At 59.3% G+C, this 49,530-nt stretch carries 58 protein-coding genes (1 of these 58 cut by a window edge); 39 read left to right on the forward strand and 19 right to left on the reverse strand.

The annotated features are described in order from the left end of the window. The 8 genes from ACRY08_RS05095 to ACRY08_RS05130 all read left to right on the forward strand — a co-directional run. Positions 1-365 carry the end of a sirohydrochlorin chelatase gene (locus ACRY08_RS05095; RefSeq protein WP_432448764.1) on the forward strand. Its footprint begins 880 nt before the window's first position, so the window shows 365 of its 1,245 coding nt (coding positions 881-1,245); the start codon falls outside the window, past its left edge; the stop codon is at positions 363-365. Beyond that, positions 362-1,018 (forward strand): precorrin-8X methylmutase, encoded by a 657-nt coding sequence (locus tag ACRY08_RS05100; RefSeq protein ID WP_432448765.1) that lies wholly within the window; start codon positions 362-364, stop codon positions 1,016-1,018. The genes ACRY08_RS05095 and ACRY08_RS05100 overlap by 4 nt, the downstream gene beginning before the upstream one ends. After that, positions 1,015-2,214 (forward strand): precorrin-6y C5,15-methyltransferase (decarboxylating) subunit CbiE, encoded by a 1,200-nt coding sequence (gene cbiE, locus ACRY08_RS05105; protein ID WP_432448766.1) that lies wholly within the window; start codon positions 1,015-1,017, stop codon positions 2,212-2,214. Before ACRY08_RS05100 ends, cbiE begins: the two co-directional genes overlap by 4 nt. After that, positions 2,211-2,912 (forward strand): precorrin-2 C(20)-methyltransferase, encoded by a 702-nt coding sequence (cobI, locus tag ACRY08_RS05110; RefSeq protein WP_432448767.1) that lies wholly within the window; start codon positions 2,211-2,213, stop codon positions 2,910-2,912. Before cbiE ends, cobI begins: the two co-directional genes overlap by 4 nt. After that, entirely contained in the window at positions 2,903-4,702 is a 1,800-nt protein-coding gene (cobJ, locus tag ACRY08_RS05115) for a precorrin-3B C(17)-methyltransferase (RefSeq protein ID WP_432448768.1), read from the forward strand. The genes cobI and cobJ overlap by 10 nt, the downstream gene beginning before the upstream one ends. Further along, positions 4,699-5,490, forward strand: coding sequence for a precorrin-4 C(11)-methyltransferase (gene cobM, locus ACRY08_RS05120; RefSeq protein WP_432448769.1), 792 nt, complete (start codon positions 4,699-4,701; stop codon positions 5,488-5,490). The genes cobJ and cobM overlap by 4 nt, the downstream gene beginning before the upstream one ends. 65 nt (positions 5,491-5,555) lie before the next feature. Beyond that, positions 5,556-6,989, forward strand: coding sequence for a cryptochrome/photolyase family protein (locus ACRY08_RS05125; protein WP_432448770.1), 1,434 nt, complete (start codon positions 5,556-5,558; stop codon positions 6,987-6,989). Between the two features lie 214 nt (positions 6,990-7,203). Continuing rightward, positions 7,204-7,557 carry a hypothetical protein gene (locus ACRY08_RS05130; protein WP_432448771.1) on the forward strand — a complete coding sequence of 118 codons (354 nt, stop codon included), beginning with the start codon at positions 7,204-7,206 and terminating at the stop codon, positions 7,555-7,557. Between the two features lie 199 nt (positions 7,558-7,756). On the opposite strand, the gene ACRY08_RS05135 is transcribed toward ACRY08_RS05130, so the two are convergent. Together ACRY08_RS05135 and ACRY08_RS05140 are read right to left on the reverse strand one after the other, a co-directional pair. Beyond that, the gene (locus ACRY08_RS05135) at positions 7,757-8,299 is read right to left on the reverse strand and encodes a L,D-transpeptidase family protein (RefSeq protein ID WP_432448772.1); all 543 of its coding nucleotides are present in this window, start codon (positions 8,297-8,299) and stop codon (positions 7,757-7,759) included. A 79-nt stretch (positions 8,300-8,378) separates the two neighbouring features. Continuing rightward, complete coding sequence (locus ACRY08_RS05140) at positions 8,379-9,551, reverse strand: MalY/PatB family protein (RefSeq protein WP_432448773.1); 1,173 nt, start codon at positions 9,549-9,551, stop codon at positions 8,379-8,381. 248 nt (positions 9,552-9,799) lie between these two features. Here ACRY08_RS05140 and def (ACRY08_RS05145) point away from each other — a divergent pair, with 248 nt between their 5' ends. From def (ACRY08_RS05145) to ACRY08_RS05165, 5 genes are read left to right on the forward strand one after another with little or no spacing between them, the layout of a single operon-like run. After that, positions 9,800-10,321 (forward strand): peptide deformylase, encoded by a 522-nt coding sequence (gene def, locus ACRY08_RS05145; RefSeq protein WP_432448774.1) that lies wholly within the window; start codon positions 9,800-9,802, stop codon positions 10,319-10,321. Further along, positions 10,318-10,815: a peptide deformylase gene (gene def / locus ACRY08_RS05150; RefSeq protein WP_432448775.1), complete on the forward strand. Its 498-nt coding sequence runs from the start codon at positions 10,318-10,320 to the stop codon at positions 10,813-10,815. Before def (ACRY08_RS05145) ends, def (ACRY08_RS05150) begins: the two co-directional genes overlap by 4 nt. Beyond that, the gene (fmt, locus tag ACRY08_RS05155) at positions 10,812-11,711 is read left to right on the forward strand and encodes a methionyl-tRNA formyltransferase (protein WP_432448776.1); all 900 of its coding nucleotides are present in this window, start codon (positions 10,812-10,814) and stop codon (positions 11,709-11,711) included. The genes def (ACRY08_RS05150) and fmt overlap by 4 nt, the downstream gene beginning before the upstream one ends. Positions 11,712-11,748: 37 nt before the next feature. After that, the gene (locus ACRY08_RS05160; protein ID WP_432448777.1) at positions 11,749-11,988 is read left to right on the forward strand and encodes a GlsB/YeaQ/YmgE family stress response membrane protein; all 240 of its coding nucleotides are present in this window, start codon (positions 11,749-11,751) and stop codon (positions 11,986-11,988) included. Positions 11,989-12,022: 34 nt separating this feature from the next. Beyond that, entirely contained in the window at positions 12,023-12,685 is a 663-nt protein-coding gene (locus ACRY08_RS05165; protein WP_432448778.1) for a hypothetical protein, read from the forward strand. 45 nt (positions 12,686-12,730) lie between these two features. Here ACRY08_RS05165 and rnhA read toward each other — a convergent pair whose 3' ends face one another. The 5 genes from rnhA to ACRY08_RS05190 form a co-directional block, all read right to left on the reverse strand. After that, complete coding sequence (rnhA, locus tag ACRY08_RS05170; protein ID WP_432448779.1) at positions 12,731-13,183, reverse strand: ribonuclease HI; 453 nt, start codon at positions 13,181-13,183, stop codon at positions 12,731-12,733. Next, on the reverse strand, positions 13,176-13,763 hold the full coding sequence (locus ACRY08_RS05175) for a class I SAM-dependent DNA methyltransferase (RefSeq protein WP_432448780.1): 588 nt from the start codon (positions 13,761-13,763) through the stop codon (positions 13,176-13,178). The genes rnhA and ACRY08_RS05175 overlap by 8 nt, the downstream gene beginning before the upstream one ends. After that, the gene (locus ACRY08_RS05180; protein WP_432448781.1) at positions 13,760-14,371 is read right to left on the reverse strand and encodes a LysE family translocator; all 612 of its coding nucleotides are present in this window, start codon (positions 14,369-14,371) and stop codon (positions 13,760-13,762) included. The genes ACRY08_RS05175 and ACRY08_RS05180 overlap by 4 nt, the downstream gene beginning before the upstream one ends. Beyond that, entirely contained in the window at positions 14,368-15,330 is a 963-nt protein-coding gene (ispH, locus tag ACRY08_RS05185) for a 4-hydroxy-3-methylbut-2-enyl diphosphate reductase (protein WP_432448782.1), read from the reverse strand. Before ispH ends, ACRY08_RS05180 begins: the two co-directional genes overlap by 4 nt. Before the next feature lie 126 nt (positions 15,331-15,456). Continuing rightward, entirely contained in the window at positions 15,457-16,014 is a 558-nt protein-coding gene (locus tag ACRY08_RS05190; protein WP_432448783.1) for an NYN domain-containing protein, read from the reverse strand. A 105-nt stretch (positions 16,015-16,119) separates the two neighbouring features. On the opposite strand from ACRY08_RS05190, the gene folK reads away from it, so the two are divergent. From folK to recO, 12 genes are all read left to right on the forward strand, one after another. Beyond that, on the forward strand, positions 16,120-16,719 hold the full coding sequence (gene folK / locus ACRY08_RS05195; protein WP_432448784.1) for a 2-amino-4-hydroxy-6-hydroxymethyldihydropteridine diphosphokinase: 600 nt from the start codon (positions 16,120-16,122) through the stop codon (positions 16,717-16,719). 81 nt (positions 16,720-16,800) lie between these two features. Next, positions 16,801-17,157 (forward strand): DNA-directed RNA polymerase subunit omega, encoded by a 357-nt coding sequence (gene rpoZ, locus ACRY08_RS05200; protein WP_432448785.1) that lies wholly within the window; start codon positions 16,801-16,803, stop codon positions 17,155-17,157. Positions 17,158-17,184: 27 nt separating this feature from the next. Beyond that, positions 17,185-19,329, forward strand: a complete 2,145-nt coding sequence (locus tag ACRY08_RS05205) for a RelA/SpoT family protein (protein ID WP_432448786.1) — start codon at positions 17,185-17,187, stop codon at positions 19,327-19,329. Between the two features lie 33 nt (positions 19,330-19,362). Beyond that, positions 19,363-20,010 carry a DUF2062 domain-containing protein gene (locus tag ACRY08_RS05210; protein WP_432448787.1) on the forward strand — a complete coding sequence of 216 codons (648 nt, stop codon included), beginning with the start codon at positions 19,363-19,365 and terminating at the stop codon, positions 20,008-20,010. Between the two features lie 42 nt (positions 20,011-20,052). Then, positions 20,053-20,805 carry a pyridoxine 5'-phosphate synthase gene (locus tag ACRY08_RS05215; protein ID WP_432448788.1) on the forward strand — a complete coding sequence of 251 codons (753 nt, stop codon included), beginning with the start codon at positions 20,053-20,055 and terminating at the stop codon, positions 20,803-20,805. After that, positions 20,802-21,257 carry a hypothetical protein gene (locus ACRY08_RS05220; protein ID WP_432448789.1) on the forward strand — a complete coding sequence of 152 codons (456 nt, stop codon included), beginning with the start codon at positions 20,802-20,804 and terminating at the stop codon, positions 21,255-21,257. The genes ACRY08_RS05215 and ACRY08_RS05220 overlap by 4 nt, the downstream gene beginning before the upstream one ends. Further along, the gene (gene acpS, locus ACRY08_RS05225; protein ID WP_432448790.1) at positions 21,254-21,652 is read left to right on the forward strand and encodes a holo-ACP synthase; all 399 of its coding nucleotides are present in this window, start codon (positions 21,254-21,256) and stop codon (positions 21,650-21,652) included. Before ACRY08_RS05220 ends, acpS begins: the two co-directional genes overlap by 4 nt. A 137-nt stretch (positions 21,653-21,789) precedes the next feature. Further along, positions 21,790-22,569, forward strand: coding sequence for a signal peptidase I (gene lepB, locus ACRY08_RS05230; RefSeq protein ID WP_432448791.1), 780 nt, complete (start codon positions 21,790-21,792; stop codon positions 22,567-22,569). Further along, on the forward strand, positions 22,566-23,246 hold the full coding sequence (gene rnc, locus ACRY08_RS05235) for a ribonuclease III (RefSeq protein ID WP_432448792.1): 681 nt from the start codon (positions 22,566-22,568) through the stop codon (positions 23,244-23,246). The genes lepB and rnc overlap by 4 nt, the downstream gene beginning before the upstream one ends. 4 nt (positions 23,247-23,250) lie before the next feature. After that, on the forward strand, positions 23,251-24,168 hold the full coding sequence (era, locus tag ACRY08_RS05240) for a GTPase Era (protein ID WP_432448793.1): 918 nt from the start codon (positions 23,251-23,253) through the stop codon (positions 24,166-24,168). Next, the gene (locus tag ACRY08_RS05245) at positions 24,168-24,497 is read left to right on the forward strand and encodes a DUF1491 family protein (RefSeq protein ID WP_432448794.1); all 330 of its coding nucleotides are present in this window, start codon (positions 24,168-24,170) and stop codon (positions 24,495-24,497) included. Before era ends, ACRY08_RS05245 begins: the two co-directional genes overlap by 1 nt. 37 nt (positions 24,498-24,534) lie before the next feature. After that, positions 24,535-25,275 carry a DNA repair protein RecO gene (gene recO / locus ACRY08_RS05250; protein ID WP_432448795.1) on the forward strand — a complete coding sequence of 247 codons (741 nt, stop codon included), beginning with the start codon at positions 24,535-24,537 and terminating at the stop codon, positions 25,273-25,275. Here the strand turns inward: recO and ACRY08_RS05255 are convergent. Beyond that, entirely contained in the window at positions 25,256-25,651 is a 396-nt protein-coding gene (locus tag ACRY08_RS05255; protein ID WP_432448796.1) for an META domain-containing protein, read from the reverse strand. The genes recO and ACRY08_RS05255 overlap by 20 nt on opposite strands. Positions 25,652-25,690: 39 nt before the next feature. Beyond that, a complete protein-coding gene (locus ACRY08_RS05260; RefSeq protein WP_432448797.1) occupies positions 25,691-26,251 on the reverse strand; it encodes a TetR/AcrR family transcriptional regulator in 561 nt (186 codons plus the stop codon). A gap of 85 nt (positions 26,252-26,336) precedes the next feature. Between ACRY08_RS05260 and ACRY08_RS05265 the strand changes: the two genes are divergently transcribed. Then, a complete protein-coding gene (locus tag ACRY08_RS05265) occupies positions 26,337-26,759 on the forward strand; it encodes a DUF3995 domain-containing protein (RefSeq protein WP_432448798.1) in 423 nt (140 codons plus the stop codon). On the opposite strand, the gene ACRY08_RS05270 is transcribed toward ACRY08_RS05265, so the two are convergent. After that, positions 26,756-28,405: an acyl-CoA dehydrogenase family protein gene (locus tag ACRY08_RS05270; protein ID WP_432448799.1), complete on the reverse strand. Its 1,650-nt coding sequence runs from the start codon at positions 28,403-28,405 to the stop codon at positions 26,756-26,758. The two genes, ACRY08_RS05265 and ACRY08_RS05270, sit on opposite strands and share 4 nt — an antisense overlap. A gap of 191 nt (positions 28,406-28,596) precedes the next feature. Between ACRY08_RS05270 and ACRY08_RS05275 the strand changes: the two genes are divergently transcribed. After that, positions 28,597-29,364 (forward strand): TSUP family transporter, encoded by a 768-nt coding sequence (locus ACRY08_RS05275; RefSeq protein ID WP_432448800.1) that lies wholly within the window; start codon positions 28,597-28,599, stop codon positions 29,362-29,364. A gap of 3 nt (positions 29,365-29,367) precedes the next feature. Here the strand turns inward: ACRY08_RS05275 and ACRY08_RS05280 are convergent, their stop codons facing one another. Together ACRY08_RS05280 and ACRY08_RS05285 are read right to left on the reverse strand one after the other, a co-directional pair. Continuing rightward, the gene (locus tag ACRY08_RS05280; protein ID WP_432448801.1) at positions 29,368-30,192 is read right to left on the reverse strand and encodes an alpha/beta hydrolase family protein; all 825 of its coding nucleotides are present in this window, start codon (positions 30,190-30,192) and stop codon (positions 29,368-29,370) included. 145 nt (positions 30,193-30,337) lie between these two features. Then, entirely contained in the window at positions 30,338-31,936 is a 1,599-nt protein-coding gene (locus tag ACRY08_RS05285; protein ID WP_432448802.1) for a phosphoenolpyruvate carboxykinase, read from the reverse strand. A 360-nt stretch (positions 31,937-32,296) separates the two neighbouring features. On the opposite strand from ACRY08_RS05285, the gene ACRY08_RS05290 reads away from it, so the two are divergent. The 7 genes from ACRY08_RS05290 to ACRY08_RS05320 all read left to right on the forward strand — a co-directional run bounded on the left by ACRY08_RS05290 (position 32,297) and on the right by ACRY08_RS05320 (position 37,914). After that, positions 32,297-33,001, forward strand: a complete 705-nt coding sequence (locus tag ACRY08_RS05290) for a response regulator transcription factor (RefSeq protein ID WP_432448803.1) — start codon at positions 32,297-32,299, stop codon at positions 32,999-33,001. Between the two features lie 103 nt (positions 33,002-33,104). Next, a complete protein-coding gene (locus tag ACRY08_RS05295; RefSeq protein ID WP_432448858.1) occupies positions 33,105-34,844 on the forward strand; it encodes a sensor N-terminal transmembrane domain-containing protein in 1,740 nt (579 codons plus the stop codon). Continuing rightward, positions 34,844-35,299, forward strand: a complete 456-nt coding sequence (locus ACRY08_RS05300) for an HPr kinase/phosphorylase (RefSeq protein WP_432448804.1) — start codon at positions 34,844-34,846, stop codon at positions 35,297-35,299. Before ACRY08_RS05295 ends, ACRY08_RS05300 begins: the two co-directional genes overlap by 1 nt. 108 nt (positions 35,300-35,407) lie before the next feature. Beyond that, positions 35,408-36,316: an RNase adapter RapZ gene (gene rapZ, locus ACRY08_RS05305; RefSeq protein WP_432448805.1), complete on the forward strand. Its 909-nt coding sequence runs from the start codon at positions 35,408-35,410 to the stop codon at positions 36,314-36,316. Position 36,317: 1 nt separating this feature from the next. Further along, complete coding sequence (locus tag ACRY08_RS05310; protein WP_432448806.1) at positions 36,318-36,710, forward strand: PTS sugar transporter subunit IIA; 393 nt, start codon at positions 36,318-36,320, stop codon at positions 36,708-36,710. Positions 36,711-36,714: 4 nt separating this feature from the next. Next, entirely contained in the window at positions 36,715-36,987 is a 273-nt protein-coding gene (locus ACRY08_RS05315) for an HPr family phosphocarrier protein (protein ID WP_432448807.1), read from the forward strand. A gap of 21 nt (positions 36,988-37,008) precedes the next feature. Then, positions 37,009-37,914 carry a lysophospholipid acyltransferase family protein gene (locus ACRY08_RS05320; RefSeq protein ID WP_432448808.1) on the forward strand — a complete coding sequence of 302 codons (906 nt, stop codon included), beginning with the start codon at positions 37,009-37,011 and terminating at the stop codon, positions 37,912-37,914. 64 nt (positions 37,915-37,978) lie between these two features. Here ACRY08_RS05320 and ACRY08_RS05325 read toward each other — a convergent pair whose 3' ends face one another. Continuing rightward, positions 37,979-38,854, reverse strand: coding sequence for a 3-hydroxybutyryl-CoA dehydrogenase (locus tag ACRY08_RS05325; protein WP_432448809.1), 876 nt, complete (start codon positions 38,852-38,854; stop codon positions 37,979-37,981). 160 nt (positions 38,855-39,014) lie between these two features. On the opposite strand from ACRY08_RS05325, the gene ACRY08_RS05330 reads away from it, so the two are divergent. Then, the gene (locus ACRY08_RS05330; protein ID WP_432448810.1) at positions 39,015-39,845 is read left to right on the forward strand and encodes a DUF6473 family protein; all 831 of its coding nucleotides are present in this window, start codon (positions 39,015-39,017) and stop codon (positions 39,843-39,845) included. A 117-nt stretch (positions 39,846-39,962) separates the two neighbouring features. Here ACRY08_RS05330 and ACRY08_RS05335 read toward each other — a convergent pair whose 3' ends face one another. From ACRY08_RS05335 to ACRY08_RS05360, 6 genes are all read right to left on the reverse strand, one after another. Beyond that, positions 39,963-40,889, reverse strand: coding sequence for an electron transfer flavoprotein subunit alpha/FixB family protein (locus tag ACRY08_RS05335; RefSeq protein WP_432448811.1), 927 nt, complete (start codon positions 40,887-40,889; stop codon positions 39,963-39,965). After that, entirely contained in the window at positions 40,889-41,647 is a 759-nt protein-coding gene (locus tag ACRY08_RS05340) for an electron transfer flavoprotein subunit beta/FixA family protein (protein ID WP_432448812.1), read from the reverse strand. Before ACRY08_RS05340 ends, ACRY08_RS05335 begins: the two co-directional genes overlap by 1 nt. Before the next feature lie 389 nt (positions 41,648-42,036). Beyond that, positions 42,037-42,609, reverse strand: coding sequence for a cob(I)yrinic acid a,c-diamide adenosyltransferase (locus ACRY08_RS05345; RefSeq protein WP_432448813.1), 573 nt, complete (start codon positions 42,607-42,609; stop codon positions 42,037-42,039). Then, positions 42,609-42,815 (reverse strand): twin transmembrane helix small protein, encoded by a 207-nt coding sequence (locus tag ACRY08_RS05350; RefSeq protein WP_432448814.1) that lies wholly within the window; start codon positions 42,813-42,815, stop codon positions 42,609-42,611. Before ACRY08_RS05350 ends, ACRY08_RS05345 begins: the two co-directional genes overlap by 1 nt. Before the next feature lie 121 nt (positions 42,816-42,936). Then, positions 42,937-43,767, reverse strand: a complete 831-nt coding sequence (locus ACRY08_RS05355) for an SDR family NAD(P)-dependent oxidoreductase (protein ID WP_432448815.1) — start codon at positions 43,765-43,767, stop codon at positions 42,937-42,939. Between the two features lie 105 nt (positions 43,768-43,872). Further along, positions 43,873-44,457, reverse strand: a complete 585-nt coding sequence (locus tag ACRY08_RS05360) for an SH3 domain-containing protein (RefSeq protein WP_432448816.1) — start codon at positions 44,455-44,457, stop codon at positions 43,873-43,875. 124 nt (positions 44,458-44,581) lie between these two features. Here ACRY08_RS05360 and ACRY08_RS05365 point away from each other — a divergent pair, with 124 nt between their 5' ends. The 4 genes from ACRY08_RS05365 to ACRY08_RS05380 form a co-directional block, all read left to right on the forward strand. After that, complete coding sequence (locus tag ACRY08_RS05365) at positions 44,582-46,915, forward strand: DNA topoisomerase IV subunit A (RefSeq protein WP_432448817.1); 2,334 nt, start codon at positions 44,582-44,584, stop codon at positions 46,913-46,915. Between the two features lie 3 nt (positions 46,916-46,918). Further along, on the forward strand, positions 46,919-48,094 hold the full coding sequence (locus tag ACRY08_RS05370; RefSeq protein ID WP_432448818.1) for a DUF898 family protein: 1,176 nt from the start codon (positions 46,919-46,921) through the stop codon (positions 48,092-48,094). Continuing rightward, on the forward strand, positions 48,091-49,254 hold the full coding sequence (locus ACRY08_RS05375; protein WP_432448819.1) for a M48 family metallopeptidase: 1,164 nt from the start codon (positions 48,091-48,093) through the stop codon (positions 49,252-49,254). Before ACRY08_RS05370 ends, ACRY08_RS05375 begins: the two co-directional genes overlap by 4 nt. A gap of 151 nt (positions 49,255-49,405) precedes the next feature. Then, on the forward strand, positions 49,406-49,530 hold a 125-nt coding region (locus ACRY08_RS05380), incomplete at its 3' end, for a GTP-binding protein (RefSeq protein WP_432448859.1).

A 49,530-nucleotide genomic window follows, 5' to 3' on the forward strand; every position in this document is an offset into this window, starting at 1 on the left:
CAGACGTCCCGCCACCCACCTGCGTGATGTGCAAGTACCGCGTGGAAGTGCTGGGTTTCGAGGCCGAGGTTGGCGCCATTCAGGAAAGCCACCACCATCACGTCGAAGGGCAGGGAGCCTCGGCGCCCGGCTCGAACGTCGCGGATTGTAAGCTGTGTGACACGTTCTGCACCGGCGAATGCCGCCTGCATATGGGGCACCACCACCATCACCACGATCATGATCACCACCACGACCATGCGCATGACCACGATCACTCCCACGATCACGGGCACGATCATCATCATCACGATCATGACCACGTGCACGCGGAATACCCCCATGCGAAACACCCGCATGGCCCGGAATCGGCCCGATCGAAATGAGCACGGGCCGTCCTCCCTTGCGCTATGAACGCGACCCGATGGCGATCTATGCCGAAAGCTTCGCGACCCTGCGCCGCGAAGCGCGGCTGGAGCGTTTCCCGGGCGGGATGGCCGCGCTGGCGACCCGCGTGATCCACGCCTGCGGCATGGTCGAAGTCGCGGATCGGCTGGCGTTTTCATCCAACGCCTATGAGGTAGGCCACGCCGCATTGAAATCCGGCGCACCGGTGTTTTGCGATTGCGAGATGGTGGGCGCGGGGATCATCCGCCGCTATCTACCCGCTGAGAACGAAGTGATCGTCACCCTGAACGACCCGCGCACCCCGCCTCTGGCGAAAGAGATCGGCAACACGCGCTCCGCTGCCGCGGTCGAGCTGTGGGCAGACAAGCTGGACGGCGCTGTGGTCGCCGTTGGCAACGCCCCCACGGCGCTGTTCCATCTGTTGGAGCTGATCGACGCAGGCGGGCCGAAACCTGCTGTGATCCTCGGCTTCCCCGTTGGCTTTGTTGGCGCTGCCGAAAGCAAAGCGGAACTGGCAAACAACCCACGCGGATGTGAGTTTGTGGCTCTGCGCGGACGTCGCGGTGGCTCGGCGATTGCCTCTGCCGCTGTGAACGCACTGGCAGCGGGGCTACCGGAGGAAAACGCATGACCCAGCCTTGGCTGCATATCATCGGCATCGGCGAAGATGGCGTTGACGGGTTGGCCCCGGCCACTCGCGCGGTGCTGGATGCGGCCGAAGTTATCATCGGCGGCAGTCGCCATCATGATATGGTTGCGGGCGATGCGGAACGCCTGTCATGGCCCTCGCCCTTCGACAGCTTGATTTCTGAACTGGACGCACGGCGCGGCAAGCGCGTGGCCGTGCTGGCGACGGGTGATCCTTTGTGGTTCTCGGTCGGGGCCAAGATCGGGCGTCATATCGACCCGTCCCAGATCGTCTATCACCCGCAGGTCGGTGCCTTCCAACTGGCCGCCGCTCGTATGGGCTGGTCGATGGCGGATCTGGAAACTCTGACGGTACATGGTCGCCCTGTCGAGCAGATGATTGCCTTCATCCAACCTGATGCGCGGCTGTTGGTGCTGACCACCGGCTCTGAAACCCCCAGCCAGATCGCCGCTTTCCTGACGGAGCGCGGCTTCGGCAAATCCCGCATGACGGTTCTGGCTCATATGGGCGGCGAGAAAGAAGCGCGGTTTGATGGGTTGGCGGACAGCTGGGACCACGAGGTGCCCGAGTTCAATACGCTGGCGGTAGACTGTATTGCCGCCCCCGACGCAGCACTTCTGCCGCGCGTGCCGGGACTGGCCGATGAGCTTTTCCAATCAGACGGTACCATGACCAAGCAAGAGGTCCGCGCGGTTACGCTGGCGAAGCTGATGCCGATGCGCGGCGCGCTTTTGTGGGATATCGGCACGGGCTGTGGCTCGGTCGCGGTCGAATGGATGCGCGGCGCACGCTATGCCCGCGCCATCGGCATTGAGCCGAAGCCCGAACGCCGCGCCATGGCTGCCGCGAACGCGCTGGCGCTGGGCGTGCCGCGATTGGCGCTTGTCGACGGCATGGTCCCCGCCGCGCTGGACGGGCTTGATGCGCCCGATGCCGTGTTCATCGGCGGTGGCCTGACCGAGGAAACCTTCGACGCCGCGTGGGCCGCCTTGCGCCCGCTGGGCCGGCTGGTCGCCAACGCCGTCACCATCGAAAGCGAGATGTGCCTGACCGCGCTGCACAAGAAACACGGTGGGCAGCTGGTGAAACTGTCCGTCGAACGCGCCGAAGAGCTTGGATCGCTCTCTGGCTGGAAGCCGCTGCGCCCTGTCACCCAATGGAGCCTGATCAAAAGATGAACGGAACCCTTTACGGGATTGGCCTTGGCCCGGGTGACCCCGAGCTGATGACGCTGAAGGCTGCGCGCCTGATCGCTGCTGCAAAGGTTGTGGCCTATCCAGCGCTCGAGCGTGGTGACAGCTTCGCCCGGTCCATCGCGGCGGACCTGATCGCGGACCACGCAGAGGAAATCTGCATCCCCGTCCCAATGACGGTCGAACGCGGGCCCGCGCAGGCGGCTTATGACGCTGGTGCCGCAGCGATTGCCGAACGTCTGGCGGCCGGCGACGATGTGGTCGTGCTGTGCGAGGGCGACCCGTTTTTCTATGGTTCGTTCATGTATCTGTTTGCCCGCCTGTCGGACCGGTTCGAGTGCGAGATCATCCCCGGCGTGACCTCGATCACCACCGTTGCCGCCCGCGCGCAAAAGCCCTTGGTGGCCCGCAACGAACGCCTGACCGTGCTGCCCGGCCCGCTGGACGAGGCCGAACTTCGGTCGCGGATCGAAGGCGCAGAGTCGGTGGCGATCATGAAAGTAGGCCGTCACCTGCCGAAAATCCGCGCAGTCATTGATGACCTCGGCCTGACCGACAAAGCCACCTATGTGGAACGCGCCAGCTTGCCTGAAGAGGTCGTTCTGCCCCTGTCCGAGGCCCCTGAAAAGGCCCCCTATTTCTCGATGATCCTGCTTGCGAAAGGAACCGACCCATGGCTGTAACGCCTGTTGTAATTTGCCTGAATGCCTCGGGCGAGCCGCTGGCGCACAAGGTCGCCAAACTTCTGGGCGCGCAGGTGCATGGCCGTGAAACTCGCGTAGAGAAAGCCGATGCTTTCTTTCCCAACGCGCTGGATCACGTGCGCATGTTGTTTGCCGCGGGCACGCCGATTGTGGGTGTTTGCGCGGCGGGCATCCTGATCCGTGCGGTGGCGCCGATCCTTGCCAACAAGCTGGCCGAACCGCCGGTGGTGGCTGTGGCGGATGATGGCTCTGCCGTGCTGCCTTTGCTGGGCGGACACCGTGGGGCGAACCGTTTGGCCTCGCAAATCGCTGCGGACATTGGCGCGACTGCTGCTGTGACCACCGCAGGCGATGTGTCGATGGGCGTGGCGCTGGATGAGCCGCCCGTTGGCTATCGCTTGGCCAATCAGAAGGATGCTAAGGAAGCCATGGCAGAACTTCTGTCGGGCGCCGGTGTGTCCATTGTGGGCGAGAACATCTTTGACATTGAAGACGCAGGCGGCGCGGTTGAGCTGGTCGTATCCGAAGCGCCGGTCGAGACCGGCCCGACCCGTCTGGCCTATCACCCGCAGCGCTTCGCGCTGGGCGTGGGTTGTGCGCGCAACGCAGACCCGGATGAGCTGTGGCAGAATGTGTCAGAACAGCTGGCCGCCGCCAACATCGCACCCGAGGCCATAGCCTGCGTCACCTCGCTGGACCTGAAAGCCGACGAGCGTGCGATGAACGATCTGGCGCGCCGTCTGGGCGTGCCTTTCCGTGTGTTCACTGCCGCCGAGCTGGAAGCCGAGACCGCGCGTCTGGCGAACCCCTCGGACGTGGTGTTCGAAGAGGTTGGCTGTCACGGTGTGTCGGAAGGTGCGGCGCTGGCTGCGGCTGGGCCCGACGCCGAACTGGTCGTGCCCAAGGTTAAAACCGCCAACACCACCTGCGCCATCGCACGCGCACCCGCGCCGATCACCGAGATGCGCGGCCGGACCCGTGGCAAGCTCTCTATCGTCTCGATCGGGCCGGGCCAGCACACTTGGCGCACGCCGGAAGCCAGCCACCTTTTGCAGGAGGCTGAAGAGCTGGTGGGCTATGGCTTGTATATCGACCTGATCGGCCCACTGGCCGCTGGCAAAACCCGGTCGGACTTCCCGCTGGGCGGCGAAGAAGACCGCTGCCGTTATGCGCTGGAACAGGCAGGCAAGGGCAAGAACGTGGCTTTGGTCTGCTCGGGTGACGCGGGCATCTATGCGATGGGTGCGCTGGTGTATGAACTGTTGGACCGTACTGCCGAAGAAAAAGGCGTGACGGATGCAGCGCGTCGGGTCGAAGTGGTGTCCACACCCGGCGTGTCCGCGCTGCAGGGTGCCGCCGCCCGTGCGGGCGCACCGTTGGGTCACGACTTCTGCGCGATTTCGCTGTCGGATCTGCTGACCCACCGCGAGGACATCGTGAAGCGTCTGCACGCGGCCGCTGAGGGTGACTTCGTGATCGCATTCTACAACCCCGTGTCGATGAAGCGTCGCACCCTGCTGGCCGAAGCCCGCGACATCCTGCTGAAGCATCGCCCGGCGGATACGCCCGTCATGCTGGCATCCAATCTGGGCCGCCCGACCGAAAACATCCGCTATCGCCGTTTGGACGAATTGCAGGTGGATGAGGTCGATATGCTGACCGTGGTGCTGGTGGGCTCGTCGAACTCGCGGCTGGCGCAGCTGGGCGAAGGCCCGCGTATGTTTACCCCGCGCGGCTATGCCCGCCGCATTGATGGAGATCTGTCATGACCGTCTATTTCATTGGGGCAGGCCCCGGCGATCCCGAGCTTCTGACCCTGAAAGCGCAGCGCGTCATTGGTGAGTGTCCGGTGTGCCTCTACGCGGGGTCTTTGGTCCCGCCGCAGGTGGTGGCCTGTGCGCCCGAAGGTGCGAAAGTCATGGACACCGCCGCGATGACGTTGGATGACACCCATGCCGAGATCAAAGCGGCGCATGCGCGTGGCGAAGACGTGGCCCGTGTGCATTCGGGCGATCCGTCGCTTTACGGCGCGATTGCCGAGCAAATCCGCCGTCTGAACGCCGATGGGATCGACTATCAGGTCATCCCCGGCGTGCCTGCCTATGCCGCCGCTGCCGCTGCTTTGGGGCAGGAATTGACCATTCCGGAAATCGCGCAATCCATCGTGTTGACCCGTATGTCGATGCAGTCGACCTCGATGCCCGAAGGGGAAACGCTCGAGAACTTCGCAAAGACAGGCGCAACACTGGCCATCCATCTGGCCGTGCGCAACATGCGTGAGATCGAGCGCGTGTTGACGCCCCACTATGGCGAAGACTGCCCGGTGGTCGTGGCCTATCGCGTCGGCTGGCCGGACGAGATGTTCATTCGCGGCACGATCAAAGACATCCGCAAAAAAGTGCGCGCCGAGAAGATCACCCGCACCGCGCTGATCCTTGTCGGCCCTGCGCTGGACCGTGGCCGGGATTTCAAAGATTCCGCGCTTTATGATCCCGAAAAGCCCCACGTTCTGCGCCCGGTTGTGGGTGTTGATCTGGTCGAGGATCACAATACCTGATCTGGATGCACTGATCTAAATACGGTGGCGGGACGTATACACTATGTCCTACACACGAGGCATTCATGAGCACGTCCCGCCCCGCCATCCTTCTGTTTCGCAATGATCTGCGCCTGTCAGATCATGCAGCACTGACCGCCGCCTGTGCGGATGGTCGCCCCGTTATCTGCCTATTCGTGAATGATCCCCGCCCCGCTGACCCAATGGGCGCGGCGCAGCGGTGGTGGTTGCACCTTTCATTGACTGCCTTGGCGGCGCAGATCGAGTTGCTGGGCGGGCAGTTGGTGTTGCGCTCGGGTCCGACGCAGACGGTGCTATCGCAGGTGATCGCAGAGACAGGCGCGGTCGAGGTGCATTGGTCGCGTCGCTACACCCCCAAAGCGATCGCCGCCGACACCGTCCTGAAGACGCGGTTGAAAGCGCAGGGCATTCGGGCCGAGAGCCATACCGGGCGGTATCTGTTCGAGCCATGGCAGGTGGCCACGAAATCCGGCACGCCCTTCCGTGTCTTCACCCCGTTCTGGCGCGCCTGTCTGGCCCAATTGGATCAGGTCTCGCCCGCCTTGCCGATCCCCTCGGGCCTGACATTCCATCACGACCTGCCAAGTGACGACCTGCCGGATTGGGGATTGCTGCCAATGCGCCCCAACTGGGCCGCGGGTTTTGCCCCCCATTGGGTGCCCGGTGAGGCCGGGGCGTTAGTGCGGCTTGACCATTTCCTGTCTGCGCGGGCGCAAGGATATGCCGATGGGCGGGATTTCCCGGCCGAGGCGCGCGTCTCGAACCTGTCCCCGCATCTGCAAATGGGTGAACTCACCCCGCGCCAAATCCTGGCCAGCCTGCGCCGCGCCGAGGTGACAGGGGATGTCGGCGACCGCGACGCAACGAAGTTTCTGGCCGAGGTCGGTTGGCGCGAGTTCGCAGCCTATTTGCTCTATCACACCCCCAGCCTGCCCGAGGCCGAGTTCCAGCCGAAATTCGTGCCGTTCCCGTGGCGGGATACGCCCAGTGATCTGGTCGCGTGGCAGCGTGGGCAGACCGGATATCCGATCGTAGATGCCGGAATGCGCGAACTGTGGCAGACCGGCACGATGCACAACCGCGTTCGGATGATTGCCGCCTCGTTTCTGATCAAACACCTGCGGGTGAACTGGCGCGCGGGGCTATCGTGGTTTCACGACACGTTGCTGGATGCTGATGTGGCGTCAAACGCGGCAAGCTGGCAGTGGGTGGCGGGTTGTGGCGCGGATGCAGCGCCATATTTTCGCATATTCAACCCAATCACACAGGCCGGGAAATTTGATCCGAATGGCACTTATATCCGTCGCTGGGTGCCGGAACTGGCGGCGCTTCCTGATAAATACTTGGGCGCACCTTGGCAGGCGCCGGCTGCGATCCTGAGCGATGCGAAGGTGATCATGGGGACCACCTATCCGCATCCCATCGTTGATCATGCCAATGCGCGGACAGCGGCGCTGGCGGCTTTCAAGGCGCTGTAGGCCCAGAGAACTCTTAGATAAAAACTGCGCCAAGTGTTTTGGTTAAAGCGTTTCGGGATAAACTTCAGGCACGCGTTCATTCCGAAACGCCCACGACATTGATATCTCTTACCGCGTTTCGGTTTTCTCCTGTGTCAGGTTAAAACCGAAACGCTTAACTTGACCGTTACAATTCATGTGGCATGATAATCTCCCGCGATATGAGGATGCGTATATGCTTGAATATCTGCCGAAAGAGGTGCGCGAAGGGCTGGAAGCCGCTCGCAAGAAAGACCTGAAGAAGCAAAGCCGCCTGCGCATCCGGGTGAATGAAGAGGTGTTCCCGGTTCTGAAATTCTGGGAAACCGGGTTTTCGATCGATGCCGAACGGGCGCCGAAGCTGCGTGGGTTGGTGGACCTCTATGATGGGTCGCGCCATTTGTATCAGTGCCTGATTGTCGCCTCGGAAGAGGAAGACGGGCAGATGATTTATGAGTTCAAGCGCCGGGCTGAAGCCAGTGATCACGCGCCGCTTGATTTTGCACGGGCCGAACATGCGCCGGTGGGATTGATCGAAGGCAACGGCTAGAAGAAACTGGGTTGGTGATCCGCGCGCGGCCTGTCACGCTCGACATGCCGCCATAACTAATGCGTTTCGGGATAGACTTGAGGCACATGTTTGGTCTGAAACGCCCACGGTATTGATATCTCTTACCGCGTTTCGGTTTTCTCCTGTCTCAGGTTATAACCGAAACCTTTTATCTTGATGTGCAGGAAGTTGCGGGGCGCTACGGCCTGATTTCTACCTCTATCCCGTTTGGGGTCACCGCCCACAGCTCCTCAATCTCGGCGTTGGAAACGGCAATGCAACCTGCCGTCCAATCGCGTCTGATCGCGGTCAGAATATTTGCGCCATTGGGTTGGCCATGGATGAAGATATCCCCGCCCGGACTGACCCCTGCCGCACGGGCGCGGGTGATGTCTGCAGGTTGCGGATAGTCGATGCCAAGGGACAGGTGAAAGGCGCTTTCAGGGTTGCGGCGGTTGATCCTGAAAATACCCTCGGGGGTTTTCCCGTCCCCTTCTTGCTGCTTGTCCCCTTCTGGGGCAAAGCCCAGTGCGATGCGGTATTCACGCACCGCCGTATCGCCCTGAAAGGCGGTCATGCGGCGCGCGGATTTTTCGACCAGCAATCGGGTGATCTTCCCTTCGATCGGGGGCAGGGTTGCAGGTGGGGCGGGCGGGGTCAATCGGTCCCACAAGATCACACCAATCAGCCCGATCAGGGCGACCAGCAGCAGGCGGGAAAAGGCGCGGGCAAGGCGTTGCATATAGCCGCTATTTCGTGTCGGGCGCTAAATGGCAAGCGGGACCTGCGCCAAGCCTGTGCCGCGCGCAGGTCTCTGCCGATTATTGCAGGTCAGCAAAGGCTTTCTGCATGCGGGCCACCGCCTCTTCAACGCGGGCACCCTGAGTGGCAAGATTGAAGCGCTGGAAGCCTTCACCTCCGGTGCCAAAGGCCGGGCCGGGGCTGACGGCAATCTTGGCGTCATCGCGGATGCGTGCGATCACTTCGTTATGGCTCATGCCTGTGTCCGAGAAATCAACCCATGCCAGATAGGTGGCCTGCAGGGGCATGGACTTCAGCCCCGGGATCGCATTGATGCCTTCGTCGAACAGGGCTTTGTTGCTGGCCAGATGCGCAATCTGCGCGTCGACCCAGTCTGCGCCCTCGGGCGAATAGGCAGCGGTGATCATCGCCACGGCCATGCTGCCGGGGGCGTAGTCCATCCGGTAGAGCGTGCCACGCATGTCATTGCGCAGGGTCTCGTCCTCGATGATCATATTGCCGGTACGCTGACCCGCGATGTTGAAGGTTTTCGACGCCGCCGTCAGGGTGACAAGCCGGGGCGTGGCTTCAGGCGCCGCCACGGCCGTGGGCAGGAAGCTGTTGCCGGCATAGACCAGATCCTGATGGATCTCGTCTGACACCAAAAGCAGGTCGTTTTTCTCGGCAAACGCCGCAACGGCTTTCAATTCGTCCTTGGTCCAGACCCGGCCCGATGGGTTCTGCGGCGAACACCACAGGATCATCTTTTCGTTTCCGCTCAGGCGCGATTGCGCGTCATCAAGATCCAGCTCATAGCGCCCATCCTTCAGCACCAGCGGGCATTCCACCACCTTGCGACCGTTCTTTTCAATTTTCAGGGCAAATTCGTGATAGACGGGGGTGAAAATCACCACGCCGTCACCGGGTTGTGTCCATGTTTGCAATGACAGGGCCACGGCATTCCCAAGCCCCTGCGTGGACAGGACCCAATTTGGGTTTACATCCCAGCCGTGGCGCGTGCGCATCCACCATGCGACCGCTTCTTTGTAAGCGTCATATTCCCAGGAATATCCGAACACGCCGTGTTCAACCGCCTTGCGCGCGGCTTCGATCACGCAGGGAGCCGTCTGATAGTCGCTGTCCGCCGTCCACATCGACAGCCCGTCTTCTTGCGAGACCCCAAAAAGCTGCTCCATCTTGTCCCATTTCGAGGACTGCGTGCCGCGGCGTTCGATGATCGTGTTGAAATCCATGCTGTTTCCTCCCGGGGGCAGGTTAGTCGGTTGCGGCCGAGGTTCAACCCGGCTTGTCTGGCGGCGATCAATACAGAAATAATTCCATTTGAAAAGACATAAGTGGCACTAAATTCTAATTAGTTCGCTCATAATGGGAATCGGTTCTGCTTTATGTGGTATAAGTGGAACAGAATACTGATCGAATTTATTGGCGCCCGAAAGGCGCACCCATTGCGTCAGTCAAACGCATGTCATACATCCGCAGCATGACTGTCAAACCGATCCTGATCCACCCCGACCCGCGCCTGAAAAAGGTCGCAGATGCTGTGCCGGACCTGTCCGATGATCTGCGCCAGCTGGCTGATGATATGTTGGAAACCATGTATGACGCGCCGGGCATTGGTTTGGCCGCGCCGCAAATTGGTGTGTTGTCGCGGCTGATCGTGCTGGATTGCGTGCGCGATGAAGCCGAAGCGCCCCAGCCTATGGTGATGTTCAACCCCGAAATCATTCGCGCCTCGGACGAGCTGAACGTTTATGAAGAAGGCTGCCTGTCCATCCCCGATCAATATGCCGAAGTCACCCGCCCGAAAGAGGTTGGTGTGCGCTGGCTGGATCGCGACGGCAATGTGCAGGAGCGTGATTTCGACGGTCTCTGGGCAACCTGTGTTCAGCACGAGATCGACCATCTGGACGGCAAGTTGTTCATTGACTATCTGAAGCCGCTGAAGCGCCAGATGATCACCCGCAAGATGCAGAAGCTGAAACGCGAACTGGCCCGCTCGTGACCCATCGCCCTTATGTGAAATACCCGCACAAATGCTTGCGCAGTGTCGCGGAGCCGGTGGCGGCTGTCACGGATGAGACCCGTGCCATCTGGGACGAGATGATCGAGGCGATGGATGCCATGCCCGGCGTCGGTTTGGCAGCACCTCAGCTGGGCATCATGCAGCGTCTGGCGGTCGTGGATGCCTCGGACGAACGGGGGCAGGCGATCCGCATGGCCAATCCCGAGATCCTTCATGCCTCGACCCAGTTGCGCGACCATCAGGAAGCCAGCCCGAACCTGCCCGGCGTCTCGGCCATCATCGCGCGACCGCGTGCCGTGACTGTGCGGTTTCTGAACGAGGCCGGCGCGCTGGAGGAGCGCGATTTCGTGCATCTCTGGGCCACCTCCGTGCAGCATCAGATTGATCATCTGAATGGCAAGATGTTCATCGATCACCTGTCGCGCACGAAGCGGGACATGCTGGTCAAGAAAGCAAGGAAGCTGAACCGATGAGACTGGTGTTCATGGGCTCGCCTGACTTCTCGGTTCCGGTCTTGGAGGCGCTGGTTGCGGCTGGGCACGAGATCGCTGCTGTCTATTGCCAGCCCCCGCGACCTGCCGGGCGTGGCAAGAAAGATCGCCCCGGTCCGGTGCATGCCCGCGCGTTGGAACTGGGGCTCGAGGTGCGTCACCCGGTCTCGCTGAAGGGCGCAGACGCGCAAAGGGATTTTGCCGATCTGAACGCGGATGCGGCCGTGGTGGTGGCCTATGGCCTGATCCTGCCGCAAGCCGTTCTGGATGCACCCGCCTATGGCTGCCTCAACATTCATGCCTCACTTCTTCCGCGTTGGCGCGGCGCGGCGCCGATCCATCGCGCGATCATGGCGGGTGATCAGGATACCGGTATCTGCATCATGCAGATGGAGGCCGGGCTGGACACAGGCCCCGTGTTGTTGCGCGAAGCCACACCGATTGGTGCGCAGGAAACGACGGCTGAGTTGCATGATCGCTTGTCGGACATGGGCTCCCGTATGATTGTGGAGGCTCTGGCGCGACTGGACGAACTGGTCCCCGAAACGCAATCCGAGCATGGCGTGACCTATGCGGCTAAGATCGACAAAGCCGAGGCACGCATTGACTGGGCGCGACCTGCGGTCGAGGTGGACCGCCTGATCCGTGGCTTGTCGCCCTTTCCCGGTGCGAAATGCGATATGGCGGGCGAGCAGGTCAAGCTGCTGGCTTCGCGTCTTGCCCAAGGGCAGGGGGCTCCGGGGCAGGTTCTTTCGGGTCTGACCATCGCTTGCGGCGAGGGCGCCATCGAGGTTCTGCGCGCCCAGCGGCCCGGCAAGCGCGCGATGGAGGCAGAGGACTTTCTGCGCGGCGTCGATCTGCCTGACCACTTTAGCTGACCCTTTCATTTTCGCACCGCACCCCCATATATAAACCATGCCTATCGTACTTCTGATCATCGTCGGCGCGGCGGCTGGGTTTGTCGCCACGCGCCTTATGGACCTGCACACGGATGTGCCCACGACCATCGCCATCGGTGTGGCGGGCGCGCTGATTGGTGGCCTGCTTTTGCGGTTTCTGCTGATGCTGACCGGGTTGGCCTTTGGCTTTGTCGGCGCCTTGCTTGGCGCAGTTGCCGTGATCTGGATTTGGCAAAGGTATTCCGGTCGAAGTTAAACTTTGATTAACCTTCGTACCGCAAGCTGGACCTATGTTGGTACGTCTGTTTGTCCTGTCGCTCACCGTCCTGATCTCGACCAGTTTGCAAGCTTTGGCCGGGGCTTGGCCTCGCGAAAAAGGGCAGGTGTTTCTGTCCCTTGCAGCAACGCAGGACACAGACCGGCTTGATGAGAACCCTACGCTGTCTGTCTATGGGGAATATGGTCTGCGTCACAACATAACGGTGGCCGGGAAAATCACCTATGATTTCGCGTTGGAGGAGGTGACTGACTATGAAATCTCTGGCCGCTGGCATTTCCCTGACAATGGCAACCCGCTGCGCACCGCCCTGAGCCTGACTTTGGCTGGGCCAACAGATGAGTTGCGCGTGGAACCTGGCGTGCATCTGGGGCGGGGCTTTGAAACGCCCATTGGTCCGGGTTGGTTGGATGTCGAACTTTTTGCAAGCTTCTCCACCGAAGGCGATGCGACGGAATATGGCGGGTTTGGTGTGCTTGGGGTGAAGCCACATGACCGGTTGATGACCATGTTTGGCGTTGATGTTCTGGTCACGCCGGACGACACGTTCGTGAAAGCCGTGCCCCAGCTGGCATGGGAATTGAAGCCGGGACGGCATCTCAATATGCAGTATTCAAAAGGGCTTTCGGGAACGGATGAAAGCGAGCTGGGTCTTGGTTTGTGGCTGGAGTTTTGACCGGTCGTGATTTGCCCGTTGGGCGAAATGAGCCAATCGGTTTGCTCAATCCTTGAACGGCGCCATGCCCTCGCGGGCCAGCTCATCTGCGCGTTCATTCTCTGGGTGGCCCGCATGGCCCTTGACCCATTCCCATGTCACATGATGGCGCGCCTGTGCCGCGTCCAGACGTTGCCACAGTTCAACATTCTTAACCGGTTTCCTGGCCGAGGTTTTCCACCCGTTGCGTTTCCAGCCGTGAATCCAGCCGGTCACCCCATTCTTCACATAGGTGCTGTCGGTCACGACGGTGATTGCACAAGGCTTGCCCAGAGTTTCCAGCGCCATGATCGCCGCCATCAGCTCCATCTGGTTGTTGGTGGTCATCGCTTCGCCACCTTTCAGGGCGCGCTCTTTAACCACTGCACCGTTTTCCTTGGCCTGCAGCAATGTACCCCAGCCTCCCGGGCCGGGATTGCCCGAGCACGCGCCATCCGTATATGCAAAAAACTCAGCCATATGACAGCAACACCATCCATTCCGATACCGACCCTTCCAACCCGCGCCCAGAGCCGGGCAGATGGGAACCCGGCGTAAAACCGGCATTGGTCAGAAACATGTCCAGTTCATCGGCGCTGTAATAGGTGTAAAACCTTCCCAGCCGATCCCGTCCGGACCCCTTACCCAGTTTCATACCGATGTGAAAGACCCCGCCCGGCTTCAGCGCCTGCCGCAATATCTGAAGCGTTCCGGGCAACGCGTTACGTGGCAGATGCAGCAAGCTGAAATTGGCCCAGATCCCGTCATACTCATCTATGCCCGTGATCTCGTGAAACATGGCTTTGCGAGCGGGCACACCATGGGCGCGTGCGCGCGCCACCATCTCTTGCGAGCCGTCGATGGCATCAACGTCCAGACCGGCTTGCATCATGCGCTGTGCCGCGAGGCCCGGGCCGCAACCAAGGTCCAGAACCTTACCCCCTTCGGGCAGTTCGCTTAGAAAAGCCGACAGGCCGGGCAGGTCTTTGGAGGCGACACGCGTCTCATAGGCCTCAGCCTCGCAATCATAGACCGCAAGTGTCTGGGCATCGGTGCTCATGTGCGCTCAAACGCGAGTTTCAGACCCAGCCCGGCAAAGCTCGCGGCAAAAACCCGGCGCAGCCAGGTCATGGCGCGGGGGCTTTCCAGTACCTTGTCGCGTGCGAGAGAGGCAAAGACGCCATAACCAACGAAGACAACGAAGGTCATGGCCATGAACACGGCGCCAAGCAATAACATCTCGGCTGTGGCCTTGCTGGCATCGCCTGAAAGAAATTGAGGCAAGAAGGCCAGAAAGAACAACGACAGTTTCGGGTTGAGCACGTTCAGCATGGTGCCGCGTAAGGCAATCTGTGCCAAATCGCGTGAGCTTTCATTCGCGTCGACGGACAAAGCGCCCCGATCCCGTAGTGTTTGCCACGCCAGATAAAGCAAAAAGGCAACGCCCGCGTATTTCACGATCTGGAATGCGATGGCCGAGCTGTGCAGCACTGCGGCCAGCCCCAATATGGCGGCAAGCATGGCGGGTACAATCCCGATGGTGCAGCCAACACTCGCCGCGATGGCGGCCAGTTTCCCGCGTGTCAGCCCTGTCGCCAGCGTATAGATCACCCCCGTTCCGGGGGCCAAAACAACCACGAGCGCCGTCAGTAAAAATTCGATACTCATTTTGTGGCCTCTGCAGGGGCCCGAAGAACACGGGGTACTTTGAATTCGATGTTTTCTTCCGCTGTTCGGACCATGTCGACGGTCACGTCATAGCGGTCACGAAAGGCGTCAATCACCTCGTCCACCAAAACTTGCGGCGCAGAGGCGCCCGCGGTCAGCCCAAGCGCTTTGATCCCTTCCAGCGCCCGCCAGTCGATTTCTGATGCACGCTGGACGAGCATCGCATAGCTGCACCCATTCGCGCGGGCCACTTCGACAAGCCTGCGGGAGTTAGAGCTGTTGGGCGCGCCAATCACCAGCAGGGCATCCGATTTGGGCGCGATGGCCTTCACCGCCTCTTGCCGGTTGGTGGTGGCATAGCAGATGTCTTCTTTATGCGGGCCAATGATGGTTGGGAAGCGTTCGCGCAGGGCCGCGACAATCCCGGCGGTATCATCGACGGACAAGGTGGTCTGCGTGATATAGGCCAGTTGGTCTGGGTTGCGCGGGATGAGCGTGGCGACGTCATCGGCGGTTTCGACCAGAAGCACCTCGCCATCTGGCAGCTGCCCCATGGTGCCGATGGTTTCAGGGTGCCCCGCATGCCCGATCATCACCATTTGAAGCCCGCTTTGATGATGGCGTTCGGCTTCGATGTGTACTTTGGACACCAACGGGCAGGTGGCGTCCACATAGATCATTTCGCGGCGCGCCGCTTCGGCGGGCACGGCTTTGGCAACACCATGAGCCGAAAAGATCACCGGACGGTCATCCGGGCATTCTTCCAATTCTTCGACGAACACAGCCCCCTTGGCACGCAGCCCGTCCACCACGAATTTATTGTGCACAATTTCGTGGCGCACATAGATCGGCGCGCCCCATTTCTCGATCGCCATTTCGACGATCTTGATGGCGCGGTCCACACCGGCGCAAAAGCCGTTCGGTGCGGCCAGATACAGGGTCAGGGCGGGTTTGGTCATGGTGCCTCCGGGCGGTTTCCGGTCCTGGCAAGAGGTAAGGCTTTTGCGTCACCCCGTCCAGAGCGGCAAATGAAAACAGGCCGGGGATTGCCCGGCCTGTCTTCCTGTTCGATTGTTTGTCAGACGTCAGTCACTCTCGTCATCACCATCAAATTCACGAGGTGGGCGGCCGATCACGTCCTTCAGCTCTTCCAATTCGATGAAGTTGTCGGCCTGGCGCCGCAGCTCGTCAGCAATCATCGGCGGTTGGCTGCGAATGGTGGACACGACAGATACGCGAACGCCTTGACGTTGAAGCGCGGCTGCCAGTGGACGGAAGTCGCCATCGCCCGAGAACAGAACCGCATGGTCAATATGCGGTGCCAGCTCAAGCGCGTCGACGGCCAGTTCGATGTCCATATTGCCTTTGACTTTCCGGCGGCCCATGGAATCGGTGTATTCCTTGGCGGGTTTGGTCACCATCGAGAAACCGTTATAGTGCAGCCAGTCCACCAACGGCCGGATCGGTGAATACTCATCGTTTTCCAGCAAGGCGGTATAGTAGAAGGCACGCAACAATTTGCCACGGCGCATGAACTCTTGTCTGAGTAGTTTATAGTCGATGTCGAAGCCCAGCGATTTTGCGGCCGCATAGAGGTTCGAACCATCAATGAACAGCGCGAGCCGTTCGTCACGGTAGAACATAAAATTTCCTTTCCAATTGACCTTCGCGCAGCAATTCCGTGAGTGGTAAAAGGGGGAAATTACTTAACGAAGAAACACACACATGCAAACTAGGGATCGGGGCCAGTGTCGCAAGTAACAAATTGGGAAGATACCTGTCCAAAAGTACTGATTTTGCTAGGAAGTAACGCCACGTCAACCGTGCGGGAATCGGCAGATCTGATTTCACAAGCCATAGAGCGCATCGCGGCGCTGGGCGTGCAGATTGATTCGCAAAGCAAGATCTATGAAACCCCCTGTTTTCCTGTGGGTGCCGGGCCTGATTTCGCCAATCTTGCCGCCGGGTTGAGGACCGATTTGCCGCCAGAGGCGCTGTTGGCGCTTCTTCATCAGGTTGAGGATGAGTTTGGACGTGAGCGCCCGTCGCGCTGGGCTGCGCGCACGCTTGATATTGACCTGATCGGCTATGGTGACCGGATCTGCCCCGACGCCTCTACGCTGAAAGATTGGATCGAGATGCCATTGGAAGACCAGATGCAGCAGGCACCTTCCGAGCTGATTTTGCCTCACCCGCGCCTGCAGGATCGGGGCTTTGCGCTGATTCCCCTGTGTGAAATTGCCCCAACCTGGCGCCACCCGTTTTTTGGTCAAACTCTGGCGGAACTCTGTGCAGCCCTGCCAGAAAGCGCAAAAACCGGGGTGAAACCCCTTTGCGAAGGTGAATGAAGCGGTGTTTTTGCTTGTAAACCTCTGTTTTGGCCCCTAGATAGGCGGTTCACATCCCCTTGCAAGGAATGGAGCATACCCATGGCCCGCGTGACGGTTGAAGATTGCGTTGACAAGGTTCCGAACCGATTTGATCTTGTGATGCTTGCATCGCATCGCGCCCGCGAAATCTCGGCTGGTGCCGAGCTGACGATTGATCGTGACAACGACAAGAACCCTGTGGTCGCTTTGCGCGAAATCGCAGACGAAACCCAGACCGCTGATGATCTGCGCGAGCGGATGATCGAAGGTCACCAGACCCAGATCGAGGTGGATGAACCCGAAGAAGACAGCATGGCGCTGCTTATGGGGGCTGAAGCTGCGGACAAGCCTGCAGATGACGACATGTCGGAAGAGAAACTTCTGCGTGCTCTGATGGAAGCGCAGGGTCAGGGCTGATCCCATCCGGGAAAGGGAGCGTCACGGGTGACGAGCTGGAAAGACGAGCTTGCGGATCTCGATATTGACGGGCTGATCGCCAAGATCACCACCTATAACCCGAATGCCAATCCGGAATTGTTGATGGCCGCCTTTGAATATGGCGGCCAGATGCATTTCGGGCAGTATCGTCACTCTGGCGATCCTTATTATACCCATCCTTTCGAAGTGGCCGAGATATTGGCCGATATGCAGCTGGACGATGCCACCATCGTCACGGCGTTTTTGCATGACACGATCGAAGATACCGGGTCGACCTATGCGGAAGTGTCCGAGAAGTTCGGCAAAGAGATTGCCGAGCTGGTCGACGGGGTAACAAAGCTGACCAACCTTCAGCTCAGTTCGTCCGAAACCAAGCAGGCCGAAAACTTCCGCAAGCTCTTTATGGCGATGTCCAAGGACATGCGGGTGATCCTGGTGAAGCTTGCTGACCGCCTGCACAACATGCGCACGATCAAGGCGATGCGCCCGGACAAGCAGGTCCAGAAATCGCGCGAGACCATGGATATCTATGCACCGCTTGCCGGCCGGATGGGTATGCAATGGATGCGCGAAGAGCTGGAGGATTTGGCCTTCCACGTGCTGAACCCCGAGGGTCGAAGCTCGATCATGCGGCGTTTCCTGCGTTTGCAGAAGGAAAGCGGTGATGTGATCGAGAAGATCACAAGCGATATTCGCCACGAGCTGTCCGAGGCCGGGATCAAGGCCGAGGCCTTCGGCCGGGCCAAGAAACCATATTCGATCTGGCGCAAGATGCAGGAGAAGGATCAAAGCTTCTCGCGCTTGTCAGACACTTATGGGTTCCGCGTGATCACCAAGAACGAGGCCGATTGCTATCGCGTTCTGGGGGTGATTCATCAGCGCTGGCGCGCCATTCCCGGGCGTTTCAAGGACTATATTAGTCAGCCGAAATCAAACGGTTACCGCTCGATCCATACAACGGTGTCGGGGCGTGACGGTAAGCGCGTTGAGGTGCAGATCCGCACCCGCGAAATGCATGAGGTCGCGGAAACCGGCGTGGCGGCGCATTGGTCCTATCGTGACGGTATCCGCGTTGAAAACCCTTTTGCGGTGGACCCGGCCAAGTGGATCGCGTCGCTGAACGAGAGGTTCGAGGCGGCGGATGACCACGATGAATTCCTCGAGCATGTGAAGCTCGAAATGTATCAGGACCAGGTGTTCTGTTTCACGCCCAAAGGCGAGGTGGTGAAACTTCCGCGCGGTGCGACGCCGTTGGATTTCGCTTATGCGATCCACACGCGGATCGGTGACAGCTGTGTCGGCGCAAAGGTGGATGGCATTCGTGTGCCGCTCTGGACGCGTATCAAGAACGGCCAGTCGGTCGAGATTATGACCGCCGAAGGTCAAAGCCCGCAGGCGACTTGGATCGACATCGTTCAGACCGGGCGCGCGAAAGCTGCCATCCGCAAAAGCCTGCGCAGCGAAGATCGAGATCGCTTTATTCGTCTGGGCCGTGAACTGGCGCGCGTGGCTTTTGAACATGTGGGGCGTAAATCGACCGATAAGGCGCTGGCAACGGCGGCCAATCAATTGCGTCTCAAAGACACGGACGAGCTGCTGGCCCGGCTGGGATCGGCAGAGCTTCAGGCGCGCGATGTGGTGCAGACACTGTACCCGGAAAGCGTCGGTGAAGTGGATGAGATTGACCGCGACACTGCGGTTTCCGGTCTGGAAGCAGGGCAGGATTTTGACCGCGCCAATTGCTGCCAACCGGTGCCCGGGGAACGCATTGTGGGCATCACTTATCGCGGCAAAGGCGTCATGGTTCATACAATTGACTGCGACGCCCTTGCCGAGATGGACGAGGACACATCGCGTTGGGTTGATCTGCATTGGCACTCTGGAAAACACCCGGCCATTCATACGGTTAGCATACTTCTGACCATTTCGAATGACGCAGGCGTTCTGGGGCGTATCTGCACCTTGATTGGCGAACAGAAGGCCAATATCTCTGACCTGAACTTCCTCGACCGAAAGCCAGATTTCTATCGTCTGATTGTCGATGTGGATTTACGCGATATTGAGCATCTTCATGCCATCATGGTGGCGTTGGAAGCTGATAGCGATGTGGCCGCGGTTCGCAGGCACCGGGACATCTCCCGCAAACCATAACCCACCCGCGCGGGCAGGCAGAAGGAAAAGCATGTGTTCAAGAGAAACCCGCGATCGTATCTGCGTGTCGTAGCGGAGTTTTTCTATCCACGGGGGGGGTGGTATCGGGCGGCGCGTTACGTGATCCACCGTCTCAGACGCCTGCCAGATCCAGCGCATCGTATTTCGCGGGGGATTGCCGCGGGGGTGTTTGCGTCTTTCACGCCCTTCTTCGGGCTGCATTTCCTGACCGCGGCCATTCTGAGCTGGGCGATGCGTGGCAATATTCTGGCCGCGCTTTTGGCCACATTCGTTGGCAACCCGTTGACCTTCCCGCTGATTGCAGAACTTTCGGTCAATCTTGGCAACGCAATGCTTGGGCAGCCGTCCGATGTGCATCTGCCAGAAATCGTGGCCAGTTTCGCCGGGGCGACAAGCGATCTTTGGGCAAATTTCCGCGCTGCGTTTACAGATGATCTGGCTGACTGGACCCGGTTTTCGCGCTTTATGACGCGTGTTTTCCACCCTTATCTGGTTGGGTGCATTGTGCCGGGAATACTGGCTGGCACTGTGGGGTATGTGCTGTCTAACCCTTTGATTCATGCTTATCAGCGCCGCCGCATCAAGAAGCTCAAAGCGCGCTATGAGAAACGTATGGCAGAACGGTTGGCCGAGGCTGGCGAAATCGAAAAAAACAAGTAACACTGCTGGCCAAGCATTACCGGCCAGACAGGAGCGCCAACCATGACCAATTCCCCCGCACCCTTGCGACTTGGTGTGAATATCGACCATGTGGCCACGGTTCGAAATGCGCGCGGGTCGGCCTATCCGGATCCTGTTCGCGCGGCTCAGCTGGCCCAGGAGGCCGGGGCGGACGGCATCACCGCGCATCTGCGCGAAGATCGCCGCCACATTCGCGACGAAGATATCGATGGGCTGATGGCGGCCCTGACCGCGCCCTTGAATTTCGAATGCGCCGCAACCGAGGAAATGCAAGCCATTGCGCTGCGCCACAAGCCGCATGCGGTGTGTCTGGTCCCTGAGAAGCGCGAAGAACTGACCACCGAAGGCGGGTTGGATGTGGCGCGCAATGACAACCGTCTTGCCGAATACATCTCGCCCTTGCGGGACGCGGGCTGTCGCGTGTCGATGTTCATTGACGCCGATGCTGATCAGATCAAAGCGTCTGCGCGTATCGGGGCTGCGGTGGTGGAATTGCACACGGGTGCCTATTGCGATTTCCACGCGGAAGGCGCGTTTGACAAGCGCGATGCCGAGCTTGCCCGCCTGGGCGAGGGGGCCGCGCTGGCCCATTCGCTGGGGCTTGAGGTGCATGCAGGCCACGGGCTGACCTATGACACGGTCGCGCCCATCGCTGCCATGCCTGAGGTGGTTGAGTTGAATATCGGCCACTTCCTGATCGGCGAGGCCATTTTTCGCGGCCTGCCCGATGCCATCGCCGAAATGCGGCGCCTGATGGACGAGGCGCGGGCATGATCCGCTGGGCCACCTTGTTCCTGCTGGTCGCTTTGTCACCGGCGGCGGCCCAGACGGTCGAACCCTGTGACTGGCGCGCGAGCGCCGCCAATGTCGTCGAGCCATGGATCGACAACAGTCAGACCTTTGCCAATGGCGATGTGCGTCTGGCGGTATTGGACACGGTGGAACCCGCTGCGGGCGCCTATCACCTGTTGATCCTGTCCCCGCCGTATAGCGAGCTGGGGGATCGCCAGTGCCGCGTCGTATCGCTGGACGGATCGTTGGGTTTTGCCGGTCTAACGCTTGATGCAATCGAGGCTGACTATGACCCGGCACGCGGGTTGGTTTTCGCGCTGCCCGCCGCACTCTACGATCCCGATACAGGGGCCGGCAATTGGGGCCAGCTTTTTGTCACCCTGAACCAAGCCAGCGGAGAGATTACGACCGGGATGGGAGATCTCGCTCAATGATTTTGGGCATCGGCACGGACCTTGCGAATATCGAACGTATCGAGGGCACGTTGAACCGGTTCGGCGACCGCTTTCGCAACCGCGTTTTCACCGACCGCGAGCTGGCCAAGGCCGCACGCCGCAAGGACGAGGCCGGAACGCTGGCCAAGCGCTGGGCTGCGAAAGAAGCGTGCTCCAAGGCGCTGGGCACCGGGCTTGCGATGGGGATCAGCTGGCGCGATATGGCGGTATCTAACCTGCGCACGGGCCAGCCCGTGATGGAGGTCACCGGCTGGGCGCGTGAGCGGTTGGATCAGATGACACCCGACGGCCATGAGGCGCTGATTCATGTGACCCTGACCGATGACCACCCTTGGGCGCAGGCCTTCGTGGTGATCGAGGCGCGCCCGCTTTGAATTCGCCTCTTAAACGGGCGAAACCGCTGCATTTCCGGGGCTTTTGCGGGGGTCAGCTTGACACGCCCCGCCCATCCCCTCATATCGCCTGCAAAGGTACAGGCCCCAGGGGGCGCGTTAGGTAAAAGGCAGGAAACATGGCCGAAACACAAAAAGACAGTCTTTGGGACAATGTGAAGACCATCTTCTGGGCGCTTCTGATCGCCGGTGTGTTCCGCACGCTGTTCTTTCAGCCGTTCTGGATTCCGAGCGGTTCGATGAAAGACACGTTGTTGATCGGGGATTTCCTGTTCGTGAACAAGATGGCCTATGGCTATTCGCGCCACTCCTGCCCGTTCTCGTCCTGCCCGATTGATGGTCGCCTGTTTGGCTCTGAACCCGAGCGAGGCGACGTCGCGGTATTCCGCCATCCAACGCTGAATGTCGACTATGTGAAACGGGTAATCGGCCTGCCCGGCGATAAGATCCAGATTAACGGCGGTATTTTGTTCATCAACGGTCAAGAGGTCAAGCAAACCCCTGATGGCGTGTTCTCTGAGAACAAGGAACAACAAGGACGGTTCGGTCACTTGCCGCAGTGTGTCAACCGGCCCGTTGGAATAGGCGCCGAGTGCTTGAAAGAAAAATACATCGAGACGCTGCCGGGCGGTGTCGAACATTCGATTTTGAACTTCACTACCAGAAGCGTGGATAATACTAATGTGTTCACGGTGCCAGAAGGGCACTACTTCTTCATGGGTGACAATCGGGACAACTCGAAAGATAGCCGCGAAAAGCAAAACGCTGGCGGTGTCGGCTTTGTGCCCGCTGAATACCTTCTTGGACGCGCGGATCGGGTGATGTTCTCGGCGGCAGGCAAACGTCTTTTCTATTTCTGGACCTGGCGCTCTGACCGGTTCTTCAAGGAAATCGAGTGAAACTGTCAGGCGACCTTCAGGCCTTCGCGGCGCGGATTGGGCATGAGTTCAAAGAGCCCGATCTTCTTGTGCGCGCGTTGACCCACGGGTCGATCTCTTCTTCGACGCGACCAGACAATCAACGGCTCGAGTTTCTGGGGGACCGGGTGCTTGGGCTTGTGATGGCTGAAAAGCTGCTGCGCGATGACCCCAATGCGCCCGAGGGCACGCTGGCGCCGCGGTATAACGCTTTGGTGCGCAAGGAAACCTGTGCCGATGTGGCGCGACAGGTTGATCTGGGGGCGGTGCTGAAACTGGGCCGGTCCGAGATGAAGACCGGTGGGCGCCGCAAGCTGGCGCTTTTGGGTGACGCGATGGAGGCGGTGATCGCCGCTGTCTATCTGGATGCCGGTCTGGAAGCGGCCCGCGACATGATCCTGCGCTTGTGGGGGGATCGCATCAACAAGGTCGAAGCCGACGCGCGCGACGCGAAGACGGCGCTGCAGGAATGGGCGCAGGCCCGTAAAATGGCCGTGCCGAAATATGTTGAAACAGCCCGAGACGGGCCTGATCACGCGCCGGTGTTCACCATCGAAGTGCAGCTTGCGGATGGAAAATCCGCCACGGCGCAAGCCAATTCAAAACGTGCCGCCGAACAGGCAGCGGCCAAAGCGCTTCTGGCGCAGCTGGAAGGATAAACACATGTCGGATGCTCAGACCCGCGCAGGCTTTGTGGCGCTGATCGGCGAACCCAATGCGGGGAAATCGACGCTGACCAATCACATGGTGGGGGCCAAGGTCTCGATCGTGACGCACAAGGTGCAAACGACCCGCGCGCGCATTCGTGGTGTTGCGATCGAGGGCGATGCTCAGATCGTGTTCGTGGACACGCCCGGTCTGTTCCAGCCGCGCCGTCGTCTGGATCGTGCCATGGTGGCCGCCGCATGGGGAGGCGCGTCTGATGCGGATGTGATTGTCCTGCTTGTCGAGGCCCATCGCGGCGTCACTGAAGGTGTCGAGCGTATTCTGGAAGGTCTGAAAGAGATCGGTCAGGGCCGCACGGTGGCGCTGGCCATCAACAAGATCGACAAGGTCCAGTCCGAGGTTCTGTTGGCGTTGACCAAAGACCTGAATGAGCGGTTTGATTTTTCCGAGACTTTCATGATCTCGGCCGAGAAAGGCCATGGCGTGAAAGACCTGCGCACGTGGCTCGCTGGCCATCTGCCAACCGGTCCATGGCTCTATCCCGAAGACCAGATCGCAGACCTGCCCATGCGCATGATTGCCGCCGAAATGACGCGCGAGAAACTGACTCTGCGCCTGCATCAGGAACTGCCCTATCAGCTGACCGTCGAAACAGAAAGCTGGGAAGAACGCAAAGATGGATCAGCCCGTGTTGATCAGATCATCTATGTCGCGCGTGATGGGCACAAAGGCATCCTTCTGGGCAAACGTGGCGAGACGATCAAAGCTGTCAGCCAATCCGCTCGCGCCGAGCTGGAGGAGTTCATGGGGCGTAAAATCCATCTATTCCTGCAGGTGAAAGTGCGCCCGAACTGGCTTGAGGAAAAAGAGCGCTACTCAGAAATGGGGCTTGATTTCCGCGACGGGAATAAGTGATGCGCCTGACCGCGGATGTTTGGGTCTCGGCCTATCTGACACGTCTGCGCCTGTCTGACATTCCGGCTTTTGTGACCCAGAAGGGCGACGCGACGGCCGGGGCTGTTTTGGTCAAGATAAACACGCTCGATGGGCAGGCCGCCGTCTATCAGCGCAGCTTTGATTTGATGACAGGTGATCGTTGTTGGATGGTGTTGGTGGAAGGCGCCGAGGTCGATGTGGACGCTGCGATCACGAAGCAAAAAAGCTTTGATCCAGACCTTTGGGTGATCGAAGTCGAAGATAAGCAAGGCCGACATCTGTTGGACGAGCCGGGGCTTTCGGACTGACCGACCGACCGCTATGCTAAAGGGCAGGAGGTAGGCGATGGATTGGCGCGATCAGGGGGCTTTGTTGTCGGTGCGCAAGCATGGCGAAACCTCTGTCATCATTGATGTTTTCACCAAGGAACATGGGCGCCATGCAGGGGTCGTGCGCGGGGGTGTCAGCCGCAAAATTGCTCCTATCTTGCAGCCCGGCGCGCAGATTGATGTGTCTTGGCGCGCCCGCCTTGAAGAACATATCGGCAGCTATACCGTCGAACCTCTGAAAAGCCGCGCCCTTGTGATGTCTGACCGCACGGCCTTGGCAGGGTTAAACGCAATGACCGCGATTTTGGGATTTGCCCTTCCGGAACGGGAACCGCATCCGGTGCTTTATGCCCGCACGCAATCAATGCTGGACCTTCTGGGGGTGAACGAGGCTTGGCCCACGGCCTATCTGAAATGGGAGCTGGCTTTGCTGGATGAGCTTGGCTTTGGCCTTGACCTGTCCGCCTGCGCCGTGTCCGGGGCCCGTGATGATCTGGCCTATGTGTCCCCCAAAACCGGGCGCGCGGTGTCTGCTGAGGGCGCGGGGGAATGGGCGGATCGTTTGCTGCCGCTTCCACCCGAGCTGTTGGGGGTTGGCGAGGGGCAGTTGCAAAGCGTTCTGGATGGTCTTGTGACCACCGGACACTTCCTTCTTCACGGGGTCGCCCATGCTTTGGGAGATCGTCCTTTGCCCGAGGCGCGGGCGCGTTTTGTGGATCGGTTGCGCCGCGACGCGATCAATTCTTCCGGGCTTTGAACACCATTTCGTCGCCCTTCTCGTTCGACAAAATCAAGGTCGACCCCAGAGCCTCTGATTGGCTCATTTTTTCCAAAGCGGCAAAGAACTGCGTTTCAGCCTCCAAGTCAGCGCATGCCATTTTTGTCGCTGCGATGGGACCGGTTTCGAACCAGGGATAGGGGGCTTTCTGCGCGCTGAAATACCTGTTGCAGGGCGCTTGGCCGGTGATTTTACCCTGCTCGGGGAAGCGAATGGTTGCACGGGCGTCGAAACTGGAACCGTTCAGCTCTGTCAGCTCCCATACGGCCTCCGGATCAGCATAGCCTGAAATGGTTTCATCCTTGCATGCAGAAAGCAGCGTTGTGGCGGCGGCGACGAAGAGGATATGTTTCATAGGTTTCACATAGGTGCGCAGGAAGGCCTTTGCCAGTCGTCAGGCGTCCTGCAGGGCCAAAAGCGCGGCCAGAAGTGTGCTCATCGCGCTTTTGTTATCCGCGCCGTCTTTGGCGGACAGTGTTCCCATTCCGATATAGGCCCCGTAGATCATTCGCGCAAAATCTGGGTTGGTCAGATCGAGATCTGACAAAATGCCCGAGAGATATTCCATACGCTTTCGATCAATCCGTTCTACGGCATCCGCTACCGTATGGTCACTTTGCGCCCATGCGCGAATGGCAGGCTCCACGGCATCGCCGCCATGTTCTTCATCTGTCGAAGTTGAGATGTCGCCAAGCATATAGAGCCTGCGGACCGGGTCTGTCTCGGCGTCTAAGAAACGCGTGATATCATCAACGGCTCTTTCTTCCCACAGGGCAAGCATGGCGGCGTGGAATGCGGGAACATCTTTGAAATGCCAGTAAAAAGATCCTTTTGTCGCGCCCACCTCTCGTGCAAGCGGCTCTGCTTTCAAGGCTTGTGGGCCGGACCGGGCAAGGGCGCGAAACCCGGCAAGAATCCAGCTTTCTGCGCTTAGTTTTTCATTTGAAGTCGCCATTGCTCAAGCTCCATACGTAAGCGTATTGACAACTTAACGATGTCATGCACCATACGCAAGCGTATGTATCGAAAGGACAAGCAGTATGCAGACGATTCTGGTAATTCTCACCTATGCGATTTTGATTGGAGCCGCGGGTGTGCATGTGCTTTGGGCCTTGGGCGTCTGGTGGCCCGTAAGAGATGAAGCGGCGCTTGCGCGTACGGTGGTTGGTGAACCGGGCATCACACAAATGCCGCCGGGCTGGGCCGCCGGGTTGGTGGCCATTGCTTTGCTGATTGCTGCGCTGGTGCTGTTTGGGCTTACCAAAGGGTCAGCCATGGCGCCAAGCTGGCTTCTGAACACGATGGGTTGGGGACTGGTTGCAGTCTTCGGCCTGCGCGGGCTGATCAGTTATCTGTTTCTGTCGCGGGCCAGACGTATGGAAGAGCCATTTGCACGGCTCAACCTGATTTTCTATAGCCCACTTTGCCTGATACTGGCTTTGGGCTTCTGGTCGGTGCTTTAACCCAGCAGGCGGCGCGCGATGACCTGTGCCTGAATTTCAGCAGCACCTTCAAAGATGTTCAGGATACGGGCGTCGCAGAGCACGCGGCTGATCTGATATTCCAGCGCAAAACCGTTGCCGCCATGGATCTGCAGCGCATTGTCTGCACAGGCCCAGGCAATACGTGCGCCCAACAGCTTGGCCATACCGGCCTCAAGGTCACAGCGATGGCCGTGGTCTTTTTCCCAGGCAGAGAAATAGGTCAGCTGGCGCGCGACCATGATCTCAACCGCCATCATGGCCAGCTTGTTGGCGACGCGGGGGAAGTTGATCAGAGACTTGCCGAACTGTTTGCGGTCTTCAGCATATTGCATGCCGATTTCCAGCGCGTTCTGCGCCACACCGATCGCACGGGCGGCGGTCTGGATGCGGGCTGCCTCAAAAGTTTTCATCAGCTGCTTGAAGCCCTGACCTTCAACGCCACCCAGCAGGTTCTCGCCCTTCACTTTGAAACCGTCAAAGCCCAGTTCGAATTCTTTCATGCCGCGATAGCCCAGCACCTCGATCTCGCCGCCGGTCATGCCTTCGGTCGGGAACGGGTTCTCGTCGTCGCCGGGGGTCTTTTCGGCCAGGAACATCGACAGACCACGGTGGTCTGTGCTGTCAGGATCAGTACGCGCCAAAAGCGTCATCACGTGGGTCCGTGCCGCGTGGGTGATCCAGGTTTTGTTGCCGGTCACTTCATAGTCGCCATCTGCGTTCTTGACCGCACGGGTGCGCAGCGAACCAAGGTCCGAGCCGGTGTTGGGTTCGGTGAACACGGCGGTCGGCAGGATTTCTGCGCTGGCCAGTTTGGGCAGCCAGTGTTGCTTTTGCTCTTCGGTGCCGCCGGCCTCGACCAGTTCGGCCGCGATTTCCGAGCGGGTGCCCAAAGAGCCCACGCCGATATAGCCGCGTGACAGCTCTTCTGAGACCACGACCATCGAGGCTTTCGACAGGCCCAGTCCGCCGTATTCCTCGGGGATGGTCAAGCCAAAGACGCCCATTTCCGCCAGCTCTTCCAGAATTTCCAGCGGGATGTAGTCATCCTTCAGGTGCCATTCATGCGCATTGGGAACCACGCGGTCATCGGCATAGCGGCGGAACTGCTCGCGGATCATCTCCAACTCTTCGTCCAGGCCGGTGGCCCCGAAAGTGGCGTGGCCGGCATTGTCTTGCATCAGTTCGACCAGACGGGTGCGGGCGGCTTGGTTGTTGCCCTGCGCGATCAGCGTGTTGATTGCATCCGTGTCCAACGCTGCGCCATCAACACCCATATCGGCCAGACGCGCCATTTCGTTCTGGCTCATCATCATACCGCCCTTCATCTGGGCAAGGTATTCGCCAAAAGCGATCTGCAGGATCAGCTTTTCCATTTCGCCAAGCTGGCCATTTTCGGACAGGCGGCTGGCCCATGCGTTCATCTGGCGCAGGCTTTCCGCATAGGTGGCCAGCCACGACAAGGCGTGGGCGGCGGCTTGATGTTCTTCCAATTTCGCGCCCGACACGCGATCGCCTTCTGACACCAGCGCGCGGACATTTTCCTTGGCGGCGTCAAAGGTTGCTTCAACCGGGGCAAGGGCCGCGCCGGTTAGGTCAAGAAGGTTGTCGATCAGGGCGTTGGTCATCGGAAACTCCTGTCCATACGACCGGGATTCGGTCATTCATTTCGCGTCTGCAGAGAAATAGTCATTTTGCAGGTGCAGCGCAATTAAAATACAACAAGATTGCCGATTGCGAACAAATATGACGCAGTGGAATCTGAGGTGCCAGTTGCGCACGGGTGCAGTAGAACAGAAGAAATCTACGGAGATTGGCCATGGGTATTCTTGCCGAACTGCCATTGGAAGCGCTTGTTCTGGCGTTTTTCGTGACCTTGTTTGCGGGCTTTGTGAAGGGCGCGGTTGGATTTGGCATGCCGCTGATCATGATCTCGGGACTGGCGACATTTTTGCCTGTCGAGGTCGCACTTGCCGCGCTGATTCTGCCCACAGTTTTGACCAATGGCTATCAGGCGTTGAGGCAAGGTGTATCGGCGGCGGTCGAGGCCGTGTCCAAGTTCCGGGTGTTTCTGCTGGTGCTTCTTGTGATGCTGCTGGCGTCTGCGCAATTGGTCACGCATATGCCCAAGGATCTTCTGTTCATCGCGATTGGTGTGCCAATTGTGCTGTTCTGCGCCATGCAGCTTGTTGGCTGGTCGCCGCGGTTGCGATCGGAGAACCGAAATCGGACCGAGGTGCTCGTTGCGGGGGTCGCGGGCTTTGTTGGTGGTTTGTCAGGGGTTTGGGGGCCACCGACGGTGGCCTATCTGACGGCAATCAATACGCCCAAGGCCGAACAGATGCGTGTGCAGGGGGTGATATATGGGATCGGCGCGGTTGCTTTGGTTGTGGCGCATGTAAAGTCGGGGGTGTTGTCTGCCCAAACCGCGCCCTTGTCAGCCATGATGCTGGCGCCGGCGCTTGGAGGTGTTCTTCTGGGTGGGCACCTTCATGATCTGATGCCGCAGAGAACGTTCAAGCGCGTGACGCTGATCGTGTTGACGTTGGCCGGATTGAACCTGATCCGAAAGGGCGTATTGGGCTAGAGGCTAAGCGATCAACGCGGGCCACACCGCTTTGTTTTTGCGCCGGAAAACGTCGATATGTCCGATTTTATGCAAGCCGAACGCCTGAGGGGTCAAAGCGCGATGTTCGCATTGGCAGCCGGGATAAAGCTCTGTCATGCGCGCAACAGCGTGAGGGGGCACGGATGTATCATCGGACATCGAGATAAAATTGACAGGACACGCAAAGGCTGCTTTGGGCGCGGATGGAATGTTCGGGTCCTGTGCGGGGTAGCCACGCGTGGTGCACCAGCGTTTCCACTGGCGGAACACCGGGCCGGGGATGTCGGACCCCAGTCCCGACAGGCGACCCGGCACATAGCCAAGCGTGGTGTATGCGGCAGGGCCGACAGCGAACCAGAGAGCACGGACCGTGGCTTGAAACGGCCATGGGTGGTCTGTGGTGTGCACGGGTCCGGTGCAAATGGTGATCACGCGGGAGATCGCATCGGTGCCTGACTGTCGGGCCAGCATCAGCCCCCCAAGAGAATGCCCCATCAGCCAGAGGGGTAACCCACCGGCACGTAGAGCGGCCCAATCTCGCGCGGCTTGCGTGTCGTGCAGGCCCCAGTCGAGCATGTTGGCCGTGACCTTGCTGGAGTGTGTGGTCGCTGAGGCGCCGAAGTCTCGGTAATCATAAGTCAGGCAAGAGATGCCCTGTGTTTCGGCCAGCCAGGCGGCGAAATGACGGTAAAAGCGGTGCGGCACGCCCGTGGCCCCGTTCAGGACGGCCAATGCGCGCGGAGTGTCCGCTGCAAAGAAGGTTCCGGTGAGCGGCGCGGGGCCATCAATGATCACGGTTTCCGACATGCGGCCATGCAACCGCAACCCTGACCTTCACGTAAAGCATGACTAGGCGTAAGGTCACGGAGCGTAAGGCTATGGCGTCCGCCAAAAGGAAAACGCCCCGGCGCGAGGGCCGGGGCGTTTGCGTGATTGTCTACTGGCGCGTGGCTCAGCCGATGGCGACGGCTTTCACATCATCGTCAATGTCGCCTTCATACTGAACGAAGTTGTCCGAGAACATCTTGACCAGTTTCGCGGCTTGCGCGTCATAAGCGGCTGCGTCCTGCCATGTGCGGCGCGGGTCCAGAAGCAGGTCGGCAACGCCTTCCACCTTCACCGGAACCTCGAAGCCGAAGTTTTCATCCTTGCGGAAGGTGGTTTCAGCCAGCGACCCGTCCAGAGCAGCGGTCAGAAGCGCGCGCGTGGCGCGGATCGGCATGCGCGAACCAGTGCCGTAGGCGCCGCCGGTCCAGCCGGTGTTCACCAGCCAGCAGGTGGCGCCGTGTTTGGCGATTTTGTCCCGCAGAAGCGCGCCATACTCGGCCGGGCGGCGCGGCATGAAGGGGGCGCCAAAGCAGGTCGAGAAGGTGGGTTCAGGCTCGGTCACGCCCTTCTCGGTGCCAGCCACTTTCGAGGTGAAACCTGAGAGGAAGTGATACATCGCCTGCGCCGGGGTCAGCCGCGCGATCGGAGGCAGAACACCAAACGCATCACAGGTCAGCATGATGATGTTCTTCGGGTGGCCCCCGATGGCGGTTTCCGACGCGTTCGAGATATAGTGCAGCGGATAGGCGCAACGCATGTTGGCCGTCAGGCTGTCATCTTCGAAATCCAGTTCCTTGGTCTCTTCGTCATAGACCATGTTCTCGATCACGGTCGCGAACTTGTGGGTCGTGGCGTAGATTTCCGGTTCGGCTTCAGCCGACAGGTTGATGGTCTTGGCATAGCAGCCACCTTCGAAGTTGAAGGTGCCGGTGTCCGACCAGCCGTGCTCGTCATCGCCAATCAGCGTGCGTGCGGGATCGGCCGACAGGGTCGTCTTGCCGGTGCCCGACAGGCCAAAGAAGATCGCGGTGTCGACCGGATTACCCGTGGCATGGTTGGCTGAGCAATGCATCGGCATGATGCCTTTTTCGGGCAGCATGTAGTTCAAGAGCGTGAAGACCGACTTCTTGTTCTCGCCGGCATATTCGGTGCCGCCGATCAGGATCAGCTTGCGGTCGAAGTTCAGCGCGATCACCGTTTCTGACCGGCAGCCGTGACGCTCGGCGTCAGCGTTGAAGGTCGGGCAGTTGATGATGGTGAATTCGGGTTCAAACTCGTCCAGCTCGTCGCGGTCGGGGCGACGCAGCAGGTGACGGATGAAAAGGTTGTGCCAGGCCAGCTCGGACACGACACGTACATCCAGACGGTGTGCGGGGTCCGCGCCACCGAAGAGGTCCTGAACGTAGTAGTCCTTGCCCTTCATGTGCTCCAGCATGTCTTCGTAAAGAACATCGAACTTGGCCGGATCCATCGGAGGGTTGTTTTCCCACCAGATATGCGGCTCTACGCTGGGCGTCTTGACGACGAACTTGTCCTTCGGAGAGCGGCCCGTGTGCTTGCCGGTCTCGACCAGGAAGGCGCCGCCATTGCCCAGACGACCTTCGCCACGCTCCAGCGCGGCTTCGATCAGAGCAGGCTCCATCAGGTTGTAATAGACATTGCCCAGCCCTTCGATCCCTTGATCTTCCAAGCGGCGCGCCGGGTTTACCCGTCCAGTGGTCATTTATTTGCTCCTGTCGCCGGTCCGTTATGTCCCCCGGCGTATCTGTTTCACATGAGACCGCGCAGCACCCCTGCCACGCGCGCCAACCCTCATGTGAACGAGGGCCGGTAAGGGCGCTATAGCACGCCGCCTTTCAAATGGAACAGGTCGCTTTGCCCCAGTTAGCGCAACCAAAGGCTTGTTTGCGCAACCAGCAGATCCCCTATCGGAACGGATTGTGAGGCATATTCGCCATCATTTCACACTTTCAGGGCAAGATTGATGCACCCACCCGACCGATTCGCAGTTCGATGTTGATTCGCCCTGCGTAAAACGGGACAATGGAAAAAAACATAACAGAGCAGTGCAAGGAGACCTCTTATGTCGAGGATCGCTTTGGTGGACGATGACAGAAATATCCTGACATCCGTGTCCATGACGCTTGAAGCCGAGGGCTTTGACGTCGAAACCTATAATGACGGGCAAAGCGCGCTGGACGCGTTTTCCCAACGTCTGCCCGACCTCGCGGTCTTCGATATCAAGATGCCGCGCATGGATGGGATGGACCTGTTGCAGCGGGTGCGCCAGAAGACGTCGACCCTGCCGGTGATTTTCCTGACATCGAAAGATGACGAGATTGACGAAGTACTGGGGCTGCGTATGGGGGCGGATGACTATGTCACCAAACCATTCAGTCAGCGCCTGCTGGTCGAACGCATCCGGGCGCTTTTGCGCCGTCAGGAAGTCATCACCAATGACGAGGCCGGTGAAGTCGAAGAAAGCAAGACCATGGTGCGCGGCGAACTGGTCATGGACCCGCTGCGCCACGCGGTCAGCTGGAAGGGCAATGATGTTTCACTGACCGTGACGGAATTCCTGCTGTTGCAAGCGCTGGCCACCCGGCCGGGTTTCGTGAAAAGCCGCGATCAGTTGATGGATGTCGCCTATGACGATCAGGTTTATGTGGATGACCGCACCATCGACAGCCACATCAAGCGTCTGCGCAAGAAAATGCGTACGGCGGATGATGACTTTTCGGCGATCGAAACACTTTACGGTATCGGATACCGTTACAACGAAGAATGATCGCCAGCGGGCGTTCAAGTGAATGGTGGTTATGGTGAAAGACACCAAGACAACCTCTGGCTCTGATGTGGTGCTGGGCGAAGACTGGGTCTCGCCCAGTGGCATGGTGGATCCGGAACTGCGGGACCGACGCGCGCAAAGGGGGCTGATTTCGATCAACCGCTCGCCGCTGGCACGCAAGATCATTACATTCAACCTTCTGGGGCTTGTGGTTCTGGTTGCGGGGGTTCTTTATCTGAACCCGTTTCGCGACAGCCTGCTAATTCAGCGCGAGCTGGGTCTGGTGGTGGAAGCCGAGCTGATTGCAGATGTGTTCGAAGCGCAGCTGGCCCAGATGGGGACCGATGAGGCCGCCCCGGCGGAGGCGGCGGTTGATGCGGTCACGCAAGACACGCCCGACACCGCGGTTGGTGACGCAGCTGACGCCGTACCGGCTGCCCCAACAGTCGCACCGCCTGCCCAAGTCGACTACGGCTTCTCCGACACTCTGTCGAACCTGCATTTGCCGGTTGGGCTCGAGGTGTTTGTCTTTGATCCCGAGGCGATGATCCTGGCCAGCTCTGTTGGTCAGCCCCGTGCCGAGCCAACGCCCGTGGATGGGTTGAAGCGGGACACCAGTTCCACGGTGATCACCGATTTCCTGAATACGGTCTGGGAAGGTGTGTCGGGGCTGTTTGCTGATTCTGATGCCGTCAATCAGCCGCTGGATGCGGAAAACATGGCGCGCACGCTTGTCGCGGGCGCGATGGGCGGCTCGACCCAAGTGTCAAATGGGGTGGATGAGCAGGGTGGCACGGTCTTTTCGGTTGCGACCCCGATCCTTCAGGACGGCGCCCCGATGGGCGTTGTCGCCATCACCAGCGCCGCGGGTGAACTGGACCAGCTGGTGCGCGCCGAGCGCGAGCAGCTGCTGCAGATGTTCGTGATTGCCATCATGGTGTCGATCGGTCTGAGCCTGCTTCTGGCCTCGACCATTGCAAACCCCCTGTCCGATCTGGCCGCTGCGGCCGAGCTGGGGCGCGATAAGAATGCGCGCAATGTCAAACCCGGCCGGGTGCGTATCCCTGATCTGACCGGTCGTCCCGACGAGATTGGACGCCTGTCTGGTGCCCTGCGCGGCATGGTCGGAGCTCTTTACGACCGCATTGATTCCAATGAACAATTTGCCGCTGACGTGGCGCATGAGATCAAGAACCCGCTGGCCAGTCTACGCTCGGCCATTGGCACGTTGCGGTTTGCCAAAAAGGACGAACAGCGCGAAAAACTTTTGGATGTGATCGACCATGATGTGCGCCGTTTGGACCGTCTGGTCAGCGATATTTCCAATGCCTCACGTCTGGACAGCGAGCTGGTGAAAGAAGAGGAAGAGGCCTTCGATCTGCTCAAAATGCTGCGGAACCTGACCGAGTATCTTGGCGGCGAAGCCGAAACCAAAGGTGTGGATTTCATCACCGATCTGCCGGCGCAACCTGTGCATATCAGCGGGCTGGAAGCGCGTTTGGCGCAGGTCTTTGTGAACCTGATCACCAATGCGTTGAGCTTCTGCGAAGATGGCGATGCGATCCGGGTTTGGGCACGGCGTCGTGAAAACCGCGTTCTGGTCGTGATCGAGGACACGGGCCCCGGCATTCCTGAACAGGCGTTGACCAAGATTTTCAAGCGCTTCTATTCCGAGCGACCCGAGAACCAGTTTGGTAACAATTCTGGGCTTGGTCTGGCGATCTCGAAGCAGATTGTCGAGGCACATGGCGGCGTGATCTGGGCTGAAAACATTCGCCCGACGGATGCGGATGTCACCTCGGAGCCGCTGGGTGCACGCTTTGTTGTGGGCCTGCCTGTCTGATGTCGGATGCCGCTGGGCCGCAGGATGAGAACTTCCATGCCACCGCTGTGGCTGTGGGTGATCTGGGGGTGATGATCATCGGGCCATCCGGGTCGGGAAAATCCGCGCTTGCGTTGGAGCTGATCGGCATGGGGGCCGCGCTGATTGCGGATGATCTGACCCATGTTGCGCCTCAGCCTGAAGGGCCGCTTCTCAGCGCGCCAGACAGGCTTCGCGGTGTGATTGAGGCGCGTGGTGTAGGGCTTATCCAAGTGCCTTGGCAGGCGTCCGCGCGATTGTCTCTTGTGGTGAATATGGGCGAGATTGAATTGGAACGTCTGCCACATTCGCCCCACCAGACCACTGTTGCAGGGATGCCGATTGACACGCTTTACCGCGTGGATGCCCCCTATTTTGCCTGTGCGATCTATAACCTCCTGCGGTATGGCAGATATATGGATGCGGCCGCGGGATAGTCGGGCGCACAGGGTTGTGAATGGCGGTGAGGCCACAGCCTTCCTATATCCATGAAGGCCCGGCATACAGCCCGGGGCTTTTCGGGGGTGCCAGAGAAAGCAGTTGCCATGACGAACGAGAAAACCAAATCCGGTCAGAAACTGGTCCTTGTCACGGGACCGTCCGGGGCGGGTCGCACCACGGCGGTGCGGGTGCTCGAAGATATCGGCTACGAGGTGATCGACAACCTGCCTTTGTCCCTGATTGACCGGGTGTTGTCCGGGCCTGCATTGGGTCATCCTTTGGCGCTGGGCGTGGATGTGCGCAATCGCGATTTTTCGACGGAAACCATGTTGAAGATGATCGAAGACCTTCGTGAAGACGACGCCATCGATATGGAGCTTTTGTATCTCGACAGTACGCCTGATGTGCTTGTGCGTCGCTATTCCGAAACTCGAAGGCGTCACCCTTTGGCCCCGGCGGAAACCCCACAACATGGCATCGATCGCGAGCTTGAGCTGTTGGTGCCAGTGCGGGGCCGAGCGGATGTTTTGATTGATACCTCGGATCTGTCCCCGCATGACTTGAAGGCTGAAATCATGCGCTGGCTTTCCGTGTCAGGGGACGAAGCGCTGGCTGTGTCCGTGCATTCCTTTTCGTTCAAGCGCGGGGTGCCGCGCGGGCTGGACATGGTGTTTGACGCGCGTTTCCTGCGCAATCCTCACTGGGAGCCTGCCTTGCGTGGCTTGGATGGGCGCAGTGATGCGGTGGCGGACTATGTCACTGAAGATGAGAGATTCGCTGAATTCTTCGACCGGGTCAGCGGTTTGGCAGAATTTCTGATCCCAGCCTTTGGCGACGAGGGCAAGTCTCATCTTGCCATTGGCTTTGGATGCACGGGCGGGCAGCACCGGTCAGTTGCCCTAGCGGAAAGATTGGCAAAGTTGCTTGCAACCAAAGGGCGGCAGGTGTCAATTAGACATCGGGAATTGGAACGCCACGCCCGTACGGGTGGGGTGAAAGGAACGGGGAACTGACGTGATCGGTATCGTGATCGTGGCGCATGGCGGTTTGGCGCGTGAGTATCTGGCGGCGGTCGAACATGTGGTCGGCGCGCAGCCGGGAATGCGCGCCATTTCCACCGATGCGGAATGTGATCGCGATGGAAAACGTGCCGAGATTTGTTCGGCCGCAGACGAGGTCGACAATGGCGACGGTGTTGTGATCGTCGTGGATATGTTTGGTGGCTCTCCGGCAAATCTGTCGCTGACCGCTTGCTGTCAGGTCAATCGCAAGATTCTTTATGGTGCCAATCTGCCCATGCTGTTGAAACTTGCGAAAACGCGGCATCTCTCGGTCGAGGCGTCGACGCAGAAGGCGCTTGCTGCAGGGCGCAAATACATCGACTGTATCGATGTCAGTGAGGAGTAATGGCATGAGCAACAGTCGGTCACTTGAGATCATCAATGTGAAGGGTTTGCACGCCCGGGCGTCGGCGAAATTTGTCGATACGGTTGAAAACCATGATGCATCTGCACGGGTGTCCAAAGACGGTCTGGATGCAGAAGGGGATTCAATCATGGGGCTCTTGATGCTGGCCGCGTCTCAGGGCACGACCATCGAGGTGGAAACCTCGGGTCCGCAGGCAGCAGAATTGATGAACGCGCTAGAGGCGCTGGTTGCTGATAAGTTCGGCGAAGGCATGTAAGCATCGGCGTGCCGGTCAAGGATGAAGGTCAACGTGGTTCAGGATGTTCAGAAAAACACTGCAACGCAAACAGGTGACGCGTTGAAGCCGACCCTGTCGCATCAGCAATATGATCGGCGCAGCCTGACCTATGCGAATTCATTCAACAACCCGCTGCAATCCCTGATCATCAGAACGGTGGAATGGTTCACCGGTAAGCTGTCGATCCTACGCATGGTGCGCAATTTAGAAAAGCGTGGCGCTCCCAAGGGGCAGGCGTTCTGGAAGGCCTGTCTGGATGTGATGGGCGTCACGGTTCAGACGCCGGATGAGCAGCTGGCCAATATCCCGCTGGAGGGGCCAGTGGTGGTTGTCGCAAACCACCCGCATGGGTTGGTTGATGGCATGGTGCTGGCTGAACTCATTGGGCGTCGGCGTGATGATTACCGCATTCTCACGCGTTCGGTGCTGGACGGGTTGGACGAGGTTGCCTCGTCTTACATGATCACGGTGCCGTTCCCCCATGATCCCGAAGCACAAAAGAAGATGGTCGAAATGCGCGCGCAGACCATGGCCTTCCTGAAACAGGGCGGGCTGGTGACATTGTTCCCGTCGGGCGTTGTGGCGTCATCAGACAGTCTGATGGGGCCGGCAATTGAACGGGAATGGAATGTTTTTACAGCGCAGCTCATTCGCCGCTCAGGTGCCCGCGTGGTGCCGATTTACTTCCCGGGCGCCAATACCCGTTGGTACCAGATCGCAAACCGGCTTTCGGCCACCATGCGTCAGGCGCTTTTGCTGCATGAGATCGTGAAAAGCTGCAACCGACCGATCAAGCCGGTGGTGGGCAAACCGCTGACGGATAGCGAGATGGAGCCGCTTAACAGTGATCCGCGTGGGTTCATGGCGTGGTTGCGCGAGCATACATTGTCTCTGCGCTCGCGTTGAACAGAAAGGGCGCCTCGTGGCGCCCTGTCGTTTTATGAATTCGTCGTTTTGTCTGCCCACCGTCTTACCGCGTCGGGACTGGTGCGTCGCCACGGTAGTCATAAAACCCGCGCCCGGCTTTGCGCCCGACCCAGCCGGCTTCGACATATTTCACCAAAAGTGGGCAGGGGCGATACTTGGTGTCCGCCAGCCCATCATGCAGCACGTTCATGATCGCAAGGCAGGTGTCCAACCCGATAAAATCACCCAGCTCCAGCGGTCCCATCGGGTGATTAGCCCCCAGTTTCAGAGAGGCATCAATCGAGGCAACCGATCCCACGCCTTCATAAAGCGCATAGCAGGCCTCGTTGATCATCGGGATCAGAATGCGGTTCACGATAAAGGCAGGATAGTCTTCGGCGCTCGCCGCGGTCTTGCCCAGGTTCTCAACAACTTTCAGGCAGGCCTTATAAGTTGGTTCGTCCGTTGCAATGCCCCGGATCAGTTCGACCAGCTGCATCATCGGCACCGGGTTCATGAAGTGAAACCCCATGAATCGCTCGGGCCGGTCTGTCCCGCTGGCAAGCCGCGTGATCGAGATCGACGAGGTGTTCGAGGTCAGGATGGTGTCCGGGTTCAGATGGGGAATGAGCGTGTCGAAAATCTGCTTCTTGATGGTCTCGTTTTCTGTGGCGGCTTCGATCACAAGGTCGGTCTGACCAAGATCGGGCAGCTTCAGCGTGGTCGAGATTCGCGCTAGGGCGGCGTCGCGATCCTCGGCCGCGATTGCGTCACGAGAGACCTGCCGGTCAAGGTTCTTGGTGATGCGCGCGACAGCTGCGTCCAGACTGTCCTGACTGATGTCGTTCAGCCGAACCTCGTAGCCTGCAAGTGCCATGACATGTGCGATGCCGTTGCCCATTTGACCGGCGCCGACCACGCCCACTGACTCAATGCTCATCCAATGTTCCTTCTTCTGCTTTGACAGACTATGCGTCGGCTCGTCTGGGGTGCAAGGGTTAAGCGCGCCCTAACAGATTAATCCGCATTCTACGTTTAGCGATTTGGCAAGAGTTTGGTGCGAATCTCCGTTTCGGGTGAAATGTTATGGAGTGGGTGGAATGGCTTACGAAAAGCTTGATAAGGAACCACTGGACTATCTGCCGTGCAGATACGGCGCATCAAAAATCTTGTTTCGGGGGCCGAAACGGTCGCTGGACGGTGACTATATCGTAGCTCTGGGTGGCACCGAGACCTATGGGCGGTTCATGGAGCGCCCCTATCCTGCGATCCTTGAACAGGAAGCGGGTGTGAAGGTCATCAATATGGGATGTCAGAATGCCGGGCTGGACGTTTTTCTGAACGATCAAAGCGTGCTGGATGCCTGTAACGGCGCCCGTGCAACGGTGATCCAAATCCCTGGCGCTGCGAATATGTCGAACCGGTTCTACGCAGTGCATCCGCGACGCAATGATCGGTTTTTGCGGGCATCAAACCTTCTGAAAGCCATCTACCGCGAGGTTGATTTCACCGAGTTCAATTTCACGCGGCATCTGCTGACGACGTTGAAGGAGATTTCCGAGGACCGCTTTGCCATGGTCGAACAAGAGCTGCGCGAAGCTTGGGTGGCTCGGATGAAGACACTGATCCCGCGTGTTCGTTCCCGCGTGGTGTTGCTTTGGCTGGCGGATCACCCAATTTCGCAGGGAGCGCAGGCCGGCCTGCTTGGCCCTGATCCGCTTTTCGTTGACGAAGAGATGATCAACGAGGTGCGGCCCTTTGTGCACGACATATGCGAAGTCGTCGTGTCCCCCGAGGAAATTGAAGTCGGCAAGGATAGCTTGCTGTTTGCCGAGACCGATCGGGCCGCCGCCGACCAGATGCTGGGGAGTGTTGCGCATCTGAAAGCGTCACATGCACTGGAAGCCGGTCTGTTGGATCGGTCAAGGTAATCAAGGAAGCAATTTCAGGCCGCGCTTTGTCCCGGCGCGCGGGGGACCCCCTGCCTGACGTTGCAAAAGAAAAGGCCCGCCAAACTGGCGGGCCTTTTTGATCTCAAATCAAATGGATCAGAGCTTCTCTGTCAGCGCCGGGACGGCTTCGAACAGGTCAGCGACCAGACCGAAATCGGCCACCTGGAAGATCGGCGCCTCTTCGTCTTTGTTGATCGCAACGATGATCTTCGAGTCTTTCATACCAGCAAGGTGCTGGATGGCGCCCGAGATGCCGACGGCGATGTAAAGCTCCGGGGCGACGACCTTGCCGGTCTGACCCACCTGCAGGTCGTTCGGGGCATAGCCCGAATCCACGGCAGCACGCGAGGCGCCAACGGCGGCGTTCAGCTTGTCAGCGAGGGTTTCGATCAGTTTGAAGTCTTCCTCCGAACCAACGCCACGGCCACCCGAAACAACAACGCCAGCCGAGGTCAGCTCGGGGCGGTCGCTTTCGGCAACCTTGTCTTCAACCCATTCCGACAGGGCCGGATCAGCGGCAGCCGATACGGTCTCGACCGGTGCCGAACCACCGTCGCCAGCCGCGTCAAAGGTCGAGGTGCGGAAGGTGATGACCTTCTTGGCATCCGACGATTTCACGGTCTGCATGGCGTTGCCGGCATAAATCGGGCGTACAAACGTGTCGCCATCGACCACTTCGGTCGCGTCCGAGATCACCATCACGTCCAGAAGAGCGGCCACGCGGGGCATCACGTTCTTGGCGTCGGTGGTGGCAGGCGCCACGATGTGATCATAGTCGCCAGCCAGCGATACGATCAGGGCAGCGGTCGATTCCGCCAGGCGGTGACCCAGCGACGCATCTTCAGCAACCAGAACCTTGGCGACACCGTCGATCTTGGCAGCGGCTTCACCAGCGGCGGCAGCGGTGCCACCAGCGGCCAGAACGGTCACGTCACCCAGCGATTTCGCGGCGGTGACAGCTTTGGCAGTGGCGTCCAGCGCCAGTTCGCCATTGTTGACTTCTGCGAGAAGAAGAACAGCCATTATACAGCCCCCGCTTCTTTGAGTTTCTCTACCAGCTCGTCAACCGAACCGACGATGATGCCGGCAGCGCGTGCGGCGGGCTCTTCGGTTTTGACGATCTCAAGACGCGGCGCGGTGTCGACGCCGTAGTCGGCGGCGGTTTTCTCGTCCAGCGGCTTTTTCTTGGCCTTCATGATGTTGGGCAGCGATGCATAGCGCGGCTCGTTCAAACGAAGATCAACGGTGACGATGGTCGGCATCGAAACCTTGATGGTCTGCAGACCGCCATCAACTTCGCGGGTCACAACGGCCTTGTCGCCATCGATGTCCAGCTCGGAGGCAAAGGTGCCTTGCGACCAGCCCAGAAGGGCCGACAGCATCTGGCCGGTTGCGTTCATGTCGTTGTCGATGGCTTGCTTGCCAGCCAGCACCAGACCGGGCTGTTCTTCCTCGACCACTTTGGCAAGGATTTTGGCAACGGCCAGCGGCTCGATATCGTCATGCACATCATCGGTCGCGGTGACCAGAATGGCGCGGTCTGCGCCCATGGCCAGAGCCGTGCGCAGGGTTTCCTGAGCTTGCTTCACGCCGATGGATACAACGACGATTTCGTCGACCTTTCCGGCCTCTTTCAGGCGGATGGCCTCTTCAACGGCAATCTCGTCAAAGGGGTTCATCGACATTTTTACGTTGGCAAGATCGACACCGGTTCCGTCCGCTTTCACACGAACCTTCACGTTGTAGTCGATCACGCGCTTTACAGGCACAAGCACCTTCATTGGCGTGGTTCTCCCAGTTAAGCCCCGAGGGGCAGTCATGCTCTCGCGACACGTTTAGCGGGTTGGACGCGCTGAAAACAGCGTAAAATCGTCACGTACGGTGCCGGGGACGTCGCGTTCTTTCGTTTTGGGGGGGATTCTTTGCAAGAATGTTTCCGTTTCAAGGGAAGCGCAGGGAATCGACTTGCGGCATCGGTGGCTCACTGCGTGAGCCTGAGGGGCGCTGCCCCTGCGCCAAATCAGAGATTTGACGCGACCCCGAGGTATTTTCGACAAGAAAATGGGGCGGATGACGTTTGCCGGATCTTGTCTGCCCGCGCGCAGCGCGGGCCGCCCCCAAGCCCGTCAACCGCCAGGTTGCAAAGGGCGCGGGAGCGTTTGCGACCCGCCTAGCGGTTCGCGCCAGGCACCCAAAGCACATCAGTTTTCCCGTCATCATTGGCGACGCGGGCGGCCACGAAGCACCAATCTGACAGGCGGTTCAGATATCTGACCGTGACCGGGTTAATGTCTTCTTGCGTCGCCAGTTCGGTCGCAAGGCGTTCTGCGCGCCGGCTGACGGTGCGCGACAGGTGCAGGTGTGCGGCCAGTGCCGATCCGCCGGGCAAGATGAAGCTGCGCAGCGGTTCCAGCGCCTGATTCATCGCGTCGATCTCGGCTTCAAGCCGGTCCACTTGTTCCTGTGCCATGCGCAGTGGCGGGTATTCCGCGTCGGCATCTTTTTCCATCTCTGGTCGGCACAGGTCTGCGCCGAGATCAAACAGATCGTTTTGAATGCGCGCGAGGGCTGCATCGATTTCGCCTTCAGCATGAAGTCGCGCCATACCGATTGTTGCGTTGGTTTCGTCGACGGTGCCATAGGCGGTGACACGGGCATCGTGTTTTGCGCGCCGTGATCCGTCGCCCAACGCTGTTTCACCTTTGTCCCCGGTGCGGGTGTATATCTTGTTCAGGACAACCATCAGCCGTTTCCTCCGCGCAGCCAGACAAAGAGCAAGATAAGGGCAATCGCCACGGCCTGTGCCCCGATCCGCCAGCGCATCAACTTGTTGGAATACTTATGTGCTGTTTTGCCGCCAACACCAAAGGACCCGATGCCCAGCATCAGGATAATCAGCACGGCGGCGCAGGCCAGCGCAACAAGCATGAACAGGGGATCGTCGGACATGGGGCCTCGCAGTCTGGGTTCGGCAATTGGATAGACGGCCCCGGCACAAATTGCGAGGCCCAAATGGCGTGTTTAAAGCGTTTCGACTTATTGTCGCGCCTCAAGAATAAGTCGAAATGCTCTAGCCGTTGGGTGTCACGCGATCATTCAGGCGCGTTGACAGAAGGCGCCGGGCGATGCCTGCAATGCGGGTGGCCGTGGTCACATAATAGCGCGGCTTTGGGCGCGGGTGTTCCAGCGCGTGAACAAGCTTTTGCGTCACCGCGGATGGCGGCAGTTCAAACGTGTCTGGTGTGCCGCTGTCATCGTAAAGCCGTTCGCGCAGTTTTTCATATAGCCCGCGACGGGGACTGTTTTGCCAGTCGATCCAGCGTTCAAAATGGGGTTGGGCATTTTCGCGAATGCGTGTGGTGATCGGGCCGGGTTCGATCAGGATCACCTCAATCGGTTGACCGCGCATCTCCAGTCGCAGCGTGTCGGTCAAACCTTCCAGCGCGTATTTCGAGGCAACATAGGCCCCGCGCCATGGCAGCGGTGCAAAGCCCAGCACCGAGGAGTTGTTGATCACCCGACCATGCCCCTGCGCACGCATCACGGGCAGGACCAGACGGGTCAGATGGTGATAGCCAAACAGATTCGTCTCAAAGATTGTGCGCAGCGCGTCCGTCGGCAGGTCCTCGACAGCGCCGGGAATGGCGAATGCGCCATTGTTGAACAGCGCATCCAGCGTGCCGCCTGTACGGTCCAGAATTTCTTTCACGGCGCTTTCCATGCTGGCTTCATCCGCATGGTCCAGACGCAGGCTTTCCAAACCTTCACTTTGCAGGCGCTCACAATCTGCGTCTTTGCGACAGGTTGCAAAAACGCGCCAGCCGCGTTTGGCCAAGGTATGTGCCGCGTCGTAGCCGATGCCGGACGAGCAGCCGGTGATAAGGATGGATTTGCCTGTCATGTTTGCTCCTGTTTCGCCCGAGATATGTATCAGGCTGTGCGCCATGAAAAAAGGCGCAGCGTGGTTGCTGCGCCCGAGTTGGCTCTTGAAACGTTTTTTGTTGTCTTAAAGCTGAGGCTTCAGGAACTTCGAGGCCATGAAGCCGCGCGCGCCGGTTTCGACCACTTTGATCTGGCTCCAGCCATTGTCGGTTTGTGCAATCTCGATCACTTCCATGCCGCGTGTCAGGCGCGACACAACGCCATAACGGGTCGATGGTCCGCCGCGCATATTCACCGAACTACCACTGACATAGAGTGTATCCATCCCGGTATCATCTGCAGGTGCCATGATGGCCGAGGCAGGCTTGGTCATAGCCATGGCCCGTGCCGCTGCTTCGGCCTTGGCGGCCGGGGTCAGCTTGGTGTCGTCCGTCGTTGCAGAAGCTTTCACCAGCAATGCAGGCGCCGGGCGGTCGAGCGCGGGCGCGGCCTGCGCATTTGCGGTCGAAATGACCTCGTTTCCGGATGGCTGTGCGACCACCGCTGCATTGTCCGCGGGCAATTGCGCCGAGACGGCGACAATGCTGCTTTGATCCACGGTTGGCTCGCGTCCGATTCTGTCGGCTGGCAGGCCGTCATCACGTCCAAAATGCATCATGGCGGCGCCCATTACGCCCACCGTCAGCAATGTCATTCGAATAATACCCATAATATCCCCCTACTCGAATACCTGTTAACATCACGCTTTAAATCTGGTCGCGGGGAATGTAATTTGGATTTCCCCCCGCGCGTCTGTGCTTTACGCGACACTTTCACAAAGATACACAACATTTATGACTGATGTAACCGAAAACCACGAAATCCAGCCCGAAGAAGTGTCAGAACCGTTGCGCCGCGCCATTGGCGAGCGTTACCTGACCTATGCGCTGTCCACCATCATGCACCGCGCGCTTCCTGATGCGCGGGATGGGTTGAAACCTGTGCACCGCCGCATCCTTTATGCGATGAGTCGACTGAAGCTGGCATCGGGTGGTAAGTTCCTGAAATCGGCCAAGATTTCAGGGGACACCATGGGTGACTTTCATCCCCATGGCGACGCGGCGATCTATGATGCCATGGCGCGTTTGGCGCAGGATTTTGCGGTGCGTTATCCGCTGGTCGACGGGCAGGGGAATTTCGGCAACATCGACGGCGACAACCCGGCGGCCAGTCGATACACCGAGGCCCGCATGACCTTCGTGGCCGAGGCCATGTTGCAGGGCCTTGACGAAAACGCCGTGGATTTTCGCGACAACTACGATGGCCGTCTGACAGAGCCGGTCGTGCTGCCGGCCGAGTTCCCGAATCTGCTGGCCAATGGTGCGGCGGGGATCGCCGTGGGGATGGCAACCAATATTCCGCCCCATAACATTGCAGAGCTGATCGACGCTTGCTTGCATCTGATCAAGACGCCGGACGCGCGCGACGACACGCTTCTGAACTACGTGCCTGGCCCGGATTTCCCGACGGGTGGCGTGATTGTCGAACCGCCGGAAAATATTGCACAGGCTTACCGGACCGGGCGCGGGTCCTTCCGGTTGCGCTGCAAATACGGGATCGAGGATCTGGGGCGCGGACAATGGCAGATTGTCGTGACCGAGATTCCCTATCAGGTGCAGAAATCCAAGCTGATCGAGAAGATTGCCGAGGTCATCCAGACCAAGAAAGTCCCGATCCTTGCAGATGTGCGTGATGAAAGCGCGGATGATATTCGCATCGTGCTGGAGCCGAAGTCCAAGAATGTGGACCCTGAGCTTTTGATGGGGCTGATGTTCCGCAACTCGGACCTTGAGACGCGGTTTAGCTTGAACATGAACGTGCTGATCGACGGGGTGACGCCGAAAGTGTGTTCGATGAAGGAAGTGCTGCGTGCCTTCCTTGATCACCGCCGTGACGTGCTGGGCCGCCGGTCGCGTCACCGGATGGAGAAAATCGACCATCGGCTTGAGGTGCTGGAAGGCTTTATCGTCGCTTTCCTGAACCTTGATCGTGTGATCGACATCATCCGTTATGACGACGATCCCAAGGCCGCGCTGATGCGTGAAAACTGGGGTATGGATCATGTCCGCGCCATGTCCGAGGCCGACTATGTCAGCCCTGCGCCGGGCGAGGGTGAACTGTCCGAGGTTCAGGCCGATGCGATCCTGAACATGCGCCTGCGCAGCTTGCGCCGTTTGGAGGAGATCGAGCTGGTGCGCGAGCGCGATGCCCTGATGGAAGAACGGGCGGCTCTGGAAGACCTTCTGGAAAGCGAACACCTGCAATGGGATCGCATTTCCGATCAGCTCAAGGAGGCGAAGAAGACCTTTGGCAAGGCGCATGAGGGCGGCGCGCGGCGCACCCAGTTCGCCGAGGCCGGCGAGGTCGAAGAGGTGCCGCTTGAGGCCATGATCGAGCGTGAGCCGATCACGGTCGTGTGCTCGCAGATGGGTTGGGTCCGCGCCATGTCCGGCCATATCGACCTTGGTCGCGAGCTGAAATTCCGCGATGGTGACGGCCCGCGTTTCGTCTTTCATGCCGAAACAACGGACCGGCTTTTGGTCTTCGATTCCAACGGTAAATTCTTCACCCTATCAGCTGCCAACCTGCCCGGAGGGCGCGGCATGGGCGAACCTTTGCGTCTGATGGTAGACCTGCCCAACGAAGCCGAGATCGTGGATTTGTTCATTCACAAACCCGGCCGCAAACGGCTGGTTGCGTCGAACGAGGGCAATGGGTTTGTCGTCACGGAAGATGACGTTCTGGCGCAGACCAAGAACGGCAAGCAGGTTTTGAATGTCGGCGAGGCCAAGGCGAAAATCTGTGCGCCGGTCGAAGGCGACCACGTGGCCATCATCTCGGAAAACCGCCGTCTTCTGGTGTTCCCGGTGGCCGAGGTCAACGAGATGACCCGCGGTAAGGGCGTGCGCTTGCAGAAGTATAATTCTGCACGCGGCAAGCAGGGCATTCTGGAGCTGGATGGGGGGCTGTCTGACGTGAAGACCTTCACGTTGGAAGAGGGCCTGTCCTGGCCTGCAACCGGGGACCGCACCCGTACGGAAAGCGATATGTCGCCATGGCTTGGTAAGCGTGCTGGTGTCGGGAAGGCCCCGCCGCATGGCTTCCCGCGCAACAACAAGTTCGCCTAACCCATGCCTCCGTCCGTCATAGGCACCACATATGCCGGCGCTAAGGGGCCGATGTTTTGGCTGGCCTTGCGCACCGGCGTTCTGACTGTGTTGACGCTGGGGTTCTATCGTTTCTGGGCCAAAACCCGATTGCGCCGCTATTACTGGAGCGCAATCCGGCCGGGCGGCACGCCCCTGGAATATGTGGGGGACCCGTTGGAGAAGCTTTTGGGCTTTCTTGTCGCCGTGGTGTTCATGGCGTTCTATATCGGCGTGGTGAACCTGCTTTTGATGTATTTCAGCTTTGCCCTTCTGAAAGGGAATGCTGCGGCTTATGTGCTCAGCTTCATTGGGTTGGCGCCCATCATCTTTTTCGCGCAATACCGCGCCCGCCGCTATATTCTGGCGCGCACCCGATGGCGGGGTATTCGGTTTGGGCTCGAGCCGGGCGCGTGGGGCTACAGTTGGCGCGCGATGGTGCATTGGGGCGTGGCCATCCTGAGCCTTGGCCTTTTGTGGCCGCTCACAACGCTTTGGTTAGAGAAATACCGGGCGTCACGCACCTATTTCGGATCAGAACGGTTTACCCAATCTGGCCGACGCGGGTTGCTTTTTGGTGCCATGAAACACGTCTATTACCCATTGATCCTGAGCCTTGTGGCCGGTGGCATGGCCGCCGCTTTTGACAACCCGGCCTGGGCTGCATTCGGGTTCCTGACCCTGCCCTGGTTCATCTATGGTCTGGCCTATTGGAAAGCTGAAAGCTTCAAACGCATGACCGAGGCAAAACGTCTGGGCGCGATTGGTTTTGAAACCGCGCCGCGCCCGTGGCGGATCATGGGCATCTATGCTTTGGGTGGGATGCTCATCAATCTTGTCCTGTCTGGCTTTGTCCTATTTGCCGTGATGTTGATCACACTTGCCGCCGGGGTGAGTGATTTCGAAAACGCTGACCTGTCCGACTTTACAGAGCTTGGCATACTGCTTGGTCCGGGCATTGCGCTGCTCTATTTCGGGGTGTTTCTGGCCTATCGCGCGATGGTGCATGCATGGATCACCCTGCCGCTTGCAGCCCATTTTGCGCAGGTGACCCGTCTGATCGATGCGCAGGGCCTGATGGACATCACGCAACGGGATCGCGACGCTTTTGCCGAGGCCGAAGGCTTTGCCGATGCGCTTGATGTCGGGGCTGCAATATGACGACGCTGGACAGCCCAAATTGCTTTGCCGATCTGGCCCAGGGGGATCGTGCCCATCTGACGCGTGTGGGGGTGAGTTTGGGCGCTGAAGGTCTGGCGATGGATTTGCCCGATGGTGACCGTATCGTTTGGGCATGGGAGCAGCTGCGCGCATTGCGCGATCAGGCAGATCGCGACGGTCTGGTGGTGGCGGTTGCCAAGGACCCGCTGCGGCGGCTGTATCTGAAAGATGACCGCGTTATTGCCGACCTGAAAGCCCGCGCGCTTCATCTGTCACGACGCGATCGCCTGATCCCGCTTCGTAAAATAGCGGCCTGGGCGGCCGGGGCGGTGGCGTCCGTGGCGGCGATCATCTTTTTCCTCGTGCCGATTATGGCCGCACAGCTTGCAGCGCTTTTGCCCCCCGAGGGCGAGAAAGCGCTGGGCGATGCTACCTTCGAACAGATTCGCACGGCCCTGTCAGAAACGGGCTTTGATGGCACACGCATTTGCGACGCCCCGGATGGTGTTGCCGCGATGCAGGCCATGTATGACCGGCTCGACCCCTCAGATGACCTGCCATACGAGGTGAAAATCCATATTCTCGATCACGATATGGTCAACGCTTTTGCGCTTCCCGGTGGGCGACTTGTGTTCTTCCGTGGGCTTCTGGAAGAAGCGGAAAACGCCGAAGAGGTCGCGGCCGTTCTTGCCCATGAAATCGGTCATGTGGTCAATCGCGACCCGACCCGTGATGCGCTCAGGTCTGCGGGATCTTTGGGCGTATTGGGGCTTTTGTTCGGAGATTTCGCGGGTGGCACGATTGCCCTGTTCCTGGCCAACCAGTTGATCAATGCAAGTTACAGTCAGGCGGCTGAGGCCGCAGCAGACGACTATGCACATGAATTGCTTGAGAAATCCAACCTTTCTCCTCATGCATTGGGCAGTTTCTTTGATCGCCTGAAAGCCGAACACGGAGATGCCGAGGGGATCATCGCGCATTTCGCATCGCACCCTCAGATGGCGGACCGGATTGCAGCTGCCCAAGCAGCGGTTGACCCTGATCGCGCCTATGGCAAGGTGCTGGATCAAACGCAGTGGCATGCGCTGAAAGCGGTATGTGCCAGCGGTTCCGCCCGCCAGTCGGATGAGGCAATTCCTGAAAAGAAAAACTGGCCATAAACCAACATTGCGCCCGCACGATGTGATGCCTTCGCCAAATTCCTGCGGTCTCGCCACCAGAAGCCTTGATTTTCCCCGCGCAAGCGAGTAGCTAGCGCGCGATATTGAACCCGGGTTCAGCCGAACCCCCCAAGAGACGAGGCTTTGGCTCATGGCAAAGGAAAAGTTTGAACGCGGTAAGCCGCACGTAAACGTTGGCACGATCGGCCACGTTGACCACGGTAAAACCACACTGACGGCAGCGATCACCAAGTATTTTGGTGACTTCCAGGCATA

This window comes from Aliiroseovarius marinus (assembly GCF_050881025.1).
Taxonomy (GTDB): Bacteria; Pseudomonadota; Alphaproteobacteria; order Rhodobacterales; family Rhodobacteraceae; genus Aliiroseovarius; species Aliiroseovarius marinus_A.

What these genes read in the sequence shown, in the direction of transcription:
- ACRY08_RS05100 (WP_432448765.1), top strand. Translation starts at nt 362, where the DNA reads ATGAGCACGGGCCGTCCTCCCTTGCGCTATGAACGCGACCCGATGGCG.
- cbiE (WP_432448766.1), top strand. Translation starts at nt 1,015, where the DNA reads ATGACCCAGCCTTGGCTGCATATCATCGGCATCGGCGAAGATGGCGTT.
- cobI (WP_432448767.1), top strand. Translation starts at nt 2,211, where the DNA reads ATGAACGGAACCCTTTACGGGATTGGCCTTGGCCCGGGTGACCCCGAG.
- cobJ (WP_432448768.1), top strand. Translation starts at nt 2,903, where the DNA reads ATGGCTGTAACGCCTGTTGTAATTTGCCTGAATGCCTCGGGCGAGCCG.
- cobM (WP_432448769.1), top strand. Translation starts at nt 4,699, where the DNA reads ATGACCGTCTATTTCATTGGGGCAGGCCCCGGCGATCCCGAGCTTCTG.
- ACRY08_RS05125 (WP_432448770.1), top strand. Translation starts at nt 5,556, where the DNA reads ATGAGCACGTCCCGCCCCGCCATCCTTCTGTTTCGCAATGATCTGCGC.
- ACRY08_RS05130 (WP_432448771.1), top strand. Translation starts at nt 7,204, where the DNA reads ATGCTTGAATATCTGCCGAAAGAGGTGCGCGAAGGGCTGGAAGCCGCT.
- ACRY08_RS05135 (WP_432448772.1), bottom strand. Translation starts at nt 8,299, where the DNA reads ATGCAACGCCTTGCCCGCGCCTTTTCCCGCCTGCTGCTGGTCGCCCTG.
- ACRY08_RS05140 (WP_432448773.1), bottom strand. Translation starts at nt 9,551, where the DNA reads ATGGATTTCAACACGATCATCGAACGCCGCGGCACGCAGTCCTCGAAA.
- def (WP_432448774.1), top strand. Translation starts at nt 9,800, where the DNA reads ATGACTGTCAAACCGATCCTGATCCACCCCGACCCGCGCCTGAAAAAG.
- fmt (WP_432448776.1), top strand. Translation starts at nt 10,812, where the DNA reads ATGAGACTGGTGTTCATGGGCTCGCCTGACTTCTCGGTTCCGGTCTTG.
- ACRY08_RS05160 (WP_432448777.1), top strand. Translation starts at nt 11,749, where the DNA reads ATGCCTATCGTACTTCTGATCATCGTCGGCGCGGCGGCTGGGTTTGTC.
- ACRY08_RS05165 (WP_432448778.1), top strand. Translation starts at nt 12,023, where the DNA reads ATGTTGGTACGTCTGTTTGTCCTGTCGCTCACCGTCCTGATCTCGACC.
- rnhA (WP_432448779.1), bottom strand. Translation starts at nt 13,183, where the DNA reads ATGGCTGAGTTTTTTGCATATACGGATGGCGCGTGCTCGGGCAATCCC.
- ACRY08_RS05175 (WP_432448780.1), bottom strand. Translation starts at nt 13,763, where the DNA reads ATGAGCACCGATGCCCAGACACTTGCGGTCTATGATTGCGAGGCTGAG.
- ACRY08_RS05180 (WP_432448781.1), bottom strand. Translation starts at nt 14,371, where the DNA reads ATGAGTATCGAATTTTTACTGACGGCGCTCGTGGTTGTTTTGGCCCCC.
- ispH (WP_432448782.1), bottom strand. Translation starts at nt 15,330, where the DNA reads ATGACCAAACCCGCCCTGACCCTGTATCTGGCCGCACCGAACGGCTTT.
- ACRY08_RS05190 (WP_432448783.1), bottom strand. Translation starts at nt 16,014, where the DNA reads ATGTTCTACCGTGACGAACGGCTCGCGCTGTTCATTGATGGTTCGAAC.
- rpoZ (WP_432448785.1), top strand. Translation starts at nt 16,801, where the DNA reads ATGGCCCGCGTGACGGTTGAAGATTGCGTTGACAAGGTTCCGAACCGA.
- ACRY08_RS05215 (WP_432448788.1), top strand. Translation starts at nt 20,053, where the DNA reads ATGACCAATTCCCCCGCACCCTTGCGACTTGGTGTGAATATCGACCAT.
- ACRY08_RS05220 (WP_432448789.1), top strand. Translation starts at nt 20,802, where the DNA reads ATGATCCGCTGGGCCACCTTGTTCCTGCTGGTCGCTTTGTCACCGGCG.
- acpS (WP_432448790.1), top strand. Translation starts at nt 21,254, where the DNA reads ATGATTTTGGGCATCGGCACGGACCTTGCGAATATCGAACGTATCGAG.
- lepB (WP_432448791.1), top strand. Translation starts at nt 21,790, where the DNA reads ATGGCCGAAACACAAAAAGACAGTCTTTGGGACAATGTGAAGACCATC.
- era (WP_432448793.1), top strand. Translation starts at nt 23,251, where the DNA reads ATGTCGGATGCTCAGACCCGCGCAGGCTTTGTGGCGCTGATCGGCGAA.
- ACRY08_RS05245 (WP_432448794.1), top strand. Translation starts at nt 24,168, where the DNA reads ATGCGCCTGACCGCGGATGTTTGGGTCTCGGCCTATCTGACACGTCTG.
- recO (WP_432448795.1), top strand. Translation starts at nt 24,535, where the DNA reads ATGGATTGGCGCGATCAGGGGGCTTTGTTGTCGGTGCGCAAGCATGGC.
- ACRY08_RS05255 (WP_432448796.1), bottom strand. Translation starts at nt 25,651, where the DNA reads ATGAAACATATCCTCTTCGTCGCCGCCGCCACAACGCTGCTTTCTGCA.
- ACRY08_RS05260 (WP_432448797.1), bottom strand. Translation starts at nt 26,251, where the DNA reads ATGGCGACTTCAAATGAAAAACTAAGCGCAGAAAGCTGGATTCTTGCC.
- ACRY08_RS05265 (WP_432448798.1), top strand. Translation starts at nt 26,337, where the DNA reads ATGCAGACGATTCTGGTAATTCTCACCTATGCGATTTTGATTGGAGCC.
- ACRY08_RS05270 (WP_432448799.1), bottom strand. Translation starts at nt 28,405, where the DNA reads ATGACCAACGCCCTGATCGACAACCTTCTTGACCTAACCGGCGCGGCC.
- ACRY08_RS05275 (WP_432448800.1), top strand. Translation starts at nt 28,597, where the DNA reads ATGGGTATTCTTGCCGAACTGCCATTGGAAGCGCTTGTTCTGGCGTTT.
- ACRY08_RS05280 (WP_432448801.1), bottom strand. Translation starts at nt 30,192, where the DNA reads ATGTCGGAAACCGTGATCATTGATGGCCCCGCGCCGCTCACCGGAACC.
- ACRY08_RS05285 (WP_432448802.1), bottom strand. Translation starts at nt 31,936, where the DNA reads ATGACCACTGGACGGGTAAACCCGGCGCGCCGCTTGGAAGATCAAGGG.
- ACRY08_RS05290 (WP_432448803.1), top strand. Translation starts at nt 32,297, where the DNA reads ATGTCGAGGATCGCTTTGGTGGACGATGACAGAAATATCCTGACATCC.
- ACRY08_RS05295 (WP_432448858.1), top strand. Translation starts at nt 33,105, where the DNA reads ATGGTGGATCCGGAACTGCGGGACCGACGCGCGCAAAGGGGGCTGATT.
- ACRY08_RS05300 (WP_432448804.1), top strand. Translation starts at nt 34,844, where the DNA reads ATGTCGGATGCCGCTGGGCCGCAGGATGAGAACTTCCATGCCACCGCT.
- rapZ (WP_432448805.1), top strand. Translation starts at nt 35,408, where the DNA reads ATGACGAACGAGAAAACCAAATCCGGTCAGAAACTGGTCCTTGTCACG.
- ACRY08_RS05315 (WP_432448807.1), top strand. Translation starts at nt 36,715, where the DNA reads ATGAGCAACAGTCGGTCACTTGAGATCATCAATGTGAAGGGTTTGCAC.
- ACRY08_RS05320 (WP_432448808.1), top strand. Translation starts at nt 37,009, where the DNA reads ATGAAGGTCAACGTGGTTCAGGATGTTCAGAAAAACACTGCAACGCAA.
- ACRY08_RS05325 (WP_432448809.1), bottom strand. Translation starts at nt 38,854, where the DNA reads ATGAGCATTGAGTCAGTGGGCGTGGTCGGCGCCGGTCAAATGGGCAAC.
- ACRY08_RS05330 (WP_432448810.1), top strand. Translation starts at nt 39,015, where the DNA reads ATGGCTTACGAAAAGCTTGATAAGGAACCACTGGACTATCTGCCGTGC.
- ACRY08_RS05335 (WP_432448811.1), bottom strand. Translation starts at nt 40,889, where the DNA reads ATGGCTGTTCTTCTTCTCGCAGAAGTCAACAATGGCGAACTGGCGCTG.
- ACRY08_RS05340 (WP_432448812.1), bottom strand. Translation starts at nt 41,647, where the DNA reads ATGAAGGTGCTTGTGCCTGTAAAGCGCGTGATCGACTACAACGTGAAG.
- ACRY08_RS05345 (WP_432448813.1), bottom strand. Translation starts at nt 42,609, where the DNA reads ATGGTTGTCCTGAACAAGATATACACCCGCACCGGGGACAAAGGTGAA.
- ACRY08_RS05350 (WP_432448814.1), bottom strand. Translation starts at nt 42,815, where the DNA reads ATGTCCGACGATCCCCTGTTCATGCTTGTTGCGCTGGCCTGCGCCGCC.
- ACRY08_RS05355 (WP_432448815.1), bottom strand. Translation starts at nt 43,767, where the DNA reads ATGACAGGCAAATCCATCCTTATCACCGGCTGCTCGTCCGGCATCGGC.
- ACRY08_RS05360 (WP_432448816.1), bottom strand. Translation starts at nt 44,457, where the DNA reads ATGGGTATTATTCGAATGACATTGCTGACGGTGGGCGTAATGGGCGCC.
- ACRY08_RS05365 (WP_432448817.1), top strand. Translation starts at nt 44,582, where the DNA reads ATGACTGATGTAACCGAAAACCACGAAATCCAGCCCGAAGAAGTGTCA.
- ACRY08_RS05370 (WP_432448818.1), top strand. Translation starts at nt 46,919, where the DNA reads ATGCCTCCGTCCGTCATAGGCACCACATATGCCGGCGCTAAGGGGCCG.
- ACRY08_RS05375 (WP_432448819.1), top strand. Translation starts at nt 48,091, where the DNA reads ATGACGACGCTGGACAGCCCAAATTGCTTTGCCGATCTGGCCCAGGGG.